The sequence below is a fragment of the Amycolatopsis sp. DSM 110486 genome (genome assembly GCF_019468465.1).
In the GTDB taxonomy this organism is placed as follows: Bacteria; Actinomycetota; Actinomycetes; order Mycobacteriales; family Pseudonocardiaceae; genus Amycolatopsis.
On sequence record NZ_CP080519.1, the window covers coordinates 4454384 to 4509369 of the forward strand.

Here is a 54986-nt window from a genome sequence, read left to right on the forward strand (position 1 = left end):
GACGAGTTCGTGCCCGCCATCGAGGCGGCCGGCCTCATCGGCGTGCTGACGTCGTTCGTGCTCGAAGCCTCACTCAAGCGCGTGCGCAAGTGGCTCGACGAGGGCCTGCGCATCTCCGCGGCCGTGAACCTGTCCGTGCGCAACCTGGCGGACGAGGACTTCCCGGCGAAGGTCCAGCGCGAGCTGGAGCGCTACGACGTGCCGCCCGAGCTGCTCACGTTCGAGCTCACCGAGTCCGGTGTGATGTCCGACCCGCAGAAGGCCCTGCCGATCCTGCGGGAGCTGCACTCGCTGGGCATCGTGCTGGCCGTGGACGACTTCGGCACGGGCTACTCGTCGCTCGCGTACCTGCGGCAGCTGCCGGTGGACCAGGTGAAGATCGACAAGAGCTTCGTGCTCGGCATGGGCACCGACCTCGGTGACCTGGCCGTGGTGCGTTCGATCGTCGAGCTGGGTCACTCGCTGGGCCTGACGGTGGTCGCGGAGGGCGTCGAGGAGGACGTCGCGCGCGACCAGCTGGAGGCGATGGGGTGTGACGTTGCCCAGGGATACTTGATCTCGCGCCCGCTGCCCGAGGACCGTCTTGAGGCCTGGCTGCAGGCCCGTACGGCGCGGTCGCCGGGCCGGCACTCGGAGACGGTCTTGACCCTGCTGACCTGAGGTTTCGCGGTAAGGGGACCCCTCGTGCACGCACGGGTGAACCCCCTTGGTAATCTCTTCAAGCCCTCGCAAGAGGCAGGCCCCTTTAGCTCAGTCGGCAGAGCGTCTCCATGGTAAGGAGAAGGTCTACGGTTCGATTCCGTAAAGGGGCTCGCGAGTATGGCGAGCTATGCTTGTGGAAATCGCAAGCCTAGCTCGCTTCGCGGCGTCCATCTGGGGGTCGAACCCCCAGACCCCCGCCAAGGGGCTCCGCCCCCTGGACCCCCACGGGTCGAGTCGGCAGGGTGGGCGTTGGTTATGGCGGTGTAGCTCAGTTGGCAGAGCAAGCGGCTCATAATCGCTGTGTCGCCGGTTCAAGTCCGGCCACCGCTACGCGGTAACGACGGGGCTGGCCCCCGGATCTGAGAGAGAAGGAAACGCTGTGGCTGCCACCGACGTGCGACCCAAGATCACGCTGGCGTGCGAGGAGTGCAAGCACCGCAACTACATCACCAAGAAGAACCGGCGCAACGACCCGGACCGCTTGGAGATGAAGAAGTTCTGCCCGAACTGCGGTACGCACCGGACTCACAAAGAGACCCGCTGACGTTAGCGGTTCTCGTCCAGCTTCGAACAGCCGTCCCGGCCTAGTGCCGGGGCGGCTTTTCGCTGTTCAGGGCCAGTTGAGGACCGGCGCTGGGCCCGTCCGGGGACCTCTCGGACCACCGGCTCGGGTCGGCTAGCCTCAGCGGGTGCCTTTGGACCAGTCGTTCGCCGGGCGGAGCTACCCGCCCGCCGGAAAGTACGCGGTGAGCCGCGAGAAGATCTTTGAGTTCGCCGAGGCGATCGGAGACCCCAACCCGATCTACCGCGACCCGGAGGCGGCCCGCGCGGCCGGTTTCCCGGACGTGGTCGCGCCGCCGACGTTCATCACGCTCCTGAACCTGCCCAAGGTCAACGGGATCGTGGCCGACCCGGAGCTCGGGCTCGACTACTCGCGCATGGTCCACGGCGACCAGGGCTTCACCTACGAGCGTCCCGTGCACGCGGGCGACGTGCTGGAGATCGGCGCGACCATCGAGAACATCATGGCCCGCGCCGGCAACGACTTCATCAACGTCAGCGCCCGGATCACCGACGCCGACGGCAAGCTGGTCTGCACCACCCGCGCGCAGCTCGTGGTGCGAGGGGAGGACGCGTGAACGTCGGCGACGAACTGCCCTCGCTGCAGGTGCGCGTCACGCGCGAGCAGCTGGTCCGCTACGCGGGCGCCGCGCTGGACTTCAACCCGATCCACTGGAACGAACGCTTCGCCAAGGAAGTCGGCCTGCCCGACGTGATCGCCCACGGCATGCTCACCATGGCGCTGGCCGGCCGCGTCGTCAGCGACTGGCTCGGCGACCCCTCGCGCCTGCTGGACTTCAGCGCCCGCTTCACCCGCCCCGTGGCGGTCCCCGACGACGCCGAGGGCGCCCTCGTGGAGATGACGGGCAAGGTCGGCGCGATCTCGGAAGACGGCGTCGCCCGCGTGGACCTGGTCGTGAAGTTCGACGGCAAGACCGTGCTGGGCAAGCCGCAGGCGCTCATCCGCGCCTGACGCTCAGCTCACCACCGACTCGACGGCCGTCGCCATCCCCGCTTCACCCCGCGCGTTGGGGTGCAGCGGGGCCGCGGCCGACGTCGGCACCAGGCCCTCCACCCAGCGCGTGCCCGAGCTCGTGCACACGTCGTGGCCCTTGCTCGGCCCGGCCGTGTCGGCATAGCCCGCGTTGTGGGTTCTGGCCTGCTCTTCGAGCACGTCGTTGAGGTGCTTCAGCGAGTCACGCAAGTACGCGACATCGCCCGAGCCGACGGGGATCGCGGGCCAGCAGCCGTCGCCGTCGGGTAGCACGGTGGGGTAGCCGACCACGACCACGCGGGCCTTCGGGGCCTTGGTGCGGATCTGTTCGAGCACCGCGCCGAGCTTGCCCGCCACGGCGTCGATGCGGTCGGAGAGCTGGTCGTGCCCGCCCGCGGTGAGCCGGTCGTGGCAGGGCGCGCCGTCGCGGTGCGAGGTGGCACAGCTGGGCGCCAGCGAAATGAACCCGACGTCGTTGCCCCCGATGCCCAGGGTCACGAGCGTGGTCGCCGACGTCACGGAGTCCAGCTGCGGCGGGTTCGTGCCGTTGTGGGTCGACTGGGAGCCCGTGAGGTCCGCCGTGGTGGCGCCGCTGCAGCTGACGTCCACGAACTGCGCCGGCTTGATCTTCGCGGCCACCAGGTGCGGGTAGTTGTCGTCCGAACGGTCGCAGCCCGCGGGCGTGCCCGCCGCCTTCCCCGTGCGCGGCGCGGAGGTGTACGAGTCGCCGAGCGCCACGTAACGGCCCGTGCCGCCCCCGGTGCCGGCGCCGGCCGGCGGCTCGGTCGACGAACCATGCTTCGACTTGTAGTACCCCACCCCGAGCAGCGCGACCACGACCACCAGGATCAGCAACCCGCATCCGCCGCTCTTCTTCGCCGCCACCTGATCGTTTCTACCGGTCCGCGACCCCGCGTGACGACGGGTATCCGGGTGAGACCCCTACCGGTCCACGGCGGCGCGCAGCTGGTCGGCCAGCTCCAGCGCGTGCTCGACCCCGTCGGCGATGTAGTGCAGGTCCACGAACGCCTCGGTGAACCCCTCGTCTGCGGCACCCTTCAGCGCCGACGCGAGGTCGGTCACCGTCACCACGGGCGTGCCCTCGCGCGGGTTGACGCGCAGCGGACGCCGCAGCGTTGCCGGGTTGCGGCCGGCTTCGGTGGCGGCGTCGGCGATCACCGCCCACATCCGGTGGAGGTACTGCGGGGGCAGCAGCGTCGGGAGCCAGCCGTCGGCGCTCGTTCCGACGCGGCGCAGGGCGCGTTCGGACATGCCGCCGAGCAGGATCGGCGGGTGCGGGTTCTGCGTGGGCCGCAGCCCGACGTGCGACTCCGGGATCTGCCAGCGCTCGCCGTCGTGGCCCGCGGGGTCGGCGGTCCAGAGCGTGCGCAGGACCTCGATCAGCTCGTCGAGGCGCCCGCCACGCCCGGCCCACGGCACGCCGGCGGCGGTGTACTCGTCGCGCAGCCAGCCGAGGCCGAACCCGGCGTCGAGGCGGCCGCCGGAGAGCAGGTCGAGCGACGTGAGCGTCCGGGCCAGCAGCACGGGCGCGTAGACGGGCGCCGAGAGCGTGCTCATGCCCAGCCGCGCGGTCTTCGTGGCGCCGGCGGCGGCCGTCAGCGCGACGAACGGGTCGACGAAGTGGATGAACTCCGGCGGGTACGGCCGCTCCGGCGTGCCGCCTCCTGGGTACAGGTCCGAGGGCTCAAGCGGGGTGAGCACACGGTCACCGACCCACAGCGAAGCGTAGCCGAGCTCTTCGGCCGCAGCGGCGAATCCGGCGATGGCAGTGGGGTCGGCGAGCTTGCCGTACTGCGGCAGGGCGAGTCCGAGTCGCAACGCGGTCACCGGGCCTCCTCGGGGACGACTTTTCTTGCGGGGCAACGAAGATCGCGCGTCGAACCGGGGACCTCGCTGGGGATCACCGGATTCTCGGCCGGGGCGCCGGAATTTCCCCGGTGCGGCAAGGTTTTCCGGCGGCTTCCGAAGTGCCTCGCGAGTACGGGATGAACGACCGCGGAATCCGCGTTGACCACCGTGCGGAGGGTTGTTTCCCGATTAATCGCGGACGGGCGCATGCGGCCATCCTGGCACGGCTCGGCGGCGCTCGCCGGTCACGTTCCCGGCGCGCTGGAGCAGGGACTCGGGGGGTCGGTGCGGGGGCACCCGACTAACGAGGGGGGCGCGGTTGCGGGCCTCGATCCGGCTTGCCGTAGACTTCGGAACTCGGAACGCACTACGGTCATCCCCGCCGGATGGTGGGGACGATGGAATGCGTCCTCCGGAGCCTGGGTGACCAGGTTCCACAGGGGTGTAGCTCAATTGGCAGAGCAGCGGTCTCCAAAACCGCAGGTTGCAGGTTCAAGTCCTGTCACCCCTGCGTACGGGTACTGGTGGAGCGGAGGAGTGGTCGTGAGCGACAGCGACGCCAGCGGCGAGCACGAGCAGGACGAGTCGGGCAAGAAGCCCGGGGTCGAGTCCCGCCCGGCGACCGCCGCGGCTCGGCGTGAGCGCCGCGCTTCCGCCCGCCCGTCCGGCAAGTCCGAGGCGCGTTCGGGCGGCACAAGGCCGTCCGGCAAGGCGGGCGACAAGGTCGCGAAGCCCGCCGACGCCAAGGGCGCGCCGACCCCGAAGCGGGACCAGAAGCCGAAGAAGGCGTCGCCCTTCGCGCGGATCATGCGGTTCGTCCGCGAGGTCTGGGCAGAGCTGCGCAAGGTCATCTGGCCCAACCGCAAGCAGATGGTCACCTACACCGCGGTCGTGCTGGTGTTCGTGGTGTTCATGGTGGCCCTCGTGAGCGGCCTCGACCTGGCCTTCAAGCAGGTCATCGGGCTGGTCTTCGGCTGAGGCCGGAGGCGCGCGCCACCGTGCGCCGCGCGGGCCGGCCTGCCCGAGCCCGGCAAGTGATCAACTGAGAGGACGGAACGTGACCTCCGACAACGGCACAGAGGCCGGTCGCGACCTGACCGAGCTTTCCGACGAGCAGGTGCACGCGGCACTCGGCGACGAGGAGTCCGCTCACCTCGAGCCCGTCGAGGTGCCCGACGCCGGCGAAGAGGTCGACGCAGCCGTCGAAGACAGCGCTGACGAGAGCGCCGACGACGAAGCCGACACCGAGGCTGACGACGCCGACACGGCTGACGACACCGAGGCTGACGACAGCGTGGCCGACGCCGTGGCCGACGAAGCCGCCGAGTCCGAGCCGGCCGCCGAGTCCGACGACCCCGTCGCCACGCTGCGCGCCGAGCTGATGGCCGCGCCGGGCGAGTGGTACGTCGTGCACAGCTACGCCGGGTACGAGAACAAGGTCAAGACGAACCTCGAGACCCGTACCACGACGCTGGACGTCGAGGACTACATCTTCCAGATCGAGGTTCCGACCGAAGAGGTCACCGAGATCAAGAACGGCCAGCGCAAGCAGGTGCAGCGCAAGGTGCTGCCCGGCTACATCCTGGTCCGGATGGATCTGAACGACGCCTCGTGGAGCGCGGTGCGCAACACGCCGGGTGTCACCGGGTTCGTCGGCGCGACCTCGCGCCCGTCGCCGCTCACCGTGGACGAGGTGCTGAAGTTCCTCGCGCCGCAGGTCGAGAAGGAAGCCCCGGCAAAGGCCGGCAAGGGCGAGGCCGCCGCGGCGTCGACGCCGTCCGGTGGCGGCGCTGTCGAGGTCGACTTCGAGATCGGCGAGTCGGTCACCGTCATGGACGGCCCGTTCGCCACGCTGCCCGCGACGATCTCCGAGGTCAACGTCGACGGACAGAAGCTGAAGGTCCTGGTGTCGATCTTCGGCCGGGAGACCCCGGTCGAGCTCTCGTTCACCCAGGTCTCCAAGATCTGACGGTCGGGAATACCGACCGGCAGTCCCCGCGTACTGGCAGGTGTGCGGGGGACTCACGTCAGTAAGAAGGACACAAGGTAATGCCACCCAAGAAGAAGAAGCTTGCGGCGATCATCAAGCTGCAGATCAAGGCCGGTGCGGCCAACCCCGCGCCGCCGGTCGGCCCGGCGCTGGGCCAGCACGGCGTCAACATCATGGAGTTCTGCAAGGCCTACAACGCCGCGACCGAGTCGCAGCGCGGGGACGTCGTCCCGGTCGAGATCTCCGTGTACGAAGACCGGTCGTTCGACTTCAAGCTGAAGACGCCGCCGGCCGCCAGGCTGCTGCTCAAGGCCGCGGGCGTGGAGAAGGGCTCCGGCGAGCCGCACAAGACCAAGGTCGCCAAGGTCACCTGGGACCAGGTCCGCGAGATCGCCAAGACCAAGGAGTCCGACCTCAACGCCCACGACATCGACCAGGCGGCGAAGATCATCGCCGGTACCGCCCGCTCCATGGGCATCACGGTCGAGGGCTGAAGCTCCTCAAGCAACACCGTGGGAGAGCCAGTGCTGGCTCGTCACCACACTGATCCGTTTTGACTAAGTAAGGACAGAAGCATGACCAAGCACAGCAAGGCCTACCGCCAGGCTGCCGAGCTGATCGACAAGGAGCGTCTCTACGCTCCGCTCGAGGCCGCGAAGCTGGCGAAGGAGACCTCCAAGACCAAGATGGACGCGACCGTCGAGGTCGCGATGCGTCTCGGTGTCGACCCGCGCAAGGCCGACCAGATGGTCCGCGGCACCGTGAACCTGCCGCACGGTACCGGTAAGACCGCTCGCGTCATCGTTTTCGCCGTCGGCGACAAGGCCGCCGAGGCCGAGGCCGCCGGTGCGGACGCGGTCGGCACGGACGAGCTGATCGAGCGCATCCAGGGTGGCTGGCTCGACTTCGACGCCGCCATCGCGACGCCGGACCAGATGGCCAAGGTGGGCCGCATCGCCCGCATCCTCGGCCCGCGTGGCCTGATGCCGAACCCGAAGACCGGCACGGTGACCCCCGCGGTCACGAAGGCCGTGCAGGACATCAAGGGCGGTAAGATCAACTTCCGCGTCGACAAGCAGGCCAACCTGCACCTCGTGATCGGCAAGGCGTCGTTCGACACCGAGAAGCTGGTGGAGAACTACGCGGCCGCGCTGGACGAGATCCTGCGGGCCAAGCCGTCGTCGGCGAAGGGCCGCTACGTCAAGAAGATCACCTTCACCACCACGATGGGCCCGGGCATCCCGGTCGACCCGCTGCGGACGCGCAACCTCCTCAGCGAGGACGCGGCCGTCTGAGTCGCACATCACGCGAAAGGGCGGTCACGCAATGTGCGTGGCCGCCCTTTTTTCGTGTCTCATGGACACTATGCCGACGACGACGTTCACCGCTCCCGACGGGCTCCGCCTGAGCTACACGGTGTGGGAGGGCGACGGCCGGCACCGTCGCCCCGTCGTGCTCCAGCACGGCTTCGCCGCCGACGCGCAGGTGAACTGGGTCGGCACCGGTGTCGTGCGCACCCTGGTCGAAGCCGGGTTCACCGTGATCGGCCTCGACGCCCGCGGCCACGGCGCGTCGGACAAACCGCACGACCCGGCCTGCTACGGCCAGGACGTGATGGCCCGCGACGTGTCCGCCCTGCTCGACGAGCTGGGCCTCGACGAGGTCTCCCTCGCCGGCTACTCGATGGGCGCGATCGTCGCCCTCATCGTGGCCACCAAGGACAAACGCGTGCGCTGCCTGGCCACCGGCGGCATCGGCGCGGGCATCATCGACTTCGGCGGCGTCGACACGCGCGTGGTCGAGCCGGAACAGCTCGCCGACGGCCTCCTCGCCGACGACCACGCCGACGTCCCCGCCCAGGTCCGCCCCTTCCGCCGCCTCGCCCGCCGCACGGGCGGCGACGTCGACGCCCTGGCCGCCGTCCTGCGCGCCTCACGCCGCACGTCCATCCCCCTGACCGAGATCACCGTCCCCACGCTGATCCTCGCCGGCGAACGCGACCAGCTCGCGGCCCAGCCTGAGCGCCTCGCCATCGGCATCGCGGGCGCCCGCCTCGTGCGCGTCCCGGGCGACCACATGACGGCCGTCGCGGACCCCGCGTTCGCCCTGGCACTGGCCGACTTCTTCGCCTACGCGGACACGGGGGAGACGAGGTTCGCGATCTCCTCGCCGGCGTAACCGAGCTCAGCGAGCAGCTCGCTCGTGTGCTCACCGCGCGCGGGCGTGTGGCGGCGCACTGACGGCGGCGTATCCGAGAGGATCATCGGCGGCCCGACCTGGCGGTACGTGCCCTCCGTCGGGTGCTCGGCGAGCGAGACGAGGCCGCTGCCCGTGTGGTACGGGTCGGTCTCCGCGTCTTCCAGCTCCAGCACCGGCGCGAACGGGATGGACAGCTCGGCGCAGATCTTCTGCCACTGCACTGTGGTCTTCTCGACGGAGAGCTTGCCGATCTCGTCGTACAGCTCGCCGTAGTGCTTCGCGCGGCTGGCGGGGTCGCCGAACCGCGGGTCAGTGGCGAGGTCTTCGCGGCCGGCGGCGCGGAAGAAGTCGGCGATGTTCTTCTCGGTGTAGGGCAGGACGCAGGCCCAGCCGTCGGCCGTCCGCACGGCCTGGTGGCCCTCGGTCATCGACCGGTTGAAGCCCATCGGGCCGATCGCAGGCTCGAACGTGTGGCCGGCGAGGTGCTCGACGAGGTTGAACGCCAGCATCGTGTCGGCCATCGGCACCTCCACGCGCTGGCCGCGGCTGGTCGTGCGCTGGTGCACCACGGCGGCGAGCACGGAGTAGACGATGGTGAGCGCGCACAGCTTGTCGGCGAGGATCGTCGGCGCGTAGGTGGGCTTGTCGGTCGCGCGGCGCATCAGGTCGGCCATGCCGGAGGACGCCTGCACGATCTCGTCGTAGGCCGCGAGTCCGGCGCGGTCGGAGTCGGTGCGGAAGCCCTGGGCGTTGCAGTCCGAGCTGAGCGCGGCCGCCGGGTGCGCGGCACTGCTCGCGGTGCAGGTCGGCGACAACGCGGTGTACGTCGACTGGGCCGGCACGGACGAGCCGTTCGACTACGCGTTCTCCCGGTCCCTTCGCTCCGCGCTCCCGCGTACGTCGGCTCGGCGCGTGTTGCTCGCTTCGCTACCGGAGGCCGACCGCCGTGCGGTGGTGGCGCAGGAGCCCGACACCCGCGCGGGCGTCGATCTCCTCGCGGAGGCGGCGGAGATCCGTGCGCAGGGCTACGCCGTGGTCGACTCCGGGCACGCCATGGAGACGATGGCCGCGGTGGCCGTGCCCGTCACGGAGTCGGGGCGCGTGGTGGCGGCCGCGGCGCTGGCCGCACCGTCCGAAGTGGTCGCTGCGCGGCTGCCTGACCTGGTCAGGTCGTTGGAGGAGTGGAGTTCGAGGCTGACGGGGGCCCGCACTTCTCCGGACCCGGCGAGTGGCCCGTGATCAGCCACTGACCCTTGTCCACTTGGGACACGGTGAACACGCCGAGTGCCGGGCCGCCGGCGATGGTGTAGTCGCAGGAGTCGATGGTCACCACGCCTGCGGGCGGGGCGCCGGAGACGTACGAGGGCAGCGATTCGGCGTAGTCGTTCTGGTTGGTGACCTGCGCGTGCAGCTTCTCGACCGCCACCTTGCAGTCGGGCTGGCCGACGTCCTGGGCGAACTTGGTCTGGACGGGCTCGTCGAACCGGCCGCACGCGTCTTCGACCCGGCCCTGCGCGATGTTGTGGAAGACGAAGCGGACGGCCTCGTACGGGTTCGTCGAGAAGATGTGGTTCGTGTGGTAGGTCCCGCCGCCCTCGGCCGCGATCTGGGCGGAGGACTTGCCGTCGTCGCTGGGGAAGTAGTGGCGGTAGGCCCACGTGGCGGCGATACCGAGGATCACCAGCACGATCACCCACCCCAGGATCTTCCCGCCGAGGCGCTTGAGCCAGCGGGGGACCGGGCGGCGACGGCGGGGTTCCTCGTACGGCGCCAGCGCTCCCGGCGGCCCCGGAGGTACGGGTGGCTGCCGGCCCGGCTGAGTCTGCGGCTGGCGGGAGCCCGCGGGGACCAGGCCGGCGTCGGGTGTTGGTGCCGGTTGGTTGCCTTGCTGGGCTTGGGTGAAGCGGAGGTAGTCCTGGAACTGCTGGAACTGGCGGAACTGTTCCAGCTGCGCGGCATCCAGCGGTGGTTCGCCCGAAGCGGGCTGGGACGGCTGGGGCAACGCAGGAAGGTGCGAGGACTCCGTGGCGGCCGGTGAACTCGACGGCAACTGCGGAACCCCAGCCACCGGAGGCTGCTCCGCACCCGGCCACTGCCCAGAACCCGACTGCCCAGAACCAGACTGCCCCGATGGCTGCGGCAACCCGCCCGGAACCGGTTGCGTGCCGTCGGCAGGTCGGGGGCCGGGGCCGGTGGGGTTGTCCGGCTGTCCGTGATCACGCTGCTCCGCCACGTCACCAATGATGCCCGCTCGCCGGCGAATCCCCGAGTCCGGGCGGCTTGTCGCTGGTCAGGCAGGGGGGTGGGCGAAAGGCCGGAAACCCTTCACGTATAGTTGTCGACGGTTCTACCGAAGACCGCTGGTTTTCCGAGTGCTCCACGGCGCTCGGAACGAAGGTCCCGCGAGATGAGCGGGCGGCCCGCGCAGGAGGAACGAGGTTCGGCTCTCCCTCAGGGGAAATCGCCGTGTAACGCCCCGTGCTGACTGCGCGTGGGCGTTTTTTCGTCTCAGAGGGCTCTCGAAGGACCAGTGGAATCCACTAGCCAAGAGAGGAGGCGACCATGGCGAAGCCCGACAAGGTGGCGGCCGTCGCCGAGATCGCGGAGAGCTTCCGCAGCAGCTCGGCCACAGTCGTTACCCAGTACACCGGCCTCTCCGTGTCCCAGCTGTCTCAGCTGCGCCGCGCTCTCGGCACCAGTGCCAAGTACCGGGTCGCGAAGAACACCCTCGTGAAGCGTGCCGCCGAGGACGCCGGTGTCCAGGGTCTGGACGACCTGTTCGTCGGTGCCACCGCGATCGCCTTCGTCGAAGGTGAGCCGGTCGACGCCGCGAAGGCGCTTCGCGACTTCGCGAAGGACAACAACGCGCTTGTCATCAAGGGCGGCTACATGGACGGCAAAGCGCTGTCCGTGGACGAGATCGCGAGGATCGCCGATCTCGACAGCCGTGAGGTCCTGCTCTCCAAGGCAGCGGGCGCGTTCAAGGCGAAGCTGTCCCAGGCCGCCGCGCTGTTCCAGGCGCCGGCGTCCCAGGTCGCCCGCCTGGCTGCCGCGCTGGAGGAGAAGCAGCGCAACGCCACCGGTACCGAAGCAGCCGAAGCACCCGCCGAGAGCTGATCCACCCCCACCCCGAACGTCGAGTTCGTTCGTTTTTTCTGAGAGGAAGCCATCATGGCGAAGCTGAGCACCGCCGAGCTGATCGACGCTTTCAAGGAGCTCACCCTTCTTGAGCTGTCGGACTTCGTGAAGGAGTTCGAGACCACCTTCGACGTCACCGCCGCCGCCCCGGCCGCCGTCGTCGCCGCCGGCCCGGTCGGCGCCGCCCCGGCCGCAGCCGAGGAGCAGGACGAGTTCGACGTCGTCCTCGAGTCCGCCGGTGACAAGAAGATCCAGGTCATCAAGGTCGTCCGCGAGGTCGTCTCCGGTCTGGGCCTGAAGGAGGCCAAGGAGCTGGTCGAGGCCGCTCCCAAGGCCCTCCTGGAGAAGGTCGACAAGGAGGCCGCTGCGGCCGCCAAGGAGAAGCTCGAGGCCGCCGGCGCCAAGATCACCATCAAGTGATCCCGGGCGCGCAAGCGCCTACCGCACCACCTCGTGAAGGGGCGGGCATCCACTCGGATGCCCGCCCCTTTCTCGTTCGCCGGCCCGGCGACCGACTGATCACCGCTCGTGTCCGATTCGCCCGGTCGGACCAGCCGTAACCCGATCGTTGGGCCATCTGGATCTGCGCCACTGGGTGACGTGCACTACCGTGCTGCCAGCGGTCACCGGACAAGGCCACGAACGGGTGAGGTGCTCACCGGCCTCGCCAGGCCGGAAAACTGGTGAGTAACCTGTTCGCACTCAGCTCGTTGCACCTGGTTGACGCGGAGATCGCGGCGCGCATCGGCGCGGGCTCCGCTGCCAGTCGCGGCGGGGCGGCGGTGCGCGACGACGCGGAACAGCTCCTGGAGGTGTGATGGGCGCCGAGGTGGTCATCGAAGGTCTGACGAAGTCCTTCGGAAGGCAGACCATCTGGCGGGACGTGACGCTGACGCTGCCCCCGGGTGAGGTGTCCGCGATGCTCGGCCCGTCGGGAACCGGCAAGTCGGTGTTCCTCAAGTCCATGATCGGCCTGCTGAAGCCCGACAAGGGCCGCTGCGTGATCAACGGCGTGGACATCGTCACGTGCTCCGAGCACAAGCTCTACGAGATCCGGAAGCTCTTCGGCGTCCTGTTTCAGGACGGCGCGCTGTTCGGGTCGATGAACCTCTACGACAACGTCGCCTTCCCGCTGCGGGAGCACACCAAGAAGTCCGAGTCCGAGATCCGCCGCATCGTCCAGGAAAAGCTGGAGATGACGGGTCTGGCCGGCGCGGACAAGAAGCTGCCCGGCGAGATCTCCGGCGGTATGCGCAAGCGCGCCGGCCTCGCGCGGGCGCTGGTGCTCGACCCGCAGATCATCCTGGTCGACGAGCCGGACTCCGGTCTGGACCCCGTGCGCACCGCGTACATCTCGCAGCTGCTCATCGACCTCAACACGCAGATCGACGCGACGATCCTCATCGTCTCCCACAACATCAACCTCGCGCGCACGGTGCCCGACAACCTGGGCATGCTGTTCCGCAAGGAGCTCGTGATGTTCGGCCCCCGCGAGGTGCTGCTCACGAGCGACGAGCCCGTGGTCGAGCAGTTCCTCAACGGCCGCAAGCGCGGTCCCATCGGCATGTCCGAGGAGAAGGACACCGCCACGATGGCGCGCGAGGAGGCCGAAGCCGCCGCGGGGCACTCCGACGGCTCGCCCGACGAGGACATCCGCGGCGTCGTCCCGCAGATGCAGCCCAGCCCCGGCCTGCCGGAGCGCGCGGGCGCCCGCCGCCGGATGGACCGCGTGATGCGGATCCTCCACACGCTCCCGCCGGCCGCGCAGGAGGGCATCATCGAATCCCTGAGCCCGGAGGAGCAGCGGCACTACAACGTCCAAGCGAACGTGCACGCCGCCCACGCGCCGGCCCGTCGCCCGGGCCCCGAGGACACGCAGCAGATCCCCCAGATCTCCGACCGTGGCCCCGTGGCGAACCAGCACCAGGGCCAGCTGCCCGCCGACCAAGTCGCCCGGATCCCCGGCGGCTCCGGCCCGCGAGGGCCAGGCGGCGGCTACTCCGGTCCCGGCGGCAACGGGCCGGGTGGCGCGTGAGCTCGAACGCAGCACCGGCGAGGAAAATCCCCGGGCACGGCATGCTCCGCGAGACCGGGAACCTGTTCGCCCTCGGTCTCGACATCATCCGCGGCATGTTCCAGCGCCCGTTCCAGCTGCGGGAGTTCATCCAGCAGGCCTGGTTCGTCGCCAGCGTCACGATTCTGCCGACGGCGCTTGTCGCGATCCCGTTCGGCGCGGTCATCTCGCTGCAGTTCGGCGCGCTCGCGCGTCAGCTCGGCGCGCAGTCCTACACCGGCGCCGGTTCCGTGCTCGCCACGGTGCAGCAGGCCAGCCCGCTCGTCACGGCGCTGCTGGTGGCCGGCGCGGGCGGCAGCGCGGTCTGTGCCGATATCGGCGCTCGCACCATCCGCGAGGAGATCGACGCGATGGAGGTGCTGGGCGTCTCCGCGGTCCAGCGCCTGATCGTGCCGCGCACGCTCGCGATGATGCTCGTCGCGCTTTTGCTCAACGGCATGGTCAGCGTCATCGGCGTGCTCGGCGGTTACTTCTTCAACGTCGTGCTCCAGGGCGGCACGCCCGGCGCCTACCTGGCGAGCTTCTCCGCGCTGGCGCAGCTGCCCGACCTCTGGGTCGGTGAGCTCAAGGCCCTGATCTTCGGCTTCATCGCCGCGGTCGTGGCGGCCTATCGAGGCCTGCACCCCAGCGGCGGCCCGAAGGGCGTGGGCGACGCGGTGAACCAGTCGGTGGTCATTACGTTCCTGCTGCTCTTCGTCGTGAACTTCGTGATCACGCTGATCTACCTGCAGATCGTGCCCGGAAAGCTGGACTGACATGACGTTCATCTCGGGTGCCAAGCGCGTCGCCCACCGTCCACTGGAGACCCTGGACACCCTGGGCGACCAGATGTCCTTCTACGGCCGCGCGCTTCTGTGGACACCACGCACGCTGCGCCGCTACATGAAGGAAGTCCTTCGCCTGCTCGCCGAGGTGAGCTTCGGGTCCGGCTCGCTCGCGGTCATCGGCGGCACGGTCGGCGTGATGGTCGGCCTGACGCTCTTCACCGGTGTCCTCGTGGGCCTGCAGGGCTACTCGGCCCTGAACTCCATCGGCACCTCGGCGTTCACCGGCTTCCTCACCGCGTTCTTCAACACCCGCGAGATCGCCCCGCTGGTCGCCGGCCTTGCCTTGAGCGCCACGGTCGGCGCCGGCTTCACCGCGCAGCTCGGCGCCATGCGGATCTCCGAAGAGATCGACGCGCTGGAAGTCATGGGCGTGCCGAGCCTGCCGTACCTGGTGACCACGCGGATCATCGCCGGGTTCGTGGCCGTGATCCCGCTCTACATCATCGGCCTGCTGAGCTCTTACCTCGCCTCACGCCTGGTGGTCATCTACATCTACGGCCAGTCAGCGGGTACCTACGACCACTACTTCGACCTTTTCCTACCACCGCAAGACGTTCTGTACTCGTTCATCAAGGTGCTCATCTTCAGCATCTTGATCATTCTTTCGCACTGCTACTTCGGCTACCGCGCCTCCGGTGGGCCGGCCGGCGTGGGCGTGGCCGTGGGCCGCGCGGTTCGCCTTTCCATCGTCACGGTTTCGATCGTGAACTTCTTCATCGGTTTCGCCATCTGGGGAACCGACGTCACGGTGAGGATTGCGGGATGATCACACTACGGCGCAGGCTCTTGGGCCTGCTGCTCGTGGCGCTGCTCGTGGGAGGTGTGGCCCTGAGCATCGCCTTGTACAACAAGGCGTTCACGAAGTTCGTCACGGTGAAGCTCGAGGCCGACAGCATCGGCAACCAGCTGCTGGAGCAATCGGACGTGAAGGTGCGCGGCCTGATCGTGGGGTCGGTCAAGACCATCGCGGCCACCGCCGACGGGGCCGAGCTCACGCTGGACCTCCAGCCCGACTACGTGAAGCTGATCCCGGAGAACGTCTCGGCGCGCTTCCTGCCCAAGACGCTCTTCGGCGAGCGCTACGTCTCGCTCGAGATTCCGAAGAACCCGTCGGCCAAGACGCTCACCGACGGCGACGTGATCCCGCAGGACCGCACCTCGGGCGCGATCGAGCTGGAGCAGGCGCTGGAGCACCTGATGCCGGTGCTGCAGGCGGTGCAGCCGCAGAAGCTTTCGAGCACGCTCACCGCGATCTCCACCGCGCTGCAGGGCCGGGGCAAGCCGCTCGGCGAGACGCTCTCGCAGCTGGGCGACTACATCGGCAAGCTGAACCCGCACGAGCCGCAGCTGCAGCACAACCTCAAGGCGCTGGCGGACTTCTCCGACAACCTGAGCGCGTCGGCGCCGGACCTGGTGCAGAGCCTCGACAACCTGAGCACGACCACCCGCACCGTGGTGGACGAGCAGCAGAACCTCGCGAGCCTCTACAGCAACCTGACCGCGGCTTCGCAGGATCTGCAGTCGTTCCTGGAAGCCAACTCCCAGAACATCATCAGCCTCGCCGACACCGCGCGGCCCACGGCCGAGCTGCTCGCCAAGTACGCGCCGGAGTACCCGTGCGTGATCGGGCAGATGTCGAAGCTCGTGCCGGTCGTCGACAAGGCGCTGGGCAAGGGCACGAACCAGCCCGGCCTGCATGCGACGATCGAGGTGGTCGTGAACCGCGGTCCCTACAAGGCGGGTCAGGACGAGCCGCGGTTCGAGGACAAGCGCGGCCCGCGCTGCTACGACCTCAAGAACCTGCCGAACCCGTTTCCTCAGGCGCCGCCGGACGGCGCGTTCAAGGACGGCACGACCCACACGACGGCACCCAATTCCCACAGCACCGGCGTGAACCCGGGCAACTTCCTCGCCGACGCCGCGGGCCTCGGCGGCGGCACGAGCGGGGGTGACCCGGCGTACTCGGGCGCGGAGAACGAATTCCTCGGCCAGCTCGTGTCCCCGCAGGTCGGGATGCCGGAAGGTGACTTCCCCGGCTGGGGCTCGCTGCTCGTCGGCCCGCTGTACCGGGGCGCGGAGGTGACGGTGAAGTGAGGGGACTGGCCGCACCGCTGATCAAACTGTCGATCTTCGTGGTGATCACCGTGCTGTTCACCGCCGTGCTCGGCATCAGCATCGCGAACATCAACACCACCAGCACCAAGGACTACTCCGCGCGCTTCACCGACGCGACGTTGCTGCTCAACGGTGACGACGTCCGCATCGCCGGCGTCCGCGTGGGCACGGTGAAGGACGTGAAGATCGTCGACAAGCGCCAGGCGCAGGTCGACTTCGAGGTCGACGCCGGACGGCAGCTGCCGGCGGGTGTCACCGCGCAGATCAAGTTCCGCAACCTTGTCGGCCAGCGCTACCTCTCCCTCGGCGAGGGCAGCGACACCTCCGGCAAGACGCTGCCCCCGGGCGGCTCGATCCCGCTCGAACGCACCACACCCGCGCTGGACCTGACCGAGCTGTTCAACGGGTTCAAGCCGCTGTTCACCGCGCTGAACCCCGACGACGTCAACAAGCTCTCGTACGAGGTCATCCAGGTCCTGCAGGGCGAGGGCGGCACCGTCGAGAGCCTGCTGTCGCACACCGCTTCGCTGGCCACCACGATCGCCGACAAGGACAAGGTGATCGGCGAGGTCATCGACAACCTCAACTCCGTGCTCGACACGGTCAACGCGCACACGCCGCAGCTGAGCGACCTGATCGTGAAGCTGCAGCAGCTGGTGTCCGGCCTTGCCGCCGACCGCAAGCCCATCGGCGACGCGATCGACAGCCTCGGCAACCTGGCCCAGACCACCGCCGGCCTGCTCGGCGACGCGCGCCAGCCGCTGAAGGACGACATCAGCGCGCTGGGCGACCTGACCACCAAGCTCAACAAGAACGAGCCGACGCTGGAGCACTTCATCCAGTTCCTGCCGCAGAAGGTGAGCGCGCTGACCCGCACCGCCGACTACGGCTCCTGGTTCAACTTCTACGCGTGCGAGGTCAAGGGCAACGTCGCCCTGCCGCCGCTGATCAACGAACCGATCGACGTGCCGCTGCTGCCGTCCAACCGGGAGAGGTGCAGCGGATGAAATCCTTCCAGAAGCGCAACCCCGTCCCGATCGCACTGGTCGGGCTCGCGGTGCTCGTGCTCGGCTTCGTCGCCGCGCTCAACTCCGACGACCTGCCGGTCATCGGTGGCGGCACGACCTACAGCGCCGAGTTCTCCGAGGCCGCCGGGCTCACGACCGACAACGACGTGCGCATCGCCGGCGTGAAGGTCGGCAAGGTCTCCGAGATCAAGCTCGACGGCGCCAGCGTGAAGGTGTCGTTCAAGGTCAAGGACGCCTGGCTCGGCGACAAGACCTCGGCCGCGATCAAGATCAAGACGCTGCTGGGTCAGAAGTACCTGTCGCTCGACCCGCAGGGCGTCGGCACGCTCAACCCGGGCCAGCCGATCCCGCGCGACCGCACGATGTCGCCCTACGACGTGCTCGATGCGTTCCGCGGCCTCTCGCAGACCGTCGACGACATCAACACCGACCAGCTCGCGCAGAGCTTCGACACCATCACGCAGACCTTCGCCAACACGCCCGAGGACGTGAAGGGCGCGCTCTCGGGCCTGTCGAAGCTGTCGGACACGATCGCCTCGCGCGACTCGCAGCTGTCGAACCTGCTGGCCAACACCCGCGAGGTGTCGCAGACGCTGGTCGACCGCGACGCCGAGGTGCAGAAGCTGATCACCGACGGCAACCAGCTGCTCGACGAGATCTCCAAGCGCGAGCAGGCCATCACCGCGCTGCTCGACGGTTCCAAGGAGCTCGCCACTCAGCTGCAGGGCCTCGTCGACGACAACGACAAGCAGCTCGACCCCGTGCTCACGCAGCTGGACCAGCTGACGTCGATGCTGCAGCGCAACCAGGACTCGCTCGCGCAGGGCATCGCGAAGTTCGCCCCCTTCGTGCGCGTGTTCACCAACACCATCGGCACCGGGCACTGGTTCGACAACTACATCTGCGGCCTGGTGGCGCCCTCGATCGGCCCGCTCAACCAAGAGGGGTGCTACACGAAATGAGTGACACCCGGTTCGGCCAGTCGCTCCTGCGCGGCGCGTCCGTCGCCGTCGTCCTCGCGCTCGTCATCGCGGGCGGACTCTGGTGGACGCTCAAGGACGCGGGGCGCAACCACCTCACCGCGTACTTCTCCGGCGCTGTCGGCCTCTACGAGGGCAACAGTGTGCGGATGCTCGGCGTCGACCTCGGCACGGTCACCAAGGTCCAGCCCATGGGCAACCAGGTGCGCGTGGACTTCGAGTACGACCGCTCGGTGCCGGTGCCTGCCGACGCGAAGGCGCTGATCGTCTCGCCGTCGCTGGTCAGCGACCGCTACATCCAGCTCGCGCCCGCGTACACCGGCGGCCCGAAGATCTCCGACGGCGCCGTGATCCCGCTCAACCGCACCGAGGTGCCGCTCGAGGTCGACCAGCTCGCCGCGAGCCTCGCGAAGGTGAGCGAGACGCTCGGCCCCAACGGCGCCAACAAGAACGGTTCGCTGTCGGACCTGCTCAACACCGTCGCGAAGAACGTGGACGGCAACGGCCAGGCCCTGCACGACACGATCGCCAAGCTCGGCCAGGCGTCCGGCACGCTCGCCGGCAACAAGGACGACCTGTTCCAGACCGTGCAGAACCTCGGCCAGTTCTCGCAGACGCTGGTCAACAGCGACGGCCAGGTGCGCCAGTTCGAGAGCCAGCTCGCCGACGTGAGCGGGTACCTGGCGGGGGAGAAGGACGACCTCGCCGCCACCGTGCAGCAGCTGAGCACCACGCTGCAGTCGGTGCAGACCTTCATCGAGCAGAACCGCGGCCGGCTCAAGTCCAATGTGGACAAGCTGGCCAGCGTCACCAAGGTGCTCGTGGACCAGCGCAGCGCGTTGTCGGAGATCCTCGACGTGGCGCCGGTGGCGCTGTCGAACCTCGTCAACGTCTACAACGGCTCCGCGGGCACGCTCGACGCGCGGCCGAACCTCAACGAGCTCACGCAGCCGCCGCTGGTGATGGTCTGCAACCTGCTCAAGCAGACGCCCGACGCGCTCAAGCTGCTCGGTGACACGTGCGGCTCGATCGCCGGCGTGGTCGACGGCGCGGTGCCGCTGCCCTCGACGGCGCAGGTGGTGCAGGCCATGTCCAACGGCAAGCTGCCGCCACTGCCGCTCCCGCTCGCGGGCCAGGTCTACGGGACGGGGAGCTGAGCATGAAGCGCCTCAGGAGGTTCACCGCCGCCGGCGTGGTCACCACGGTGTCCGCGCTGGTGCTGTCCGGCTGCGGGTTCACCGGGATCTACGACGTGCCGCTGCCCGGTGGCGCCGACCTCGGCAGTCACCCGTACAAGGTCAAGGTGCAGTTCTCCGACGTCCTCGACCTCGTGCCGCAGGCCGGTGTGAAGGTCAACGAGGTGCCCGTCGGCCAGGTCGAGTCCGTGGGGCTCACCCCCGACGGCTGGCACGCCGAGATCACCGTGGAGATCAACGGCGACGTGAAGCTGCCGGCCAACGCGCTGGCCAACGTGAAGCAGTCGAGCCTGCTCGGCGAGAAGTACGTGGAGCTCTCCTCGCCCGGCGACGGGCAGGCGCAGGGCACGCTCGCGAACAACGCCACGATCCCGCTCGCGCGCACCGGCCGCGACGTCGAGGTCGAAGAGGTGCTCGGCGCGCTGTCGCTGCTGCTCAACGGTGGTGGCGTCGAGCAGCTCAACACCATCACCAAGGAGCTCAACAACGCGACGGCGGGCAAGGAGCCCGACATCAAGGCGTTGCTGGACAACGCCAACGAGCTCGTGACGAACCTCGACGAGCAGTCGCGCAACATCACCCGCGCGCTCGACGGGCTCGACCGGCTGTCGATGACGCTGAACGACCAGAAGGACAAGCTGGTGGGCGCCGTCGACAACCTCGGCCCCGGCATCGGCGTGCTGGAGCAGCAGCGCGGCCAGCTCGTGACCATGCTCAACGCGCTGAACAACCTCTCCGGCGTCGCCACCGACACGGTGAACAAGAGCAAGGCGGACCTCGTGGCCGACCTCAAGGCCCTCACGCCGACGCTGCAGAAGCTCGGCGAGGCGGGCAACGACCTGCCGCAGGCACTGCAGATCCTGCTGACCTTCCCGTTCACCGACCAGGCCTACAACGACGTGAAGGGTGATTACTTCAACCTCTTCGCGAAGGTCGACCTGAACCTCAAGGACGTCATCGACAACCTGGGCCGCAGCCGGGACAACCCGCTGTCGAACCTGCTGCCGGTGCCGGGCCTTACCGGTGGCACGCAGGGCGACCAGCCGCCGCTGCTACCGCTCGGGGGCCAGTCGGGGTCGAACGCGAAGCCGAATTCCAGTGGTGGCCAGGGCGGCGGGCAGCCGTCGCAGGGCGGGCTGTCCGGGCTCTTCGGGATCCTCTCGGGAGGTGCGGGCTGATGTTGCTGCGCAAGACGAAGTTCCAGCTCGTCGCCTTCGTGATCATCTCGATCGTGGCGCTCGTCTACGCCCTGGTCCGTTTCGCCGGCCTCGGCTCGGTGTTCGGCGACAGCGGCTACACGGTGAAGCTGCAGCTAAACGATTCGGGCGGCATCTTCACCAACGCCGAGGTGACCTACCGCGGCTTCAACATCGGGCGCGTCGGCCAGCTGCGGCTCACGCAGACCGGCCTGGAGGCCGACCTCGACATCGACCCGTCGGCGCCGCAGGTGCCCGCGGACCTCGACGCCGTGGTCGCCAACCGCTCGGCCGTGGGTGAGCAGTACGTGGACCTGCGGCCGAAGAACGACAAGGGCCCGTACCTCGCGGGCGGTTCGGTGATCCCGGCGTCGAAGACCACCGTGCCGGTCAGCACCGACCGGCTGCTTTCGGACCTCGACTCGCTCGCGGCCTCCGTGCCCACCGACTCGCTGCGGACGGTCGTGGACGAGTCCTACGACGCGTTCCGCGGCACCGGCGCAGACCTGCAGCAGCTGCTCGACACCGCGCAGAGCTTCACGGCCACGGCCCAGCAGTACCTGCCGCAGACCGTGCAGCTGCTCGACGCCGGCGGCCAGGCGCTGGACACGCAGAACCACGAGGCGTCGAACTTCGCGGACTTCTCCAAGAACCTCAACGAGCTCACCGGCACGCTGAAGAACTCCGACGGCGACCTGCGCAAGCTGATCGGCATCACGCCGCAGGTCGCGGCGCAGATCGACCAGGTCGTCAACGAGACCGGGCCGGGCCTGGGCGCGCTGACGGCGAACCTGCTGACCACGGCCAACGTCACCGTGACCCGTCTCGACGGCATCGAGCAGGGCCTGGTGACCTACCCGGCGCTGGCCGGCGCGGCCGCCAGCGTGGCGCCGGGCGACGGCACCGCCCACCTCGGGCTCGTGCTGAACCTGTTCAACCCGCCGGCCTGCACGAAGGGCTACCTGCCCTACAGCCAGTACCGCACGGGTGCCGACACGTCACCGCGGCCGGCCGATGACAATGTGTACTGTGCCGAGCCCAAGGGCAGCCCCATCAACGTCCGCGGCTCGCAGAACGCGCCGTACGGCGGGGCCCCGGTCGCGCCGTCGCAGTCCGATGTGGATGCCAACGCGGGCCGTCCGGCCCAGGAACTGCAGGACATGCGCGACGCCGCCGTTCCGGGCGTAGCCGGAAGCCCGGGTGTCTCGTTGAACAGCCTGGGAGCGCTGCTCGGTCTCTCAGGCTGAGCAGCGTGGGCGTGTATTCGATGACCGTTACCTACCCTGGAGTGATATGAGTTCCGAACAGGCCGCCGCCGAGGAAGGGGTGACCTCGTCGCCGCCGGAAGCCCCGGCTTCCGCTTCGGAGACTGCTTCGACCGGTGCCGCTTCGCCGGCCAAGCGGTCTCTGCCGGGCTCGCCGCGCGTGTGGCTCTTCGGCGCCGGGGCGTTCGCGCTCGCCGCCTTCGTGGTCGCGGTGGTCTTCGGGATCATGTGGTGGGTCGCGGGCACGGGGGAGAACGCGGCACTGGCGCAGTCCCGTGACGACGTCGTGAAGGCGGGCGCCAACGCCGTGAAGGCCTACACCGAGGTGGACTACCAGAACCTCGACGCCGTCTTCGCCCGCCAGAAGTCCGTGTCCGACGACGACATGGCCAAGCAGATCGACCAGCTGAAGCCCACCTACGGCAAGGCTCTGACCGACGCGAAGACGAAGGTCACCACGACCGTGCAGGACATCGCGGTCGAGGAACTCGACGACCACGAGGGCAAGGCCAGCTTCCTGGCCGCCATCACCACCGACGTCACCCAGGGCGCGCAGAGCTCCGCGAAGGCGCTGCGCCTGGAGGTCTCGATGACCCGCGTCGGGAACGACTGGAAGCTGTCCGGCATCGACAACGTCCCCCTCGTCGCCTCCGGCCAGTAGCTTCACCGCAGAACGGAGTTCTCCTAGTGCCCCCCTCCCGCCGCCAGCCGCCCCGCAGCAGCACCCCGCCGGCCCGCCGGCCGAGGGTCGCCGGGCTGCGCAAGCCGTCGAGCGCGGACGGCGCACCTGCGTCCACCGACGAGCTGCCGACCCCTGCTCCGGCTCCCGCCGCGGCCAAGCCGCGCCCGCGTCCGGTGCCGCGAACAGGCCCGCTGACCAGCGCGGATCCGTCCGAGGTCACCCAGGAGATCCGGTTCCCGAAGAGCGCGGGGATCTCGCGGTCGCGGGGGCTGGCCACGGAGGACCCCGAGGACGCTGCCGACGTGGACACCGCGGCCCCGGTCGAGGACGAAGCCGAGGTCGACGCCCTCACCGGGGAGGCCGTCGACACTCCCGAGGAAACTGACGAGACAGTCCGCGCGGCTCCCCGCCGCAAGCGCCGGGACTCGGGCCGCGCGAAGCCCGTGGACGTCGACGAGGCCGAGCAGGAGGCCGCCGGCGCGCCCGCCGTGCCGCCGCCGTGGGCGAGGCAGCAGCCGCGCCAGGACCGCACGGTCGTGCTGACCGTTGTGCTGCTCGTGGTGGGCCTGGTGTTCGCCGCGGGCGCGGTGTTCTTCAAGCTCGGCTTCGACGACGCCTCCGACTCCACGAGCAACACCGCGCTGCTGGACGTCGCGAAGACCGCGCAGGTCAAGGACCAGGTCTCCAAGGCCACGGAGGCCCTGTTCTCTTACGACTTCAACAACATCAAGAAGACCGAGGACGCCGCCAACGGCCTGCTCGCCAACGACAGCGTCAAGGCCAAGTACAACTCGCTCATGGGCGAGGTGAAGCGCCTCGCGCCGCAGCAGAAGATGGTGGTGACCTGCAAGGTCACGCGCAGCGCCGTGATCATGCTCAACGGCGACCTCGCGCGCGTGATGGTGTTCGTGGACCAGACCTCCACGCGTGCCGACACCAAGCAGACCACCGCCGGCTCGGCCCAGCTGCACGTCGACGCGCAGCTGCAGGGCGACACGTGGAAGATCACCGACCTCGACACGTACAAGGCCCCGGCGCCGCCCGCGGCCAAGGCACCCGCCTCCTCGGCCCCGGCCTCGCCGCCGCCGTCGAAGTAAGTCCAAGCAGAAGGCCCGGTGCCCGCTCGAGCGGGCACCGGGCCTTCTGCTTTTGTTCAGGGCCTCAGCAGAGCGACTGCAGGGCCGTGCGCAGCGCGGTGCGGTGCAGCTCGTCGAGGTGGTCGACGACGTCGGCCGAGATCTGCGCCTCGAGCACGTCCACGCGGCACGGCGCGCCGTGGTCGCGGACGTCGTTCGTGGCCACCAGCTCGGTCAGCAGTGACGTGGTCAGCTCGTCCAGCTCGGCGCGGATCTCGGTGAGGTCCCGGCGGGTGGTGGGCGCCTGCTCGGGGTGCGCGGTCCAGCGGTCGAACAGCCCGCGCTGCACGACCTTGCTCGCGGTGATCTGGTCGGAGAAGAACGCGGCCGTGCGCTCGGGGTCCAAGCCCAGCGCGAACGCGCGCGTGCGCACCGCAGCGAGCTCCTGCTCCTCGCGCGCCGGGTCGTCGATGGGCTTGTCCGTGCCGAACTTCGACGCGGCCACGCGGTCACTCACCCGCAGGCGCTCGACCACGAGGTCGGCGAGCGGCCCGAGCCGGCCGAACGCGCGGCCCGCGGTGCCGGCGGTGTCTGTGGCGGTCTTTTCGGATGCGGCCATGGCCTGAGTGCCTCCGACGGTGAGTGCGGCCAGCGCGACGGCGAGAATCACGGTGGGGCGACGAGCAGTCTCGTTCCCGAACATGAGCACTCCGTCGTGGGCCGGCGACCAGGATCGGATCCGATTTTAGCGGTGGGGAATTCACGAAACCCGGACAATCTCGCCGGATGGACACGCAATAGTGCCGATGCCGGATTTGTCTGCCCGGACGTACCGCGGGGCTCGGCCCCACGGGTCACGCCGGCTTCCGGCGGTGGTTGCGACAGCGCTGCCACCCTGGCTGCTCGGGATGATCACGGCGCGTTCGGCGGGTGAACCGGCAGTCCAGCTCATCGCGAATGATCGCCTGCAGCGCCGTGCCGGCGGCCGCTCCGAGACCGCGGGTCGGGCACGCCGGGCTGCTCCCGACCCGCCGCGCCGCCTCTCTGCCGCCGCACTCCAGCCCGCACGCGCCACCACCAAACGTCGGCCACGCCCGGACGCTCGCCGAACCCGCACTGACGCGGCCCGATCCCGATGCCCCGGAGCCATCGACAACTCTCGAACGGCTCCCGTCGCGCAAAGCCCCGCGCGCTTGCCGGACAACCCCCGCCCTCCCTATGGGGGGCGTCCCCATCCCAGTCTATCGGCCCCTGACCTCGAAAAATGCCCGGAACGAAATCTGTGGACAACTCCGGAGTAAGCCGGGTGCCTGTGGACAAGCCGAGCTGCCTGTGGCGGGCCGAACTGCCTGTGGCGGGCCGAGCTGCCTGTGGACAAGCGCCGAACTGCCCGTGCCGGGCCAAGCTGCCCGTGACGCAAGGCACTCGCGCGCCCCCCAGCCGGGCACCGCACCCGGCCCCGCGGGTCACCGGACCAGCCTCCCGGACCACCCCGAACAGACCGCCACGAGTAGCCCGCCAAGAGCAGCTCTCTTCCGGACCACCACGGATTCAGCCCCTCGGACCACCCCGAACAGGCCTCTGCCGACCCCTCAGCCGCGCTCCACGCCACACCCCGGCGCCGACTGGACCACTCACTCCACGACCCCTGTTCGTGACGCAGAACACCGTTTAAAACCCTCCCCGATCCACTCCCAGACCACGATTCCGCAGGTACCGGCGGGTAACCGGGATGATCATCCCGCTTGTCACCCTCCGCATGCCCCGGTCGACGCTGCGCCAACCGGTCGGACCCCCGAGTGGCATCTTGACTCGAGGGCGTCGTGGGTTCAGGCTTACTGCCAACGGTCACGGCCGGGAGCGCGAACCTTGCGGGAGGGACGCAGAACCCGGGCAGGCCGGAGGCATTGCTACAACGCCGCGAGGCAGGCTGGGCCCCATCAGGAGCGCCCCCTGGACAGACCGCGTCGTTCGGGCTAGACTGCCTCTTTGCGCTGCCCTCTTTCAGGCTGCCCGGAGCCGGTAGTTAGGATAGTGGGCACACGGCACCCCTGACAGTCCGCGACGGCACCTGTTGCCATTGCGGCTGCTCACCGCTCATTGTCCCCGGAAGGACGCATCTTGGCAGTCTCTCCCGCGAACCAGGCCACTGCTGCGACCACCTCGGCTGTATCCCGCTCGGAGTCCACGGGTATCCCCGGCGCGCCCGTGCGGGTCTCTTTCGCAAAGATTCGCGAACCCCTTAACACCCCCAACCTGCTGGACGTGCAGCTCCAGTCGTTCCAGTGGTTCACCGGAGCCGAGGCGTGGTTCGAGCGCCGCGTCAACGAAGGTGACGAGAACCCGGTCGGCGGCCTGGAAGAGGTCCTCAACGAGATCTCCCCGATCGAGGACTTCTCGGGTTCCATGTCGCTGTCCTTCTCCGCTCCGCGCTTCGACGAGGTCAAGGCCTCGATCGAGGAGTGCAAGGACAAGGACATGACCTACGCGGCCCCGCTGTTCGTCACGGCGGAGTTCGTCAACAACAACACCGGTGAGATCAAGAGCCAGACGGTCTTCCTCGGCGACTTCCCGGTGATGACGGACAAGGGCACCTTCATCATCAACGGCACCGAGCGGGTCGTCGTGTCCCAGCTCGTGCGTTCTCCGGGTGTGTACTTCGACAGCAGTGTCGACAAGACGACCGACAAGGACGTCTTCAGCGTTCGCGTGATCCCGAGCCGCGGCGCGTGGCTCGAGTTCGACGTCGACAAGCGCGACACCGTCGGCGTCCGCATCGACCGCAAGCGCCGCCAGCCGGTCACCGTGCTGCTGAAGGCGCTGGGCTGGACCACCGAGGCGATCCGCGAGCGCTTCTCCTTCTCGGAGACGCTGCTGGCGACCCTCGAGAAGGACCACACCGCCGGCACCGACGAGGCGCTGCTCGACATCTACCGCAAGCTCCGTCCGGGCGAGCCGCCCACGAAGGAGAGCGCGCAGACGCTGCTGGAGAACCTGTTCTTCAAGCCGAAGCGCTACGACCTGGCCAAGGTCGGTCGTTACAAGGTCAACAAGAAGCTCGGTCTCGACACCCCGTACGACACGGGCACGCTGACCGAAGAGGACATCGTCTCGGCCATCGAGTACCTGGTCCGGCTCCACGCCGGCGACGACAAGATGACCAGCGTGTCGAACGTCGAGGTGCCGGTCGAGACCGACGACATCGACCACTTCGGCAACCGCCGCCTGCGCACGGTGGGTGAGCTGATCCAGAACCAGATCCGGGTCGGCCTCTCCCGCACCGAGCGCGTCGTGCGCGAGCGCATGACCACGCAGGACGTCGAGGCGATCACGCCGCAGACCCTGATCAACATCCGCCCCATCGGCGCGGCGATCAAGGAGTTCTTCGGCACCTCGCAGCTGTCGCAGTTCATGGACCAGAACAACCCGCTGTCGGGCCTGACCCACAAGCGCCGCCTCTCGGCGCTGGGCCCCGGTGGTCTGTCCCGTGAGCGCGCCGGCATGGAGGTCCGCGACGTCCACCCGTCGCACTACGGCCGCATGTGCCCGATCGAGACGCCGGAAGGCCCGAACATCGGCCTGATCGGTTCGCTCTGCTCGTACGCGCGGGTCAACCCGTTCGGTTTCATCGAGACCCCGTACCGCAAGGTCGTCGAGGGCCAGGTCACCGACCAGGTCGACTACCTCACGGCCGACGAGGAAGACCGCTTCGTCAAGGCGCAGGCCAACGCGCCGCTGACCGAAGACAGCCACTTCGTCGAGAACAAGGTCCTGGGTCGCCGCAAGGGCGGCGAGGTCGAGCTGATCGACCCGCTCGAGATCGACTACATGGACGTGTCGCCGCGGCAGATGGTCTCCGTCGCCACCGCGATGATCCCGTTCCTGGAGCACGACGACGCGAACCGCGCGCTGATGGGCGCGAACATGCAGCGCCAGGCTGTGCCGCTGCTGCGCAACCAGGCCCCGTACGTGGGCACGGGTGTGGAGCTGCGCGCCGCGGTCGACGCCGGTGACGTCCTCGTGGCCGAGCAGGCCGGCGTGGTCGAGGAGCTGTCCGCGGACATCATCACGATCATGCACGACGACGGCACGCGGAAGAGCTACGGACTGTACAAGTTCCGCCGCTCCAACCACGGAACGTGCTTCAACCACCGCCCGATCGTCGACGAGGGTGACCGCGTCGAAAAGGGCCAGGTCATCGCCGACGGCCCGTCCACCGAGAACGGTGAGATGGCGCTGGGCAAGAACCTGCTCGTGGCGGTCATGCCGTGGGAGGGCCACAACTACGAGGACGCGATCATCCTCTCCGAGCGCCTGGTGCAGGACGACGTGCTCACGTCGATCCACATCGAGGAGCACGAGATCGACGCCCGCGACACCAAGCTGGGCGCCGAGGAGATCACCCGGGACATCCCGAACGTCTCCGAGGAGGTGCTCGCCGACCTCGACGAGCGCGGCATCATCCGCATCGGTGCCGAGGTCCGCGACGGCGACATCCTGGTCGGCAAGGTCACGCCGAAGGGCGAGACGGAGCTGACGCCGGAAGAGCGCCTGCTGCGCGCGATCTTCGGTGAGAAGGCCCGCGAAGTCCGCGACACCTCGCTGAAGGTGCCGCACGGCGAGACCGGCAAGGTCATCGGCATCCGCGTGTTCTCGCGCGAGGACGACGACGAGCTGCCCCCGGGCGTCAACGAGCTGGTCCGCGTCTACGTGGCCCAGAAGCGCAAGATCCAGCCGGGCGACAAGCTCGCCGGCCGCCACGGCAACAAGGGCGTCATCGGCAAGATCCTGCCCGCCGAGGACATGCCCTTCATGGAGGACGGCACGCCGGTCGACATCATCCTGAACACCCACGGTGTTCCGCGACGGATGAACATCGGCCAGATCCTCGAGCTGCACCTGGGCTGGCTGGCCTCACAGGGCTGGACGATCGAGGGCAACCCGGAGTGGGCGAAGAACCTCTCCGAGGAGCTCTACGACGTCGCGCCGAACACGAACACCGCCACGCCGGTGTTCGACGGTGCGAAGGAGGAAGAGCTCACCGGGCTGCTCGGGGCGACCAAGCCGAACCGCGACGGCGAGCGCATGGTCAAGGAGAACGGCAAGGCGACCTTGCTGGACGGCCGCTCCGGCGAGCCGTACCCGTACCCGGTCGCGGTCGGCTACATGTACATCCTGAAGCTGCACCACCTGGTCGACGACAAGATCCACGCCCGCTCCACCGGTCCGTACTCGATGATCACGCAGCAGCCGCTGGGTGGTAAGGCGCAGTTCGGTGGCCAGCGCTTCGGTGAGATGGAGTGCTGGGCGATGCAGGCGTACGGCGCTGCCTACACGCTGCAGGAGCTGCTCACGATCAAGTCGGACGACGTGGTCGGCCGCGTGAAGGTGTACGAGGCCATCGTCAAGGGGGAGAACATCCCCGAGCCGGGTATCCCGGAGTCGTTCAAGGTGCTCCTGAAGGAGCTCCAGTCGCTGTGCCTGAACGTCGAGGTGCTCTCCAGCGACGGTGCGGCCATCGAGATGCGCGACTCCGACGACGAGGACCTCGAGCGCGCTGCGGCCAACCTCGGCATCAACCTGTCCCGCAACGAGTCGCCCTCGGTGGACGACGTCGTGCACTGATCGCGTGCTGAGCCGGGACCTGCCTCCCGTGGGTCCCGGCTCGCCCGCCAATTCCTCTAGTCGATACAACCCCAAGGGGATGCAAAGACGTGCTGGACGTCAATTTCTTCGATGAGCTCCGCATCGGTCTTGCCACCGCAGATGACATCCGTCAGTGGTCGTACGGCGAGGTCAAGAAGCCGGAGACCATCAACTACCGGACTCTCAAGCCTGAGAAGGACGGTCTCTTCTGCGAGAAGATCTTCGGTCCCACCCGGGACTGGGAGTGCTACTGCGGCAAGTACAAGCGCGTCCGCTTCAAGGGCATCATCTGTGAGCGCTGCGGCGTCGAGGTGACCCGCGCCAAGGTGCGCCGCGAGCGGATGGGCCACATCGAGCTGGCCGCGCCCGTCACCCACATCTGGTACTTCAAGGGTGTTCCCTCCCGCCTGGGCTACCTGCTGGACCTGGCGCCGAAGGACCTCGAGAAGATCATCTACTTCGCGGCCTACGTCATCACGGGCGTGAACGCGGAGCTGCGCCACAACGACCTGCCGACCCTCGAGAACGAGATCGGCGTCGAGCGCAAGAACCTCGAGACGAAGCGTGACGCGGACATCGAGGCTCGCGCGCAGAAGCTGGAAGCCGACCTGGCCGAGCTGGAGGCGGAGGGCGCCAAGTCCGACGTGCGCCGCAAGGTCAAGGAAGGCGGCGAGCGCGAGATGCGTCAGCTGCGCGACCGCGCCGGCCGCGAGCTCGACCGCCTCGAGGAGGTCTGGACGACCTTCACGAAGCTCGACGCGCGTCAGCTGATCGCCGACGAGCTGCTCTACCGCGAGCTGGTCGACCGCTACGGCGAGTACTTCACCGGCGGCATGGGCGCGGAGGCCATCCAGAAGCTGGCCGCCGAGTTCGACGTCGCTGCCGAAGCCGACAACCTGCGCGACACCATCCGCAACGGCAAGGGCCAGAAGAAGCTGCGCGCGCTCAAGCGCCTCAAGGTCGTGGCCGCCTTCCAGGCGACCGGCAACGACCCGCGCGGCATGGTGCTCGACGCCGTGCCGGTCATCCCGCCGGACCTGCGCCCGATGGTGCAGCTCGACGGTGGCCGGTTCGCGACGTCGGACCTGAACGACCTGTACCGCCGCGTGATCAACCGCAACAACCGCCTCAAGCGACTGATCGACCTCGGCGCGCCCGAGATCATCGTGAACAACGAGAAGCGGATGCTGCAGGAGGCCGTCGACGCGCTGTTCGACAACGGCCGCCGCGGTCGTCCCGTCACCGGCCCGGGCAACCGGCCGCTGAAGTCGCTGTCCGACCTGCTCAAGGGCAAGCAGGGCCGGTTCCGCCAGAACCTGCTCGGCAAGCGCGTGGACTACTCGGGCCGTTCGGTCATCATCGTCGGCCCGCAGCTGAAGCTGCACCAGTGCGGTCTGCCGAAGGACATGGCGCTCGAGCTGTTCAAGCCGTTCGTCATGAAGCGGCTGGTCGACCTGAACCACGCTCAGAACATCAAGTCCGCCAAGCGGATGGTGGAGCGTTCGCGCCCGCAGGTGTGGGACGTGCTCGAAGAGGTCATCACCGGTCACCCGGTGATGCTGAACCGCGCACCGACCCTGCACCGCCTCGGCATCCAGGCCTTCGAGCCGCAGCTGGTGGAAGGCAAGGCCATCCAGCTGCACCCGCTGGTCTGCGAGGCGTTCAACGCGGACTTCGACGGTGACCAGATGGCGGTGCACCTGCCGCTGTCGGCCGAGGCGCAGGCCGAGGCCCGGATCCTGATGCTGTCGGCGAACAACATCCTGTCGCCGGCGTCGGGCCGCCCGCTCGCCATGCCGCGTCTGGACATGGTCACGGGCCTGTTCCACCTGACCCGCCTCAACGAGAAGGCCGAGGGCGCGGGCAACGCGTACTCGTCGCCGGCCGAGGCGATCATGGCGTACGACCGCAAGGCGCTGAGCCTGCACGCTCCCATCAAGATCCGCGTCACGGACCGCCAGCCGGCCAAGGCCGACGAAGCGCGGCTCGCGGAGAAGGGCTGGGAGCCGGGCAAGATGTGGCTGGCCGAGACGACGCTGGGTCGCGTGCTGTTCAACGACCTGCTGCCGGCGGACTACCCGTTCGTGAACGAGCCGATGCCGAAGAAGCGTCAGGCCGCGATCGTGAACGACCTCGCCGAGCGGTACTCGATGACGCAGGTGGCGCAGACGCTGGACAAGCTCAAGGACGCCGGCTTCTACTGGGCGACCCGCTCGGGCGTCACGGTGGCCATCTCCGACGTGCTCGTGCCCGAGGGCAAGAAGGCCATTCTCGACGAGTACGAGGGCAAGGCCGACCAGGTCGAGAAGCGGTACCAGCGTGGTCAGCTGTCCCACACCGAGCGCAACAACGAGCTCGTCAAGGTGTGGACGCAGGCCACCGAAGAGGTCCACAAGATCATGGAGACGGCGCTGCCGGACGACAACCCGATCGCCATGATCGTGAAGTCGGGCGCGGCGGGCAACATGACGCAGGTCCGGTCGCTGGCCGGCATGCGTGGCCTCGTGTCGAACCCGAAGGGTGAGTACATCCCGCGTCCGATCAAGGCCAACTTCCGTGAAGGCCTGTCGGTGGCGGAGTACTTCATCGCGACGCACGGTGCCCGGAAGGGTCTGGCGGACACGGCTCTCCGTACCGCCGACTCGGGTTACCTGACCCGTCGTCTGGTGGACGTCTCGCAGGACGTCATCGTCCGCGAGGTCGACTGCGGCACCACGCGCGGCATCATGATGGTCGTCGGCGAGGACGTCGGTGACGGCAAGGTCGTGCCGGACCAGCACGTGGAGACCAGCGTGTACGCGCGGAACCTCGCGACGGACGCGGTGGACGCCAAGGGCAACGTCGTGCTCAACGCCGGTGACGACGTGGGCGACCCGGCCATCGCGAAGCTGCTCTCCAGCGGCATCACGAAGGTCAAGGTCCGCTCGGTCCTCACCTGCGAGTCGGCAGTCGGTGTGTGCGCGACCTGCTACGGCCGTTCGATGGCGACGGGCGAGCTCGTCGACGTCGGCGAGGCCGTGGGCATCGTCGCCGCCCAGTCGATCGGTGAGCCGGGTACGCAGCTGACGATGCGTACGTTCCACCAGGGTGGTGTCGCCGGTGACGACATCACGACCGGTCTGCCCCGTGTCACCGAGCTCTTCGAGGCTCGCGTGCCGAAGGGCAAGGCGCCGATCGCGGACGTCGACGGCCGCGTGCGGATCGAGGAGAGCGAGCGATTCTGGAAGATCACCCTGATCCCGGACGACGGGTCGGAGGAGATCGTCTTCGACAAGCTGTCCAAGCGGCAGCGGCTCGCCAACACCCCGAACGGCCCGCTGGGCGACGGTGACCACGTCAACGTCGGGCAGCAGCTGCTCGAGGGCACGCCCGACCCGCACGAGGTGCTCCGCGTGATGGGCCCGCGTGAGGCGCAGATGCACCTCACCGACGAGGTCCAGAAGGTGTACCGCGCGCAGGGTGTGTCGATCCACGACAAGCACATCGAGGTCATCGTGCGGCAGATGCTGCGCCGCGTGACGGTCATCGACTCGGGTGGCACGGACTTCCTGCCGGGCGAGCTGCCCGAGCGGACCAAGTTCGAGGCGCGCAACCGGTCGACGGTCTCCGAAGGCGGCGAGCCGGCTTCGGGTCGTCCGGTGCTGATGGGCATCACGAAGGCCTCGCTGACCACGGACTCGTGGCTGTCGGCGGCCTCGTTCCAGGAGACCACGCGTGTCCTGACCGACGCGGCCATCAACGGCCGTTCGGACCGGCTCGTGGGCCTCAAGGAGAACGTGATCATCGGTAAGCTGATCCCGGCCGGTACCGGCATCAACAAGTACCGGAACATCCAGGTCCAGCCGACCGAGGAGGCCCGGGTCGCGGCTTACGCGATCCCGTCCTACGACGACGGCTACTACACCCCGGACGTGTTCGGTTCGGGCACCGGTGCCGCTGTTCCGCTCGACGACTACGACTTCGGCCGCGACTTCCGCTGACCGTTCCGTAGCTGAGAAGGCCCCCGTCCCGGGTTTCCGGGCGGGGGCCTTTCTCGTGTGTCGGCTGTCGTCCGTCTGACTTTAGCTGAGATGGATGCAGCCGGTAGTCACGTTGTTGTCGGCACTTCTACGGTCCCGGCGCCGAGGGAGCGCGCCTACCTTGGCAGCCGTGGCTGACGTCGTGCCGTTCACGGACAACTTCTCCGATATCTCCAACACCCAGGGCTACCAGTTCGAGTTCCGCTGTGAACGCTGCGGGAACGGCTACCGGTCGGCCTTCCAGCGCGACGCGGTCGAAACGGGCCGCGGCGTCCTGCGCGCGGTGGGCTCGTTCTTCGGCGGCAAGCTGCAGGACCTGAGCTACTCCGCCGACCAGTGGCGCTACGACCGCGCGACGAACTCCTCCGCGAAGGACCGCGCGCTCGCGGCCGCGGTCAAGGAGATCTCGCCGAGCTTCCGCCAGTGCCGGGGTTGCAGCGACTGGATGTGCGCGGACCAGTGCTGGAACACCGAGATCGGGCAGTGCCTGCGGTGCTCGCCGAGCGTCGCGGAGGAGATCTCGCGCGCCCAGGCTTCCGCGCAGCGCGACCAGATCTGGGACCGCGCCCGCGACCGCGACTGGACCCGCGACCTCGACCTGGACACCCGCGCCCACCTCACCTGCCCCAGCTGCGGCGTGAAGGCCGAGGGCGGCAAGTTCTGCGCCTCCTGCGGCTCGTCCCTGGCCCCCACCGTCCACTGCACCGGATGCGGCAAGCCCTCCACCGCCGGCGCCATCTTCTGCGGCGACTGCGGCACCCGCCTGTGATTACGTGACGGTGGCTTCCTGGGCCCTGCGCAGCTTCCTGACGCGCCGGGGCGGCCTCGGCCGGTAAGTGGCCTTTGCGAGCATCGCGCCCGCCAGAAGCGGCAGCAGGCCGATGAGCAGGGTGACCACCGCGGCGAGACTGCTCTCGAGGACCGGATGCCACCACAGCGGGCCGATCTCCACGTCGACCACGGCGCCCTTGGCAGGCAGCGTGTCGATCCACTCGGTCGACACGTCGTGGGTCTCGCCGTCGAGCACGTAGGTGCCGCGGACCCAGTCGTTGCTGCCGGTGCAGCTGGCGCTCCTTGAGGAGCAGTTGCCGGCAAAGCCTTCGTGCGCTTCGAGGACGGAGAGCTGGGTCTCGGGCGCCACTCCGACGAGCGCGGACAGGGAGTTCACGATCGGCAGCAGGCCGGCGAGCACCAAGGCCAGCGCGATGGTCGTGCGCGTGGTGAGCGACACCGAGGTGACCGGCTGCCGGTCCGCCGCCTCGCGGAACCGGTTCACCGGCGTTCGGACCGCGCCACCGCGGCCGCCGTTCCAGGCGACGTAGCTCGTGTCCGAGCCGGTGGTCACCGAGGCGAACCCACGGTCACCGCCCCAGACCTCCCACACGGGGGCGGGCACGGCCGCGACCAGCATCGCGAGCCGACGTGAGCTGCCGAACATGCGGTCCTCGGTGAGCCCACCCGACTCCGTGGTCCACGTCGCGTCGCCGTGGAAGGCGACCTCGTGCACGCGGAACCACAGGTCACCGAGGATCAGCGCGCGGACCTCGTCGGTGAGCGCGGCAGCGGCGAACTTGGGGTCCGACGTGGTCACCGAGAACCGGCGGTCGAACTCGGCGTCGACCTCGAAGGTCTCCAGCCCCGTGTCGGGCCGCAGCCAGCCGAACGCGTTGCGGGTGATCCGGGCGTCTTCCAGCGGGGTGAAGTGCTCGGGTTCGAACGCCCCCGTCTTAGGCGAGATCGTCAGCGCCGGCACGGCGGGGATCCGCAGTTCGACCGCCGAGTAGATCGAGTCGATCTGCTCGGCGACCTTGGCGACCTCGGCGAACTGCTCGTCTTCGCGACGCGGCGTGATCGAGTACTCGATGCCCAGCACCCGGTGGCCCTGCTGGTCGAACTCGATCGTGGTCCGCACCGGGCCGGGGTCCGGGTGGTTGAGCGGTACCCCGCGGCCGAGGTGGGGGAGTACGCCGAACGTCTGCCGGTCGGCCGAGCCCGGGATCCGCGCGATCCATGTCCGCTGCCGCCAGCCTCGCCACACGACGAACGCCGCGAACGCCACGGGGAACGCGATCCACAGGAACTGCGGCACGTTGCTGCCGGTGCCGGCAGACAGCCAGTACAGCGACGTTTCGGAGAACGCGACGCCGCACAGCGCGAAGCAGACTGCCGCCGCGACGCCACTGCGCCGCTCGAGCCAGTTGCCCAGCCACAGCAGGACGAACCCCAGCGCGAAACCACCGACGATGAACCACGGTTCGAACAGGTCCATCTACTGGTCCATGTCCAGGTTCTCGCGGGTGTCCTCTTCGGAGTGGTAACCGGCCGCGTCGCTCCCGCCGCGGGACTTCAGGATGTCGCGGGTGTTGTCGACCGCCTTGTTGACGAAGTCGAAGCCGGCCTTGCCGCTGTAGGCCGAGCCCTTGTCGAGATCGCCGATCTTCACGCCGGTCACCCCCTTGAGCGCCTCTTCGCCGCCGGCCTTGAGCGACTCCTTCAGCGCATCGACCGTCGCCATGCCGCGGGAGTTCGTCGCTGAGGCGAGAGCGCCGGTGGCGGCCTTCTCCATGCCGGGCGTCATGCCCGCGGCACCCGACGGGGTGAGCTTGCGGCCCTGCTTGATCAGGTCGTCGGTCCACTTCGAGAGAAAGGTCATGAACTTCTGGAGCAGCTCGCCCAGCTTCCCCAGCTTCGAGGTGATCCTGGTGAACGCACCGGCCGCCTTGGCGATCGAGGCGGTCATCGCGGCGGCGACCGACGAGCCGAGGCTCACGATCGAGGCGGCCAGCGCCGGCAGCCAGATGTAGATCAGCCAGCTGACCAGCTCGCTGATGATCGCCTTCACGACCTCTTCGATGACGGTCATGACCATCGACCACATCTGGAGGGTCTCGCCGACCCCGCCGGTGGTCGAGCCGATGCCCTTGATGCCCTCGGAGAACTGGTCCAGCGAACTGCGGGCCGCGTTGCCGCCGTCGCCCTGCCAGGTCCGCAGCTCTTCCTTGCCCTTCTTGGCGAAGTCGTCGCCGAGCTTGACGAAACCGACGCCGATCTCGCTGAAGTTGCCGGCCGCCTCCTTGAGCGCCGGGCCGTCGCCCGTCACGAAGTGCAGCGCGTCCTGCAGCGGCGAGATCAGCTCCAGGAGCATGTTCAGGCCGTTGCTGACCAGCCAGCCGACGGGGTCGAGTGCGAAGCTCGCCACGTCCACCGCGGCGCCGGCGACGAAGCCCGCGCCGTCCTGGAGCATCTGCCCGGTGGCCGCCGCGAATTCGCCGGCATCGTCGGCTTCGCTGAAGCCCTTGATGCCTCGTTCGACGCCCTCGACCCCCTTGCCGATGATCGGCGCCTTCTTGGCGGCTTCGTTGGCGTCGTGGAGGAAACCCTCGTCCTCGTGCTCCAGTTTGACGCCGTCGGCGATGCTGTCGGCCATTTCGGTCTCCCCCTGCTCAGAGCGGTCCGTCGATGTTCGCCTTGAACTTGCCGAAGGTCACGACGGTGTCCTTCTCATGGCCGTCGTAGATCTCCGCGGCCTGGTTCACTTTCCCGCCCAGCGTGTCGACGCCGGTCTTCATCAGTTCGAGCATCTGGCGGAGGTCGTCGAGCTTGCTCGTGTACGTCTGCTTCACCGCCAGCCCGATCAGGCCCCACGACTTGTCCGTCACGTCGGCCTGGCTGACGAGGTTGCCGAACTTCGTGGCCTCGTCCTTGTAGTGCGGCAACGTGCCGGAGGCGTAGGTCTTCAGGATCTGGGGGTCTACGTCGTGGCTCATCGGTCCTCCTCGTGGTCCCACAGGCGCCGGACGCCGTCGTCGGCGGGGCGAGCCGGGGGAGGCGGCGGGGGAGCGGCCGGGGGCTCGGCGCGGCGCAGGATGTCGCCGTGTTCGAGGTCTTCGTCCGACAGCCGGCGTGGGGCCGGCTGCGCCTCCGAGGCCTTGGACTTCAGCTCTTCGGCCGTGGTTCCCATCGCTTCGGCCTGGGCTTCGAGGACCTGGCCGGACACGTCGAGGCCGAAGGCGGCGCCCACGTGCGCGTCGACGATGCCGGCCTGCTGCACGGCCGCGTCGGCGACTGCGCGGTGCAGGGTGGAGAGGATGGTGGTGGCCAGCTGCTGCGGCTGCTGGCGCAGGGCCTCGGCCGTGAGGCGGATGTCCTTCACGGAGCCGCCCGGGCCCGCGACGACGGTCACGGCGCGGTCGGGCGACATCGCCGTCGCCTCGAGCGCGACCACCTCGTCCTGCAGGTCACCGACCTTCGCGAAGTTCGCCTCGGCCTGTTTGATCTTGCTCTGGAACTTCTCGAACTCGGCGACGAGACGATCCATCTCAGCCGACACGGCGGCCCCCTCACGTGCACGACGGGTGTGCGGACGTGCGGATTATGCCGCTTCTGTCGCGTTCACGCTGCGAAGTCGTGAATTTTTTCCCGGAAGAGGCGACGGCGCCGCCCTGGTGCCCGGCCGCAATCGACAGTCCTTTGTAGACGGCATATATCCGGTGTGGACAGTCCGGAACCGTTTCACCCGAGCGGTTTCGAGAACCAGTGCTCCGCGTACTGGTCGTCGTTGAACGGTTCGACCTCCGTGTACCCGGTCCGCGCGTACAGTGCCCGGGCCTCGACGAGGTCGTGCCGGGTGTCGAGCCGCAGCGTCTCGGCTCCCAGTGACCGCGCCGCCTCCTCGGCCGCCGCCACGAGGCGTGCGCCGCCGCCCTGGCCGCGGTGGGCCGGGCGCACGTACACCTTCGTGAGCTCGTTCAGCCCGGGCCGCACCACGCGCGTGCCGGCGCAGCCGGTCACGGTGCCGTCGGGCAGGCGGGCGATGAGGAACGCGCCGGTCGGGGCGACGAGATCGTCGCCGGGCTCGTCGGCCAGAACCTGGTCGACCTCCGCTTCCGTGGCCGGTCGGCCCCAGTAACGGCTCGCGACGTCCGTGAGGTACTCGCGCACGATCGCGCGCGCGTCAGGGTGATCGACGGGCATTTGCGTGATAGTCCAGTTCACGGTCACGAGATCATCGTGTCCGGTTCGTCCACTGGTTAACGGGGAAGTCGATCACCTGGGGAAAGCGACGTTCCATCCCCGTGTGTCACCCGTTAGTGGAAATGGGTAGCGTGCGAGCCGCAGGGAAACCGACTTGAGGAGTGCGTCATGGACGGCAACGGCACCGCCGACCGGCCTGAAGAGGGGCAGAAGGACACCAAAGGGAGTCACGCCGCGCCTGAGGGGGCCGGCGTCCACCCGCTGATCGACCTGTCGCGCGACCCCCACCCGGGGCGGCCCGACCACGCGAAGCCGGACGAGGAATAGCCGAGGAATAGGGGGGACGTCCGTCACGTTCTGGATGATGGGTTCTCCGCGCGGCTCTAGGCGCAGGGCCCTCATCTGGGGTTACGATGGGCGGTCACCGTCAGTTCGGACCCCCCGCCCGGACCGCCCGTCAAGTGGCCGGGTATCTTTGGAGACCGTGCCCGGCAGGCGTCGGGCCGCTCCGCGTGCCGTACGGCATGAGCGGGGTGCTCGCGCACCCGGTTCACCGGCCTCGTCCACGTGGGGTTCCGACGGAAAACCCCTTCGGGAAAGTACCGGTCGAGAGACCGTGACGCGGGCCGACACGCCCGACCGCGGGGGCCGGTGAAGACACGAAGAAGCAGCAAGAACGCGACAGAAAGCTGGTCCATTGCCCACGATCCAGCAGCTGGTCCGCAAGGGCCGCCAGGACAAGGCTGCCAAGCAGAAGACCGCGGCCCTCAAGGGGAGCCCGCAGCGTCGTGGCGTGTGCACCCGCGTGTACACCACGACCCCGAAGAAGCCGAACTCGGCGCTGCGCAAGGTTGCGCGTGTGAAGCTGACGAGCGGCATCGAGGTCACGGCGTACATCCCCGGTGAGGGCCACAACCTGCAGGAGCACTCGATGGTGCTCGTGCGCGGTGGCCGGGTGAAGGACCTGCCGGGCGTTCGCTACAAGATCATCCGCGGTTCGCTCGACACCCAGGGTGTGAAGAACCGCAAGCAGGCGCGCAGCCGCTATGGCGCGAAGAAGGAGAAGAGCTAATGCCCCGCAAGGGTCCGGCCCCCAAGCGGCCTCTGATCTCCGACCCGGTCTACGCCTCCCCGCTGGTCACCCAGCTGGTGAACAAGGTGCTGAAGGACGGGAAGCGGTCGCTGGCCGAGCGCATCGTGTACGGCGCGCTGGAAGGCGCTCGCGAGAAGACCGGCACCGACCCGGTCGTCACGCTGAAGCGCGCGCTCGACAACGTGAAGCCCACCATCGAGGTGAAGAGCCGCCGCGTCGGTGGCGCCACCTACCAGGTGCCGATCGAAGTCAAGCCCAACCGCTCCACCACGTTGGCGCTGCGCTGGCTGGTCTCCTTCTCGCAGGCTCGCCGCGAGAAGACCATGATCGAGCGGCTGCAGAACGAGCTGCTCGACGCGAGCAACGGCCTTGGCGCCAGCGTCAAGCGCCGCGAAGACACGCACAAGATGGCCGAGTCCAACAAGGCCTTCGCGCACTACCGCTGGTGATGACCGCCCGGCTGCCGATCCAAGCCATGCCGGGCCCCACGTTCGAGACAGGGGAACACTCTCGTGGCACGTGAAGTGCTGACCGACCTGAACAAGGTCCGCAACATCGGGATCATGGCGCACATCGACGCCGGTAAGACCACCACCACCGAGCGGATCCTGTTCTACACCGGGATCAACTACAAGATCGGCGAAGTCCACGACGGCGCCGCCACCATGGACTGGATGGAGGAGGAGCAGAAGCGGGGTATCACCATCACCTCGGCTGCCACCACCACGTTCTGGGCCGATCACCAGATCAACATCATCGACACCCCCGGGCACGTCGACTTCACCGTCGAGGTGGAGCGCTCGCTCCGCGTGCTCGACGGCGCCGTGGCCGTCTTCGACGGCAAGGAAGGTGTCGAGCCGCAGTCCGAGCAGGTCTGGCGGCAGGCGGACAAGTACGAAGTTCCGCGCATCTGCTTCGTCAACAAGATGGACAAGCTGGGTGCCGACTTCTACTTCACCGTGCGCACCATCGAGGAGCGTCTCGGTGCCCGGCCGCTGGTCATCCAGCTGCCGATCGGCGCCGAGAACGACTTCGAGGGTGTCGTCGACCTGGTCCGCATGAAGGCGCTGACCTGGCGCGGCGAGGTGAGCAAGGGCGAGGACTACTCCGTCGAGGAGATCCCGGCCGAGCTGGCCGACCGCGCCGCCGAGTACCGCGAGAAGCTCGTCGAGGCCGTCGCCGAGACCGACGATGCCATGATGGAGAAGTTCCTCGAGGGCGAGCAGCTCACGGAAGCCGAGATCAAGTCCGGCATCCGCAAGCTCACCGTCGCGCGCGAGGCGTACCCGGTGCTCACCGGCTCCGCGTTCAAGAACAAGGGCGTGCAGCCGATGCTGGACGCGGTCATCGACTACCTGCCGTCCCCGCTGGACGTGCCGGCCGTCGAGGGCACGCTGCCGGACGGGGAGACCCCGGTCCTGCGCAGGCCGTCGGTCGACGAGCCGTTCGCCGCGCTCGCCTTCAAGATCGCCGCACACCCGTTCTTCGGCAAGCTGACCTACATCCGGGTCTACTCGGGCAAGATCTCCGCGGGCACTCAGGTCGTCAACGCGACCAAGGAGCGCAAGGAGCGCATCGGCAAGCTCTTCCAGATGCACTCCAACAAGGAGAACCCGGTCGACGAGGCCCAGGCCGGCCACATCTACGCGGTCATCGGCCTGAAGGACACCACGACCGGTGACACGCTGGCCGACCCGCAGAACCCGGTCGTCCTCGAGTCGATGACCTTCCCGGATCCCGTTATCCGCGTGGCCATCGAGCCGAAGACGAAGGCCGACCAGGAGAAGCTGTCGCTCGCGATCCAGAAGCTGGCCGAGGAAGACCCCACTTTCCAGGTCCAGCTCGACGAGGACACGGGCCAGACGATCATCGCGGGCATGGGCGAGCTGCACCTCGAGGTGCTGGTGAACCGCATGAAGTCCGACTACAAGGTCGAGGCGAACATCGGTAAGCCGCAGGTCGCCTACCGCGAGACGATCAAGAAGACGGTCGACAAGCTCGACTACGTGCACAAGAAGCAGACCGGTGGTTCCGGCCAGTTCGCGAAGGTCATCGTGAAGCTGGAGCCGCTCGAGACGACCGACGGTGCACTCTACGAGTTCGACAACAAGGTCTCCGGCGGCCGCGTGCCGCGGGAGTACATCCCGTCGGTCGACGCGGGCGGGCAGGACGCCATGCAGTACGGCGTGCTGGCCGGCTACCCGCTCGTCGGGTTGAAGTTCACCTTGTTGGACGGCGCGTACCACGAGGTCGACTCTTCGGAGATGGCGTTCAAGATCGCCGGTTCCATGGCGATGAAGGAAGCCGCGAAGAAGGCCGGCCCGGTCATCCTCGAGCCGATGATGGCCGTCGAGGTCACGACTCCCGAGGACTACATGGGTGACGTGATCGGTGACCTCAACTCCCGCCGTGGCCAGATCCAGGCCATGGAGGAGCGCGCCGGTACCCGTGTCGTCAAGGCAGTGGTACCGCTGTCGGAGATGTTCGGTTACGTCGGCGACCTGCGGTCTCGCACCCAGGGTCGCGCGAACTACTCCATGGTGTTCGACTCCTACGCCGAGGTTCCCGCGAACGTCGCGAAGGAAATCATCGCGAAGGCGACGGGGGAGTAGTTCCCCTTCGCTCGCGGGCATAAGGAACACTCCTGAACGTCCGCAGCAAAGACGAGAAACAATCAGCGGTTGGCAGCCACGCCGGCCGGTGAGCACAAAGCGAAATCAGTCCAGGAGGACATTCCAGTGGCGAAGGCGAAGTTCGAGCGGAGCAAGCCGCACGTCAACATCGGGACCATCGGTCACGTCGACCACGGCAAGACCACGCTGACCGCGGCGATCACCAAGGTTCTGCACGACAAGTACCCGGAGCTCAACGAGTCGCGTGCGTTCGACCAGATCGACAACGCGCCCGAAGAGCGCCAGCGCGGTATCACGATCAACATCTCGCACGTCGAGTACCAGACCGAGAAGCGTCACTACGCGCACGTCGACGCCCCCGGTCACGCGGACTACATCAAGAACATGATCACCGGTGCCGCCCAGATGGACGGTGCGATCCTGGTCGTGGCCGCCACGGACGGCCCGATGCCGCAGACCCGCGAGCACGTGCTGCTCGCCCGCCAGGTCGGCGTGCCCTACATCGTGGTCGCGCTGAACAAGGCCGACATGGTCGACGACGAGGAGATCCTCGAGCTCGTCGAACTGGAGGTCCGCGAGCTGCTGTCCTCGCAGGAGTTCCCGGGCGACGACGCGCCGGTCGTGCGCGTCTCGGGCCTGAAGGCTCTCGAGGGCGACGCCAAGTGGGCCGAGGCTGTCCTCGAGCTCATGACCGCCGTCGACGACAACGTGCCGGACCCGGTGCGTGAGCTCGACAAGCCGTTCCTCATGCCGATCGAGGACGTCTTCACCATCACCGGTCGCGGCACCGTCGTCACCGGCCGCGTCGAGCGTGGCGTGGTCAACGTGAACGAAGAGGTCGAGATCGTCGGCATCAAGGAGAAGTCGACCAAGACGACTGTCACCGGTGTCGAGATGTTCCGCAAGCTGCTGGACCAGGGCCAGGCGGGCGACAACGTCGGCCTCCTCGTCCGCGGTATCAAGCGCGAGGACGTCGAGCGCGGCCAGGTCGTCGTGAAGCCGGGTACCACCACCCCGCACACCGACTTCGAGGGCCGGGTCTACATCCTGTCGAAGGACGAGGGTGGTCGTCACACCCCGTTCTTCAACAACTACCGCCCGCAGTTCTACTTCCGCACCACTGACGTGACCGGCGTCGTGACCCTCCCCGAGGGCACCGAGATGGTCATGCCGGGCGACAACACCGACATTTCGGTGGCGCTGATCCAGCCCATCGCCATGGACGTGAACCTGCGCTTCGCGATTCGCGAGGGCGGCCGCACCGTGGGTGCGGGTCAGGTCACCAAGATCATCAAGTGATTTCGACGCCCTTGACCGGGCTACTACACCCCCCGGTCAAGGGCGTCAACTCACGTGTGCGACACTATTCAGGTTGCTCGTCCCGGGGCGGCCGAATCCTCGAGTTGTTCGATTGACTCACGGGGTTCCGGCCGCCCCTGTACGAGTGGCCACGGTCCGTCCAGCTCTTCCTTCGGGGTGAGGCTAGCGGGCAAAGGCCAAGTGGCCGGCGGTGCTTGCAGTTGATGCGGCGCGGCGGGCTCGCGGCCTCCTCACGTTGAGGAAGACCAGGCAGGACGATCCCACGGGATCCGTCTGTGCGTCGGGCGCGACACGCCCGACCGCGTGGACCGGGGACAGGGCCGTTGAACTGCTGAAACCGGGGCCTCAGGCCCGGGTTGACGAGACAAAGCGGCACGAGACGACGAAGGAACGAGCAGCCACCATGGCGGGACAGAAGATCCGCATCCGGCTCAAGGCCTACGACCACGAGGCGATCGACACCTCGGCGCGCAAGATCGTGGAGACGGTCACGCGCACCGGTGCCCGTGTTGTCGGGCCGGTGCCGCTGCCCACCGAGAAGAACGTTTACTGCGTCATCCGCTCGCCGCACAAGTACAAGGACTCGCGCGAGCACTTCGAGATGCGCACGCACAAGCGTCTGATCGACATCCTCGACCCGACGCCGAAGACGGTCGACGCGCTCATGCGCATCGACCTGCCGGCGAGCGTCGACGTCAACATCCAGTAGCGGCTGGCGAGCGGCGGAGAGTAAGAGACTCATGTCTGACAGGCAGATGAAGGGCATCCTGGGCACCAAGCTCGGCATGACCCAGGTCTTCGACGAGCAGAACCGGGTTGTCCCGGTCACCGTCGTGAAGGCCGGTCCGAACGTGGTCACCCAGGTTCGGACCCAGGACAAGGACGGCTATGCGGCCGTGCAGCTGGCTTTCGGTGCGGTCGACCCGCGCCGGGTGAACAAGCCGCGCACCGGCCACTTCGACAAGGCGGGCGTGACCCCGCGGCGCTTCCTCGCCGAGCTGCGTACCACCGACGCGGACACCTACGAGGTCGGTCAGGAGATCACCGCTGAGGTGTTCGCCGCCGGCGTCGAGGTCGACGTCACGGGTACCAGCAAGGGCAAGGGCTACGCCGGTGTCATGAAGCGCCACGGCTTCAAGGGCCAGGGCGCGAGCCACGGTGCTCAGGCCGTGCACCGCAAGCCGGGTTCCATCGGTGGCTGCGCCACCCCCGGCCGCGTCTTCAAGGGCCTGCGCATGGCGGGCCGGATGGGCTCCGACCGGGTCACCACGCAGGGTCTGACCGTGCACGCGGTGCGTGCCGAAGACGGCCTGCTGCTGATCAAGGGCGCGGTGCCCGGTCCCAAGGGCGGCCTGCTGTTCGTGCGCAGCGCCGCGAAGGGTGGTAACTCCGAATGACAAGCGTCGAGCTGAAGACCCCGGCCGGTAAAGCCGACGGCACGGTCGACCTCCCCGCGGAGATCTTCGACGTGCAGGCCAACATCGCGCTGATGCACCAGGTCGTGATCGGCCAGCTGGCCGCCGCGCGCCAGGGCACGCACGACACGAAGACCCGTGGTGAGGTCTCCGGTGGCGGCAAGAAGCCGTACCGGCAGAAGGGCACCGGTCGTGCCCGCCAGGGTTCGACCCGCGCGCCGCAGTTCGCCGGCGGTGGCGTCGTCCACGGCCCCACGCCGCGTGACTACACGCAGCGCACCCCGAAGAAGATGAAGGCCGCCGCTCTGCGTGGCGCCCTCTCCGACCGGGCTCGCGCCGGCCAGCTGCACGTCGTGACCGAACTGGTCACCGGCGAAAAGCCGTCGACCAAGGCTGCCAAGACCGCGATCGCCGCCGTGACGCAGGCGAAGCGCGTGCTCGTGGTGCTGCACCGGGCCGACGAGCTCAGCTGGGTCTCCCTGCGGAACCTCCCCGAGATCCACATTCTCTGGGCGGACCAGCTCAACACCTACGACGTGCTGGTCAACGACGACGTCGTGTTCACCAAGGCCGCGTACGACGCGTTCGTCGCAGGCCCCGCCAGTGGCAAGGCCGTCAAGGCCTCCGCTCGGTCGGGCGAAGTTTCGGAAGGGAGTGACGAGAAGTGAGCTCGGTCGCCATTCCGGACCACCGCGACATCCTGCTCGCGCCGGTCATCTCCGAGAAGTCCTACGGGCTGCTCGAGGACCACAAGTACACGTTCATCGTCCGCCCGGACGCCAACAAGACCCAGATCAAGATCGCGGTCGAGAAGGTGTTCGGTGTCAAGGTGGTCAGCGTCAACACGGCCAACCGTCAGGGCAAGCGGAAGCGGACTCGCGCAGGCTTCGGCAAGCGCAAGGACACCAAGCGCGCCATCGTGACTCTTTCGCCTGAAAGCAAGGCGATCGAGATCTTCGGCGGACCCACCGCGTAAAGGACTGAGCTGACAATGGGCATCCGCAAGTACAAGCCGACGACCCCGGGTCGTCGCGGTTCGAGCGTCTCGGACTTCGCCGAGATCACCCGCTCCACGCCGGAGAAGTCGCTGCTGCGTCCGCTGAGCGGTTCGGGCGGTCGTAACTCGTCGGGCAAGATCACCACCCGTCACAAGGGTGGCGGCCACAAGCGCGCCTACCGCGTCATCGACTTCCGTCGTAACGACAAGGACGGCGTGCCGGCCAAGGTCGCGCACATCGAGTACGACCCCAACCGCACCGCGCGCATCGCGCTCCTGCACTACGCCGACGGCGAGAAGCGCTACATCATCGCGCCGGACAAGCTGAAGCAGGGCGACACCGTCGAGAACGGCCCTCGCGCCGACATCAAGCCGGGTAACAACCTGCCGCTGCGCAACATCCCGGTCGGCACCGTGGTCCACGCGATCGAGCTCCGCCCCGGTGGCGGCGCGAAGATGGCGCGCTCCGCCGGCGCCAAGGTGCAGCTGGTGGCCAAGGACGGGCCTTACGCCCAGCTCCGGCTGCCCTCGGGCGAGATCCGCAACGTCGACGTGCGCAACCGCGCGACCGTCGGCGAGGTGGGCAACTCCGAGCACGGCAACATCAACTGGGGCAAGGCGGGTCGTAACCGCTGGCGCGGCAAGCGCCCCACCGTCCGTGGTGTCGTCATGAACCCGGTCGACCACCCGCACGGTGGTGGTGAGGGTAAGACCTCCGGTGGTCGCCACCCGGTGAACCCGAACGGTAAGCCCGAGGGCCGCACGCGTCGCCGCAAGGCAAGTGACGCGATGATCGTCCGCCGCCGCCGTACCGGCAAGAACAAGCGCTGAGCAGGGAGGTAGAAGAACATGCCACGCAGCCTTAAGAAGGGGCCCTTCGTGGACGACCACCTGCTCAAGAAGGTGGACGCGCTCAACGAGGCCAACAAGAAGACCGTGATCAAGACCTGGTCGCGTCGCTCGACGATCATCCCGGATTTCTTGGGTCACACGATCGCCGTGCACGACGGCCGCAAGCACGTCCCGGTGTTCGTCACCGAGGCCATGGTGGGTCACAAGCTGGGCGAGTTCGCCCCGACGCGGACCTTCAAGGGTCACATCAAGGACGACCGCAAGTCGCGCCGCCGCTGAGCGGGCACGAAACAAGACAAGGGAAGTAGCGATGAACGCCCAGAACGACGCGACGGTCGAGGCTCTGCCTACGGCTTACGCGCGGGCTCGCTTCGTCCGGGACTCGCCGACCAAGGTGCGCCGGGTGATCGAGCTCATCAAGGGACGTAGCGCCGCCGACGCCTTGGCCGTGCTCCGGTTCGCCCCCCAGGCGGCCAGCGAGCCGGTCGCGAAGGTGCTCGCCAGTGCCGTGGCCAACGCCGAGAACAACCTTCAGCTCGACCCGGAGACGCTCTGGGTCAAGAACGCGTACGCCGACGAGGGCCCGACCCTCAAGCGCATCCGCCCGCGGGCCCAGGGCCGCGCGTACCGGATCCGCAAGCGGACCAGCCACATCACCGTCGAGGTGGAGTCGCGTCCGAAGGCCGACGTGAAGAAGGCGCAGAGCAAGAAGAAGGCAGGTGGCCGGTAGTGGGCCAGAAGATCAACCCGCACGGCTTCCGCCTGGGTATCACCACGGACTGGAAGTCGCGCTGGTACGCCGACAAGCAGTACTCGGAGTACGTGGCCGAGGACGTGAAGATCCGCAAGCTGCTGTCCACGGGCATGGAGCGCGCCGGCATCTCCAAGGTCGAGATCGAGCGCACCCGTGACCGCGTTCGCGTCGACATCCACACCGCCCGGCCGGGCATCGTCATCGGCCGTCGTGGTGCGGAGGCCGACCGGATCCGTGGCGCGCTGGAGAAGCTGACCGCCAAGCAGGTCCAGCTGAACATCCTCGAGGTCAAGAACCCCGAGTCCGACGCCCAGCTCGTTGCGCAGGGTGTCGCGGAGCAGCTGAGCAACCGCGTGGCGTTCCGCCGCGCGATGCGCAAGGCGATCCAGACCTCCATGCGTTCGCCGCAGGTCAAGGGCATTCGCGTGCAGTGCGGCGGTCGTCTCGGCGGTGCCGAGATGTCCCGCTCCGAGCACTACCGCGACGGCCGGGTTCCGCTGCACACGCTGCGTGCCGACATCGACTACGGCTTCTTCGAGGCCAAGACGACGTTCGGTCGCATCGGCGTGAAGGTGTGGATCTACAAGGGCGAGCTGGTGGGTGGCCTCAAGGCCCGCGAGGCGCGCGACGCCGCCGCGGCTGCCGAGCGGGCCCCGCGCCGCGACCGCGGTGACCGTCCGTCTCGCCCGCGCCGCTCCGGCGCCTCGGGCACGACGGCGACCTCGACCGAAGCCGGTCGCGCTGCTGCCGCCGCGAAGAACGAAGACGCGGCACCCGTGGCGACCGAGGCGGCCCCGGCTGCCGAGACCGCAGAAAAGACGGAGGGCTGAGACGTGCTCATCCCACGCAGGGTCAAGCACCGGAAGCAGCACTCCCCGAAGCGCCACGGCGCCGCCAAGGGCGGTACGAAGGTCAGCTTCGGCGAGTACGGCATCCAGGCGCTTGAGCACAGCTACGTGACGAACCGGCAGATCGAGTCCGCTCGTATCGCCATGACCCGTCACATCAAGCGTGGCGGCAAGGTGTGGACGACCATCTACCCGGACCGCCCGCTGACCAAGAAGCCGGCGGAAACCCGCATGGGTTCCGGTAAGGGTTCGCCCGAGTGGTGGATCGCCAACGTGAAGCCGGGTCGCGTGATGTTCGAGATCTCGTTCCCGAACGAGGAGACCGCCCGTGAGGCGCTCCGTCGCGCGATCCACAAGCTGCCCATGAAGTGCCGCATCGTGACCCGTGAAGGTGGTGAGTTCTGATGGCCAACGGCGCCGCCCAGGCTTCGGAGCTTCGTGAGCTCACCGCGGAAGAGCTCGTGCTGCGTCTGAAGGAATACAAGGAGGAGCTCTTCAACCTCCGCTTCCAGATGGCGACCGGGCAGCTGGACAACAACCGTCGGCTGCGCACCGTCCGTACGGACATCGCGCGGATCTACACGGTCATGCGTGAGCGTGAGCTCGGCCTGTCCGTGGCCCCCGACAGCGAGAGTGAAGGTGCCGCATGAGCGAGCCCACCACCGAGAAGCTCGCGCGTAACTACCGCAAGGTGCGCGAGGGCTACGTCGTCTCGGACAAGATGGACAAGACGATCGTGGTCGAGCTCGAGGACCGCAAGAAGCACCCGCGCTACTCGAAGGTTCTGCGCAGCACCACCAAGGTCAAGGTGCACGACGAGAACAACGAGGCGGGCGTGGGCGACCGGGTCACCCTGATGGAGACCCGGCCGCTGTCGGCGACGAAGCGCTGGCGCCTCGTGCAGGTCGTGGAGAAGGCCAAGTAAGCAGGGCTCTTCGGAGTCCTTGGTTCCGCAAGGCTCGCGCGAGCGAGAACCAGCGCGACATACAGGAGTTGACGTGATCCAGCAGGAGTCGCGGCTTCGGGTTGCCGACAACACCGGTGCTAAGGAAATCCTTTGCATCCGTGTTCTCGGTGGCTCCGGGCGGCGCTACGCGGGCATCGGTGACATCATCGTCGCCACCGTGAAGGACGCCATCCCGGCTGCCGGGGTGAAGAAGGGCGACGTCGTCAAGGCGGTCATCGTCCGCACGGTGAAGGAGCGTCGTCGTCCGGACGGTTCCTACATCCGCTTCGACGAGAACGCCGCCGTGCTCATCAAGAACGACAACGAGCCTCGTGGCACCCGCATCTTCGGCCCGGTGGGCCGCGAGCTGCGCGACCGAAAGTTCATGAAGATCATTTCGCTCGCGCCGGAGGTGTTGTAAGCCATGAAGGTGAAGAAGGGCGACACGGTCGTCGTCATCGCCGGCAAGGACAAGGGCGCCAAGGGCAAGGTCATCCAGGCCTACCCGGAGCGCGACCGCGTGCTGGTCGAGGGCGTGAACCGGATCAAGAAGCACACCCGGATCACTCAGACCCAGCGTGGTGCGCAGTCCGGCGGCATCGTGACCCAGGAAGCGCCCATCCACGTGTCGAACGTGATGGTCGTGGACTCGGACGGTAAGCCGACCCGCGTGGGCTACCGCATCGGCGAGGACGGCAAGAAGGTCCGGGTCTCGCGCCGGAACGGCAAGGACATCTGACATGACCACCGCAGAGAAGATGGTGCCGCGTCTGAAGACCCGGTACCGCGAAGAGATCAAGGGCGAACTCCAGAAGGAGTTCTCCATCCCCAACGTGCACCAGATTCCCGGCGTCGTGAAGGTCGTCGTGAACATGGGTGTGGGTGACGCGGCCCGCGACAGCAAGCTCATCGAGGGTGCTGTCCGCGACCTGTCGCTGATCACCGGCCAGAAGCCGGAAGTCCGGAAGGCTCGCAAGTCCATCGCGCAGTTCAAGCTGCGTGAGGGCCAGCCGATCGGTGCGCGCGTGACGCTGCGCGGCGACCGGATGTGGGAGTTCCTCGACCGGCTGCTCACCATCGCGCTGCCCCGTATCCGCGACTTCCGCGGTCTGTCCGGCAAGCAGTTCGACGGCAACGGCAACTACACGTTCGGTCTCAACGAGCAGTCGATGTTCCACGAGATCGACCCCGACGCCATCGACCGTCCGCGCGGCATGGATGTCACGGTCGTCACCACCGCCACCACCGACGACGAGGGCCGGGCGCTGCTGCGCAAGCTCGGCTTCCCGTTCAAGGAGAACTGAGCCGATGGCCAAGAAAGCTCTGGTCCACAAGGCCGCCAAGAAGCCGAAGTTCGCCGTGCGGGGTTACACCCGTTGCAACCGTTGTGGTCGGCCGCACTCGGTGTACCGCAAGTTCGGGCTCTGCCGGATCTGTCTCCGGGAGATGGCGCACGCGGGCGAGCTGCCCGGCGTCCGCAAGTCCAGCTGGTAAGAGGCTCGAAACTATTTCCCAGTTCGCCACAGGCCCCGCCCGAGAGGGCGGGGAACCAGGCGAGAAAGGTTGACAGGTCACCATGACGATGACCGACCCCATCGCAGACTTCTTGACTCGTCTGCGTAACGCGAACTCGGCGTACCACGACGAGGTCGTGCTTCCCCACTCGAAGATCAAGGCGAACATCGCCGAGATCCTCAAGCGCGAGGGCTACATCGCGGGCTACCGCGACGAGCCGGGCGAGAAGCACAAGAACCTCATCGTGGAGCTGAAGTACGGCCCCAACCGCGAGCGCAGCATCGCCGGCCTCCGGCGCGTGTCCAAGCCGGGTCTGCGGGTGTACGCAAAATCGACCGAACTGCCGTCCGTGCTGGGTGGCCTCGGCGTCGCGATCATCTCGACGTCCGGTGGCCTGCAGACCGACCGTCAGGCCAAGCGCAACAACGTGGGCGGCGAAGTCCTCGCCTACGTCTGGTAAGGAAGGGGGCACAGACATGTCACGCATCGGAAAGCTGCCGGTCGCCGTCCCCTCCGGGGTCGACGTGACCATCAACGGTCAGCACATTCAGGTCAAGGGGCCCAAGGGCACCCTCGAGCACACCCTCGCGGAGCCCATCACCGTCGAGCGCGGTGAAGACGGCACCCTGCAGGTGAAGCGCCCGGACGACGAGCGCACCTCCAAGGCGCTGCACGGTCTCACGCGTACGCTGGTGAACAACCTCGTCGTCGGCGTCACCGCCGGCTACGAGAAGAAGATGGAAATCCACGGCGTTGGTTACCGCGTGCAGGCCAAGGGCTCGGACCTCGAGTTCGCCCTCGGCTACAGCCACCCGGTGAAGATCGAGGCGCCGGAGGGCATCACCTTCAAGGTGGAGACGCCCACCCGGTTCTCGGTGTCCGGCATCGACAAGCAGAAGGTCGGCCAGATCGCCGCGGTCATCCGCAAGTTGCGCCGTCCCGACCCGTACAAGGGCAAGGGCCTGCGCTACGAGGGTGAGAAGATCCGCCGCAAGGTCGGAAAGACGGGTAAGTGATCATGAGCGACACGACTACCACGAAGCGCAAGCCGGTCGGCAAGGATGTCTCGACCCGCCGCCGCGTCGCGAAGACCCGTCGGCACTTCCGCCTGCGCAAGAAGGTCAACGGCACGCCGGTTCGTCCGCGCCTGGTCGTCAAGCGGTCCTCGCGGCACATCGCCGTGCAGCTGATCGACGACCTCGCCGGCCACACCCTGGCGTCGGCGTCCACCCTCGAGGCGGACGTCCGGGCGACCGACGGCGACAAGAAGGCCAAGGCCGCGAAGGTCGGCGAGCTCGTCGCCGCGCGCGCCAAGGCGGCCGGGATCTCGGCTGTGGTGTTCGACCGTGGTGGCAACGCCTACCACGGCCGCATCGCCGCGCTCGCCGACGCCGCCCGTGAGGCGGGGTTGGAGTTCTGATGCAGATGCTCGTCAATGGAAGGAAAGCCTGATGCCGGGACGTACGCGGCAATTCGGCGGCGGCCAGGGCGGACCGGGCGGTCAGGGCGGCAACGACCGCAATGACCGCCGCGGTGGCGGCCGGGACCGGCGCGACAGCGGCCGTGGCGGGGCCGGTCAGGACAAGACCCCGCACCTCGAGAAGGTCGTGACGATCAACCGCGTCGCCAAGGTCGTCAAGGGTGGTCGTCGCTTCAGCTTCACCGCCCTCGTCGTCGTCGGTGACGGTGACGGCCAGGTCGGCGTCGGCTACGGCAAGGCCAAGGAAGTTCCCGCGGCCATCGCCAAGGGCGTCGAGGAAGCGAAGAAGAACTTCTTCCGCGTGCCTCGCGTCGGCGGCACCATTCCCCACCCGATCCAGGGTGAGGAAGCCGCCGGTGTCGTGCTGCTGCGTCCGGCTTCGGCCGGTACCGGTGTCATCGCCGGTGGCCCGGTGCGCGCGGTGCTGGAGTGCGCGGGTGTTCACGACGTGCTGTCGAAGTCGCTCGGCTCCGACAACGCGATCAACATCGTGCACGCGACCGTGGCGGCCCTGAAGGGTCTGCAGCGTCCCGAAGAGGTCGCGGCCCGCCGCGGTCTCCCGCTCGAGGACGTCGCTCCGGCCCGGATGCTGCGCCAGCGCGCGGGCCAGGGGGCGTGACATGACTCAGCTCAAGGTCACCCAGGTCAAGAGCAAGATCGGCACGAAGCACGCTCACCGCGAGTCGCTGCGCACCCTCGGGCTGCGCAAGATCCGCCAGAGCGTCGTGCGTGAAGACACCCCCCAGGTGCGCGGCCTGATCCACACCGTCCGCCACCTGGTGGAGGTCGAGGAGGTCCAGGCATGACGGCCATCAAGATCCACCACCTGCGTCCGGCTCCGGGCTCGAAGCGCGAGAAGATGCGCGTCGGCCGTGGTGAAGGCTCGAAGGGCAAGACGGCCGGTCGCGGCACGAAGGGCACCAAGGCCCGTAAGAACGTGCCCGCCGGCTTCGAGGGTGGGCAGATGCCCATCCACATGCGGCTGCCGAAGCTGCGTGGCTTCAAGAACCGCTTCCGCACCGAGTACCAGCCGGTGAACGTGGGCGACATCGCCCGCGTCTTCCCGGACGGCGGCAAGATCGGCGTCGAGGAGCTCGTCGCGGGCGGTCTCGTCCGCAAGGGCAGCCTCGTGAAGGTCCTCGGCAACGGCGACGTCGACGGCGTGAAGCTGGACGTCACCGCGGACGGTTTCTCCGGCTCTGCCAAGGAGAAGCTCGAAGCTGCCGGTGGTTCCGCCACCGCCAACTGAGGCAACTGAAGCACCTGACACACGACTCGGGCCCATCCAGCGCACAGCTGGGTGGGCCCGATTCGTTGTGTGGGCTCGTCCACAAGCGCTGTACGCGCGTTCGCGGCCGCGGTAGGCGCCGTCGCGCGGAGTGGGCCGGACGCGTCCGCTGAGGGCCACTGAGGACGTTGCAGCCGGCCGCGCGGGACTCGCGCCCGCGGCCCGATCCCGTTGCCCCGCAACGAAGCAACCCTGGCCGCACCCGTGCGTCCAGGGTGTAGCGGCCACCGGGACACCTACCGAAGACCGGGGCCGAACAGGTGATCATTTCGGGTGCGAACGGTCCAACCTGCGACATCGCCCCAGGCGTCTCGGGATCGGCTGAGACGGAAAACGCACACGCGCTGCGGACGCGCCCTGTGAAGCTGTTAGAGTCGGCGACACGCTTCGGGACCACTGTGCCCTGAGGCGTTCCTGGCTTGCCTGCCAGTGAGCTGTGTTCCCGCCGGCCTCGTGCCGGCCAAGCCGATCGTCGGTAGGACAGCCGACGACGCCGAGGAGGTCCCCCGCGTGCTCAGCGCCTTCCGCTCGGCTCTCGCGACGCCGGATCTACGCAAGAAGATCCTGTTCACGCTAGCCATCGTCGCGGTCTACCGGATCGGTGCCGCCATCCCGGCCCCGGGGATCTCGTTCTCCGCCGTGCAGGCCTGTAGCTCTCAGGCCGACCAGCAGGGCGTCTACCAGCTGCTGAACCTGTTCAGCGGTGGTGCGCTGCTCCAGCTGTCGCTGTTCTCGACCGGCATCATGCCGTACATCACGGCGAGCATCATCATCCAGCTGCTGACCGTGGTGATCCCGCGGTTCGAGGAGCTGAAGAAGGAAGGCCAGGCCGGCCAGAACAAGCTCACGCAGTACACCCGGTACCTCACGATCGCCCTGGCGATCCTGCAGGCCACCGGCGTTGTCGCGCTGGCCGACCGCGGCACCCTCTTCCAGGGCTGCCAGCAGCAGATCATCCCGGACAACAGCGTCTACTCGCTGGCGCTGATCGTCTGCACCATGACCGCGGGCACCGCCGTCATGATGTGGCTGGGCGAGCTCATCACCGAGCGCGGCGTCGGCAACGGCATGTCGGTCCTGATCTTCCTGAACATCGCGGCCCGCATCCCCACCGAGGGCGCCAACATCATGAGCAACGGCGGCGCGGTCGCCCTGGTCATGATCTGCGTGTTCGGTTTGGTGATCATCGCGAGCGTCATCTTCGTGGAGCAGGGGCAGCGCCGGATCCCGGTGCAGTACGCCAAGCGCATGATCGGCCGCCGGATGTACGGCGGCACGTCGACCTACCTGCCGATCAAGGTGAACCAGGCCGGT

64 protein-coding genes and 3 tRNA genes (2 of these 67 running past the window's edge) are annotated in these 54986 nt (G+C 68.2%); 57 read left to right on the forward strand and 10 right to left on the reverse strand.

The features are described from left to right. The 6 genes from K1T34_RS21670 to K1T34_RS21695 form a co-directional block, all read left to right on the forward strand. Window positions 1-660 carry the 3' portion of a bifunctional diguanylate cyclase/phosphodiesterase gene (locus K1T34_RS21670; RefSeq protein WP_220246043.1) on the forward strand. The gene continues 1974 nt to the left of window position 1, outside the view, so the window shows 660 of its 2634 coding nt (coding positions 1975-2634); its start codon lies beyond the left edge, outside the window; it ends in the stop codon at window positions 658-660. A 79-nt stretch (window positions 661-739) separates the two neighbouring features. Continuing rightward, window positions 740-812: transfer RNA gene (locus K1T34_RS21675), tRNA-Thr, on the forward strand. Window positions 813-959: 147 nt separating this feature from the next. Beyond that, window positions 960-1032, forward strand: a tRNA-Met gene (locus K1T34_RS21680). Between the two features lie 49 nt (window positions 1033-1081). Continuing rightward, the gene (gene rpmG / locus K1T34_RS21685; RefSeq protein WP_020668467.1) at window positions 1082-1246 is read left to right on the forward strand and encodes a 50S ribosomal protein L33; all 165 of its coding nucleotides are present in this window, start codon (window positions 1082-1084) and stop codon (window positions 1244-1246) included. Window positions 1247-1391: 145 nt separating this feature from the next. Continuing rightward, window positions 1392-1841: a MaoC family dehydratase N-terminal domain-containing protein gene (locus K1T34_RS21690; RefSeq protein WP_220246044.1), complete on the forward strand. Its 450-nt coding sequence runs from the start codon at window positions 1392-1394 to the stop codon at window positions 1839-1841. Beyond that, window positions 1838-2236 carry a MaoC family dehydratase gene (locus K1T34_RS21695; RefSeq protein WP_220246045.1) on the forward strand — a complete coding sequence of 133 codons (399 nt, stop codon included), beginning with the start codon at window positions 1838-1840 and terminating at the stop codon, window positions 2234-2236. Before K1T34_RS21690 ends, K1T34_RS21695 begins: the two co-directional genes overlap by 4 nt. Window positions 2237-2239: 3 nt before the next feature. Here K1T34_RS21695 and K1T34_RS21700 read toward each other — a convergent pair whose 3' ends face one another. Together K1T34_RS21700 and K1T34_RS21705 are read right to left on the reverse strand one after the other, a co-directional pair. Then, a complete protein-coding gene (locus tag K1T34_RS21700) occupies window positions 2240-3142 on the reverse strand; it encodes an SGNH/GDSL hydrolase family protein (protein WP_220246046.1) in 903 nt (300 codons plus the stop codon). 57 nt (window positions 3143-3199) lie between these two features. After that, window positions 3200-4105 carry a TIGR03619 family F420-dependent LLM class oxidoreductase gene (locus tag K1T34_RS21705; RefSeq protein ID WP_220246047.1) on the reverse strand — a complete coding sequence of 302 codons (906 nt, stop codon included), beginning with the start codon at window positions 4103-4105 and terminating at the stop codon, window positions 3200-3202. A 459-nt stretch (window positions 4106-4564) separates the two neighbouring features. On the opposite strand from K1T34_RS21705, the gene K1T34_RS21710 reads away from it, so the two are divergent. The 6 genes from K1T34_RS21710 to K1T34_RS21735 all read left to right on the forward strand — a co-directional run bounded on the left by K1T34_RS21710 (window position 4565) and on the right by K1T34_RS21735 (window position 8294). After that, window positions 4565-4637, forward strand: a tRNA-Trp gene (locus K1T34_RS21710). Between the two features lie 32 nt (window positions 4638-4669). Further along, on the forward strand, window positions 4670-5104 hold the full coding sequence (gene secE, locus K1T34_RS21715) for a preprotein translocase subunit SecE (protein WP_220246048.1): 435 nt from the start codon (window positions 4670-4672) through the stop codon (window positions 5102-5104). 79 nt (window positions 5105-5183) lie between these two features. Then, window positions 5184-6095, forward strand: a complete 912-nt coding sequence (nusG, locus tag K1T34_RS21720) for a transcription termination/antitermination protein NusG (RefSeq protein WP_220246049.1) — start codon at window positions 5184-5186, stop codon at window positions 6093-6095. Window positions 6096-6175: 80 nt separating this feature from the next. Continuing rightward, window positions 6176-6610, forward strand: coding sequence for a 50S ribosomal protein L11 (gene rplK, locus K1T34_RS21725; protein WP_220246050.1), 435 nt, complete (start codon window positions 6176-6178; stop codon window positions 6608-6610). A gap of 81 nt (window positions 6611-6691) precedes the next feature. Continuing rightward, on the forward strand, window positions 6692-7411 hold the full coding sequence (gene rplA / locus K1T34_RS21730; RefSeq protein WP_220246051.1) for a 50S ribosomal protein L1: 720 nt from the start codon (window positions 6692-6694) through the stop codon (window positions 7409-7411). 70 nt (window positions 7412-7481) lie between these two features. Beyond that, complete coding sequence (locus K1T34_RS21735; RefSeq protein WP_220246052.1) at window positions 7482-8294, forward strand: alpha/beta fold hydrolase; 813 nt, start codon at window positions 7482-7484, stop codon at window positions 8292-8294. Here the strand turns inward: K1T34_RS21735 and K1T34_RS21740 are convergent. Continuing rightward, window positions 8246-9157: a CaiB/BaiF CoA-transferase family protein gene (locus tag K1T34_RS21740; protein WP_220246053.1), complete on the reverse strand. Its 912-nt coding sequence runs from the start codon at window positions 9155-9157 to the stop codon at window positions 8246-8248. The two genes, K1T34_RS21735 and K1T34_RS21740, sit on opposite strands and share 49 nt — an antisense overlap. Between K1T34_RS21740 and K1T34_RS21745 the strand changes: the two genes are divergently transcribed. Next, window positions 9048-9554 (forward strand): IclR family transcriptional regulator C-terminal domain-containing protein, encoded by a 507-nt coding sequence (locus tag K1T34_RS21745; protein ID WP_255638633.1) that lies wholly within the window; start codon window positions 9048-9050, stop codon window positions 9552-9554. The two genes, K1T34_RS21740 and K1T34_RS21745, sit on opposite strands and share 110 nt — an antisense overlap. Here the strand turns inward: K1T34_RS21745 and K1T34_RS21750 are convergent. Further along, the gene (locus K1T34_RS21750; RefSeq protein WP_220246055.1) at window positions 9481-10317 is read right to left on the reverse strand and encodes a hypothetical protein; all 837 of its coding nucleotides are present in this window, start codon (window positions 10315-10317) and stop codon (window positions 9481-9483) included. The genes K1T34_RS21745 and K1T34_RS21750 overlap by 74 nt on opposite strands. A gap of 560 nt (window positions 10318-10877) precedes the next feature. Here K1T34_RS21750 and rplJ point away from each other — a divergent pair. The 14 genes from rplJ to K1T34_RS21815 all read left to right on the forward strand — a co-directional run bounded on the left by rplJ (window position 10878) and on the right by K1T34_RS21815 (window position 23913). Then, window positions 10878-11432 carry a 50S ribosomal protein L10 gene (gene rplJ / locus K1T34_RS21755; RefSeq protein ID WP_220246056.1) on the forward strand — a complete coding sequence of 185 codons (555 nt, stop codon included), beginning with the start codon at window positions 10878-10880 and terminating at the stop codon, window positions 11430-11432. 54 nt (window positions 11433-11486) lie between these two features. Then, window positions 11487-11873, forward strand: coding sequence for a 50S ribosomal protein L7/L12 (rplL, locus tag K1T34_RS21760; protein WP_220246057.1), 387 nt, complete (start codon window positions 11487-11489; stop codon window positions 11871-11873). Between the two features lie 263 nt (window positions 11874-12136). Continuing rightward, complete coding sequence (locus K1T34_RS53425; protein WP_255638634.1) at window positions 12137-12271, forward strand: hypothetical protein; 135 nt, start codon at window positions 12137-12139, stop codon at window positions 12269-12271. Continuing rightward, complete coding sequence (locus K1T34_RS21765) at window positions 12271-13488, forward strand: ABC transporter ATP-binding protein (RefSeq protein WP_220246058.1); 1218 nt, start codon at window positions 12271-12273, stop codon at window positions 13486-13488. The genes K1T34_RS53425 and K1T34_RS21765 overlap by 1 nt, the downstream gene beginning before the upstream one ends. A gap of 41 nt (window positions 13489-13529) precedes the next feature. After that, window positions 13530-14282, forward strand: coding sequence for an ABC transporter permease (locus K1T34_RS21770; protein WP_220247334.1), 753 nt, complete (start codon window positions 13530-13532; stop codon window positions 14280-14282). Window position 14283: 1 nt separating this feature from the next. Further along, window positions 14284-15120, forward strand: a complete 837-nt coding sequence (locus K1T34_RS21775) for an ABC transporter permease (RefSeq protein ID WP_220246059.1) — start codon at window positions 14284-14286, stop codon at window positions 15118-15120. Continuing rightward, window positions 15117-16448 (forward strand): MCE family protein, encoded by a 1332-nt coding sequence (locus K1T34_RS21780; RefSeq protein WP_220246060.1) that lies wholly within the window; start codon window positions 15117-15119, stop codon window positions 16446-16448. Before K1T34_RS21775 ends, K1T34_RS21780 begins: the two co-directional genes overlap by 4 nt. Further along, complete coding sequence (locus tag K1T34_RS21785; protein WP_220246061.1) at window positions 16445-17476, forward strand: MCE family protein; 1032 nt, start codon at window positions 16445-16447, stop codon at window positions 17474-17476. Before K1T34_RS21780 ends, K1T34_RS21785 begins: the two co-directional genes overlap by 4 nt. Then, window positions 17473-18459, forward strand: coding sequence for an MCE family protein (locus tag K1T34_RS21790; protein ID WP_220246062.1), 987 nt, complete (start codon window positions 17473-17475; stop codon window positions 18457-18459). Before K1T34_RS21785 ends, K1T34_RS21790 begins: the two co-directional genes overlap by 4 nt. After that, entirely contained in the window at window positions 18456-19634 is a 1179-nt protein-coding gene (locus K1T34_RS21795; protein WP_220246063.1) for an MCE family protein, read from the forward strand. The genes K1T34_RS21790 and K1T34_RS21795 overlap by 4 nt, the downstream gene beginning before the upstream one ends. 2 nt (window positions 19635-19636) lie before the next feature. Beyond that, window positions 19637-20851 carry an MCE family protein gene (locus K1T34_RS21800; RefSeq protein WP_220246064.1) on the forward strand — a complete coding sequence of 405 codons (1215 nt, stop codon included), beginning with the start codon at window positions 19637-19639 and terminating at the stop codon, window positions 20849-20851. Further along, the gene (locus tag K1T34_RS21805) at window positions 20851-22116 is read left to right on the forward strand and encodes an MCE family protein (RefSeq protein WP_220246065.1); all 1266 of its coding nucleotides are present in this window, start codon (window positions 20851-20853) and stop codon (window positions 22114-22116) included. The genes K1T34_RS21800 and K1T34_RS21805 overlap by 1 nt, the downstream gene beginning before the upstream one ends. 46 nt (window positions 22117-22162) lie before the next feature. Beyond that, complete coding sequence (locus K1T34_RS21810; RefSeq protein ID WP_255638635.1) at window positions 22163-22795, forward strand: hypothetical protein; 633 nt, start codon at window positions 22163-22165, stop codon at window positions 22793-22795. Between the two features lie 26 nt (window positions 22796-22821). Then, window positions 22822-23913, forward strand: coding sequence for a hypothetical protein (locus K1T34_RS21815; protein WP_255638636.1), 1092 nt, complete (start codon window positions 22822-22824; stop codon window positions 23911-23913). Window positions 23914-23977: 64 nt separating this feature from the next. On the opposite strand, the gene aroQ is transcribed toward K1T34_RS21815, so the two are convergent. Further along, window positions 23978-24595 carry a gamma subclass chorismate mutase AroQ gene (aroQ, locus tag K1T34_RS21820; RefSeq protein WP_220246066.1) on the reverse strand — a complete coding sequence of 206 codons (618 nt, stop codon included), beginning with the start codon at window positions 24593-24595 and terminating at the stop codon, window positions 23978-23980. 1418 nt (window positions 24596-26013) lie between these two features. Between aroQ and K1T34_RS21825 the strand changes: the two genes are divergently transcribed. From K1T34_RS21825 to K1T34_RS21835, 3 genes are all read left to right on the forward strand, one after another. Further along, a complete protein-coding gene (locus tag K1T34_RS21825) occupies window positions 26014-29517 on the forward strand; it encodes a DNA-directed RNA polymerase subunit beta (protein ID WP_220246067.1) in 3504 nt (1167 codons plus the stop codon). Between the two features lie 89 nt (window positions 29518-29606). Continuing rightward, window positions 29607-33518: a DNA-directed RNA polymerase subunit beta' gene (locus tag K1T34_RS21830; RefSeq protein ID WP_220246068.1), complete on the forward strand. Its 3912-nt coding sequence runs from the start codon at window positions 29607-29609 to the stop codon at window positions 33516-33518. 169 nt (window positions 33519-33687) lie between these two features. Beyond that, window positions 33688-34326, forward strand: a complete 639-nt coding sequence (locus K1T34_RS21835; protein ID WP_255638637.1) for a zinc ribbon domain-containing protein — start codon at window positions 33688-33690, stop codon at window positions 34324-34326. Here the strand turns inward: K1T34_RS21835 and K1T34_RS21840 are convergent, their stop codons facing one another. The 5 genes from K1T34_RS21840 to K1T34_RS21860 all read right to left on the reverse strand — a co-directional run bounded on the left by K1T34_RS21840 (window position 34327) and on the right by K1T34_RS21860 (window position 38531). Beyond that, window positions 34327-35826: a hypothetical protein gene (locus K1T34_RS21840; protein WP_220246069.1), complete on the reverse strand. Its 1500-nt coding sequence runs from the start codon at window positions 35824-35826 to the stop codon at window positions 34327-34329. It abuts the gene before it with no gap. Continuing rightward, entirely contained in the window at window positions 35827-36984 is a 1158-nt protein-coding gene (locus K1T34_RS21845) for a hypothetical protein (RefSeq protein WP_220246070.1), read from the reverse strand. Window positions 36985-37000: 16 nt separating this feature from the next. Then, window positions 37001-37324, reverse strand: coding sequence for a hypothetical protein (locus K1T34_RS21850; RefSeq protein WP_220246071.1), 324 nt, complete (start codon window positions 37322-37324; stop codon window positions 37001-37003). Beyond that, window positions 37321-37887: a YbaB/EbfC family nucleoid-associated protein gene (locus K1T34_RS21855; protein ID WP_220246072.1), complete on the reverse strand. Its 567-nt coding sequence runs from the start codon at window positions 37885-37887 to the stop codon at window positions 37321-37323. The genes K1T34_RS21850 and K1T34_RS21855 overlap by 4 nt, the downstream gene beginning before the upstream one ends. A 182-nt stretch (window positions 37888-38069) precedes the next feature. Then, window positions 38070-38531, reverse strand: a complete 462-nt coding sequence (locus K1T34_RS21860; protein WP_220246073.1) for a GNAT family N-acetyltransferase — start codon at window positions 38529-38531, stop codon at window positions 38070-38072. Window positions 38532-38699: 168 nt separating this feature from the next. On the opposite strand from K1T34_RS21860, the gene K1T34_RS21865 reads away from it, so the two are divergent. The 27 genes from K1T34_RS21865 to secY form a co-directional block, all read left to right on the forward strand. Then, window positions 38700-38858 carry a hypothetical protein gene (locus K1T34_RS21865; protein ID WP_220246074.1) on the forward strand — a complete coding sequence of 53 codons (159 nt, stop codon included), beginning with the start codon at window positions 38700-38702 and terminating at the stop codon, window positions 38856-38858. A 370-nt stretch (window positions 38859-39228) separates the two neighbouring features. Next, window positions 39229-39603: a 30S ribosomal protein S12 gene (rpsL, locus tag K1T34_RS21870; RefSeq protein WP_003102113.1), complete on the forward strand. Its 375-nt coding sequence runs from the start codon at window positions 39229-39231 to the stop codon at window positions 39601-39603. Then, window positions 39603-40073 carry a 30S ribosomal protein S7 gene (rpsG, locus tag K1T34_RS21875; RefSeq protein WP_220246075.1) on the forward strand — a complete coding sequence of 157 codons (471 nt, stop codon included), beginning with the start codon at window positions 39603-39605 and terminating at the stop codon, window positions 40071-40073. The genes rpsL and rpsG overlap by 1 nt, the downstream gene beginning before the upstream one ends. Window positions 40074-40136: 63 nt before the next feature. Next, a complete protein-coding gene (gene fusA / locus K1T34_RS21880) occupies window positions 40137-42236 on the forward strand; it encodes an elongation factor G (RefSeq protein WP_220246076.1) in 2100 nt (699 codons plus the stop codon). A gap of 126 nt (window positions 42237-42362) precedes the next feature. Next, on the forward strand, window positions 42363-43556 hold the full coding sequence (gene tuf / locus K1T34_RS21885; protein ID WP_220246077.1) for an elongation factor Tu: 1194 nt from the start codon (window positions 42363-42365) through the stop codon (window positions 43554-43556). Window positions 43557-43980: 424 nt separating this feature from the next. Beyond that, the gene (gene rpsJ / locus K1T34_RS21890; protein ID WP_003102098.1) at window positions 43981-44286 is read left to right on the forward strand and encodes a 30S ribosomal protein S10; all 306 of its coding nucleotides are present in this window, start codon (window positions 43981-43983) and stop codon (window positions 44284-44286) included. A gap of 31 nt (window positions 44287-44317) precedes the next feature. Then, window positions 44318-44974: a 50S ribosomal protein L3 gene (gene rplC, locus K1T34_RS21895; protein WP_220246078.1), complete on the forward strand. Its 657-nt coding sequence runs from the start codon at window positions 44318-44320 to the stop codon at window positions 44972-44974. Next, window positions 44971-45660: a 50S ribosomal protein L4 gene (rplD, locus tag K1T34_RS21900; protein ID WP_220246079.1), complete on the forward strand. Its 690-nt coding sequence runs from the start codon at window positions 44971-44973 to the stop codon at window positions 45658-45660. Before rplC ends, rplD begins: the two co-directional genes overlap by 4 nt. Next, complete coding sequence (gene rplW / locus K1T34_RS21905; RefSeq protein ID WP_220246080.1) at window positions 45657-45968, forward strand: 50S ribosomal protein L23; 312 nt, start codon at window positions 45657-45659, stop codon at window positions 45966-45968. Before rplD ends, rplW begins: the two co-directional genes overlap by 4 nt. A 15-nt stretch (window positions 45969-45983) precedes the next feature. After that, window positions 45984-46820, forward strand: a complete 837-nt coding sequence (rplB, locus tag K1T34_RS21910; RefSeq protein ID WP_220246081.1) for a 50S ribosomal protein L2 — start codon at window positions 45984-45986, stop codon at window positions 46818-46820. An 18-nt stretch (window positions 46821-46838) separates the two neighbouring features. Then, window positions 46839-47120 carry a 30S ribosomal protein S19 gene (gene rpsS / locus K1T34_RS21915; protein WP_153035997.1) on the forward strand — a complete coding sequence of 94 codons (282 nt, stop codon included), beginning with the start codon at window positions 46839-46841 and terminating at the stop codon, window positions 47118-47120. Window positions 47121-47151: 31 nt separating this feature from the next. Continuing rightward, complete coding sequence (rplV, locus tag K1T34_RS21920) at window positions 47152-47571, forward strand: 50S ribosomal protein L22 (RefSeq protein WP_220246082.1); 420 nt, start codon at window positions 47152-47154, stop codon at window positions 47569-47571. Next, window positions 47571-48425, forward strand: coding sequence for a 30S ribosomal protein S3 (gene rpsC, locus K1T34_RS21925; RefSeq protein ID WP_220246083.1), 855 nt, complete (start codon window positions 47571-47573; stop codon window positions 48423-48425). Before rplV ends, rpsC begins: the two co-directional genes overlap by 1 nt. A gap of 3 nt (window positions 48426-48428) precedes the next feature. Continuing rightward, on the forward strand, window positions 48429-48848 hold the full coding sequence (rplP, locus tag K1T34_RS21930; RefSeq protein ID WP_004558864.1) for a 50S ribosomal protein L16: 420 nt from the start codon (window positions 48429-48431) through the stop codon (window positions 48846-48848). Continuing rightward, window positions 48848-49093 (forward strand): 50S ribosomal protein L29, encoded by a 246-nt coding sequence (gene rpmC / locus K1T34_RS21935; protein ID WP_220246084.1) that lies wholly within the window; start codon window positions 48848-48850, stop codon window positions 49091-49093. The genes rplP and rpmC overlap by 1 nt, the downstream gene beginning before the upstream one ends. After that, window positions 49090-49368, forward strand: a complete 279-nt coding sequence (rpsQ, locus tag K1T34_RS21940; RefSeq protein WP_220246085.1) for a 30S ribosomal protein S17 — start codon at window positions 49090-49092, stop codon at window positions 49366-49368. The genes rpmC and rpsQ overlap by 4 nt, the downstream gene beginning before the upstream one ends. Window positions 49369-49441: 73 nt before the next feature. Further along, window positions 49442-49810, forward strand: a complete 369-nt coding sequence (rplN, locus tag K1T34_RS21945) for a 50S ribosomal protein L14 (protein ID WP_004558867.1) — start codon at window positions 49442-49444, stop codon at window positions 49808-49810. Between the two features lie 3 nt (window positions 49811-49813). Further along, window positions 49814-50128, forward strand: a complete 315-nt coding sequence (gene rplX, locus K1T34_RS21950) for a 50S ribosomal protein L24 (protein ID WP_204091700.1) — start codon at window positions 49814-49816, stop codon at window positions 50126-50128. A 1-nt stretch (window position 50129) separates the two neighbouring features. Continuing rightward, a complete protein-coding gene (gene rplE, locus K1T34_RS21955) occupies window positions 50130-50693 on the forward strand; it encodes a 50S ribosomal protein L5 (RefSeq protein WP_220246086.1) in 564 nt (187 codons plus the stop codon). Between the two features lie 4 nt (window positions 50694-50697). Then, window positions 50698-50883 carry a type Z 30S ribosomal protein S14 gene (locus K1T34_RS21960; protein WP_220246087.1) on the forward strand — a complete coding sequence of 62 codons (186 nt, stop codon included), beginning with the start codon at window positions 50698-50700 and terminating at the stop codon, window positions 50881-50883. A gap of 82 nt (window positions 50884-50965) precedes the next feature. After that, window positions 50966-51364, forward strand: a complete 399-nt coding sequence (gene rpsH, locus K1T34_RS21965) for a 30S ribosomal protein S8 (protein WP_220246088.1) — start codon at window positions 50966-50968, stop codon at window positions 51362-51364. Between the two features lie 16 nt (window positions 51365-51380). Further along, window positions 51381-51920: a 50S ribosomal protein L6 gene (gene rplF / locus K1T34_RS21970; RefSeq protein ID WP_220246089.1), complete on the forward strand. Its 540-nt coding sequence runs from the start codon at window positions 51381-51383 to the stop codon at window positions 51918-51920. A gap of 2 nt (window positions 51921-51922) precedes the next feature. Next, window positions 51923-52324 carry a 50S ribosomal protein L18 gene (gene rplR, locus K1T34_RS21975; protein ID WP_220246090.1) on the forward strand — a complete coding sequence of 134 codons (402 nt, stop codon included), beginning with the start codon at window positions 51923-51925 and terminating at the stop codon, window positions 52322-52324. A gap of 31 nt (window positions 52325-52355) precedes the next feature. Further along, window positions 52356-53003, forward strand: coding sequence for a 30S ribosomal protein S5 (gene rpsE / locus K1T34_RS21980; RefSeq protein ID WP_220246091.1), 648 nt, complete (start codon window positions 52356-52358; stop codon window positions 53001-53003). A gap of 1 nt (window position 53004) precedes the next feature. Next, the gene (rpmD, locus tag K1T34_RS21985; protein WP_020643215.1) at window positions 53005-53190 is read left to right on the forward strand and encodes a 50S ribosomal protein L30; all 186 of its coding nucleotides are present in this window, start codon (window positions 53005-53007) and stop codon (window positions 53188-53190) included. After that, entirely contained in the window at window positions 53187-53633 is a 447-nt protein-coding gene (rplO, locus tag K1T34_RS21990) for a 50S ribosomal protein L15 (RefSeq protein WP_220246092.1), read from the forward strand. Before rpmD ends, rplO begins: the two co-directional genes overlap by 4 nt. 549 nt (window positions 53634-54182) lie before the next feature. Continuing rightward, window positions 54183-54986: the 5' portion of a preprotein translocase subunit SecY gene (secY, locus tag K1T34_RS21995; RefSeq protein WP_220247338.1), read on the forward strand. It continues 504 nt past the right edge of the window; the window shows 804 of its 1308 coding nt (coding positions 1-804); the start codon lies at window positions 54183-54185; its stop codon lies off the right edge, out of view.

What these genes read in the sequence shown, in the direction of transcription:
- K1T34_RS21765 (WP_220246058.1), top strand. Translation starts at nt 12,271, where the DNA reads ATGGGCGCCGAGGTGGTCATCGAAGGTCTGACGAAGTCCTTCGGAAGG.
- aroQ (WP_220246066.1), bottom strand. Translation starts at nt 24,595, where the DNA reads ATGTTCGGGAACGAGACTGCTCGTCGCCCCACCGTGATTCTCGCCGTC.
- K1T34_RS21840 (WP_220246069.1), bottom strand. Translation starts at nt 35,826, where the DNA reads ATGGACCTGTTCGAACCGTGGTTCATCGTCGGTGGTTTCGCGCTGGGG.
- rplR (WP_220246090.1), top strand. Translation starts at nt 51,923, where the DNA reads ATGAGCGACACGACTACCACGAAGCGCAAGCCGGTCGGCAAGGATGTC.
- K1T34_RS21865 (WP_220246074.1), top strand. Translation starts at nt 38,700, where the DNA reads ATGGACGGCAACGGCACCGCCGACCGGCCTGAAGAGGGGCAGAAGGAC.
- rpsG (WP_220246075.1), top strand. Translation starts at nt 39,603, where the DNA reads ATGCCCCGCAAGGGTCCGGCCCCCAAGCGGCCTCTGATCTCCGACCCG.
- rpsJ (WP_003102098.1), top strand. Translation starts at nt 43,981, where the DNA reads ATGGCGGGACAGAAGATCCGCATCCGGCTCAAGGCCTACGACCACGAG.
- K1T34_RS21810 (WP_255638635.1), top strand. Translation starts at nt 22,163, where the DNA reads ATGAGTTCCGAACAGGCCGCCGCCGAGGAAGGGGTGACCTCGTCGCCG.
- rplD (WP_220246079.1), top strand. Translation starts at nt 44,971, where the DNA reads ATGACAAGCGTCGAGCTGAAGACCCCGGCCGGTAAAGCCGACGGCACG.
- rplO (WP_220246092.1), top strand. Translation starts at nt 53,187, where the DNA reads ATGACGGCCATCAAGATCCACCACCTGCGTCCGGCTCCGGGCTCGAAG.
- rplX (WP_204091700.1), top strand. Translation starts at nt 49,814, where the DNA reads ATGAAGGTGAAGAAGGGCGACACGGTCGTCGTCATCGCCGGCAAGGAC.
- rplC (WP_220246078.1), top strand. Translation starts at nt 44,318, where the DNA reads ATGTCTGACAGGCAGATGAAGGGCATCCTGGGCACCAAGCTCGGCATG.
- rplK (WP_220246050.1), top strand. Translation starts at nt 6,176, where the DNA reads ATGCCACCCAAGAAGAAGAAGCTTGCGGCGATCATCAAGCTGCAGATC.
- rplL (WP_220246057.1), top strand. Translation starts at nt 11,487, where the DNA reads ATGGCGAAGCTGAGCACCGCCGAGCTGATCGACGCTTTCAAGGAGCTC.
- rplJ (WP_220246056.1), top strand. Translation starts at nt 10,878, where the DNA reads ATGGCGAAGCCCGACAAGGTGGCGGCCGTCGCCGAGATCGCGGAGAGC.
- rpsQ (WP_220246085.1), top strand. Translation starts at nt 49,090, where the DNA reads ATGAGCGAGCCCACCACCGAGAAGCTCGCGCGTAACTACCGCAAGGTG.
- rplB (WP_220246081.1), top strand. Translation starts at nt 45,984, where the DNA reads ATGGGCATCCGCAAGTACAAGCCGACGACCCCGGGTCGTCGCGGTTCG.
- K1T34_RS21960 (WP_220246087.1), top strand. Translation starts at nt 50,698, where the DNA reads ATGGCCAAGAAAGCTCTGGTCCACAAGGCCGCCAAGAAGCCGAAGTTC.
- rplE (WP_220246086.1), top strand. Translation starts at nt 50,130, where the DNA reads ATGACCACCGCAGAGAAGATGGTGCCGCGTCTGAAGACCCGGTACCGC.
- K1T34_RS21790 (WP_220246062.1), top strand. Translation starts at nt 17,473, where the DNA reads ATGAAATCCTTCCAGAAGCGCAACCCCGTCCCGATCGCACTGGTCGGG.
- K1T34_RS21780 (WP_220246060.1), top strand. Translation starts at nt 15,117, where the DNA reads ATGATCACACTACGGCGCAGGCTCTTGGGCCTGCTGCTCGTGGCGCTG.
- rpsE (WP_220246091.1), top strand. Translation starts at nt 52,356, where the DNA reads ATGCCGGGACGTACGCGGCAATTCGGCGGCGGCCAGGGCGGACCGGGC.
- K1T34_RS21850 (WP_220246071.1), bottom strand. Translation starts at nt 37,324, where the DNA reads ATGAGCCACGACGTAGACCCCCAGATCCTGAAGACCTACGCCTCCGGC.
- K1T34_RS21800 (WP_220246064.1), top strand. Translation starts at nt 19,637, where the DNA reads ATGAAGCGCCTCAGGAGGTTCACCGCCGCCGGCGTGGTCACCACGGTG.
- K1T34_RS21805 (WP_220246065.1), top strand. Translation starts at nt 20,851, where the DNA reads ATGTTGCTGCGCAAGACGAAGTTCCAGCTCGTCGCCTTCGTGATCATC.
- K1T34_RS21795 (WP_220246063.1), top strand. Translation starts at nt 18,456, where the DNA reads ATGAGTGACACCCGGTTCGGCCAGTCGCTCCTGCGCGGCGCGTCCGTC.
- rpsS (WP_153035997.1), top strand. Translation starts at nt 46,839, where the DNA reads ATGCCACGCAGCCTTAAGAAGGGGCCCTTCGTGGACGACCACCTGCTC.
- rplA (WP_220246051.1), top strand. Translation starts at nt 6,692, where the DNA reads ATGACCAAGCACAGCAAGGCCTACCGCCAGGCTGCCGAGCTGATCGAC.
- rplV (WP_220246082.1), top strand. Translation starts at nt 47,152, where the DNA reads ATGAACGCCCAGAACGACGCGACGGTCGAGGCTCTGCCTACGGCTTAC.
- K1T34_RS21735 (WP_220246052.1), top strand. Translation starts at nt 7,482, where the DNA reads ATGCCGACGACGACGTTCACCGCTCCCGACGGGCTCCGCCTGAGCTAC.
- rpmD (WP_020643215.1), top strand. Translation starts at nt 53,005, where the DNA reads ATGACTCAGCTCAAGGTCACCCAGGTCAAGAGCAAGATCGGCACGAAG.
- rpsH (WP_220246088.1), top strand. Translation starts at nt 50,966, where the DNA reads ATGACGATGACCGACCCCATCGCAGACTTCTTGACTCGTCTGCGTAAC.
- K1T34_RS21775 (WP_220246059.1), top strand. Translation starts at nt 14,284, where the DNA reads ATGACGTTCATCTCGGGTGCCAAGCGCGTCGCCCACCGTCCACTGGAG.
- rplF (WP_220246089.1), top strand. Translation starts at nt 51,381, where the DNA reads ATGTCACGCATCGGAAAGCTGCCGGTCGCCGTCCCCTCCGGGGTCGAC.
- K1T34_RS21845 (WP_220246070.1), bottom strand. Translation starts at nt 36,984, where the DNA reads ATGGCCGACAGCATCGCCGACGGCGTCAAACTGGAGCACGAGGACGAG.
- rpmC (WP_220246084.1), top strand. Translation starts at nt 48,848, where the DNA reads ATGGCCAACGGCGCCGCCCAGGCTTCGGAGCTTCGTGAGCTCACCGCG.
- K1T34_RS21770 (WP_220247334.1), top strand. Translation starts at nt 13,530, where the DNA reads ATGCTCCGCGAGACCGGGAACCTGTTCGCCCTCGGTCTCGACATCATC.
- K1T34_RS21860 (WP_220246073.1), bottom strand. Translation starts at nt 38,531, where the DNA reads ATGCCCGTCGATCACCCTGACGCGCGCGCGATCGTGCGCGAGTACCTC.